Below are 57,671 nucleotides of genomic sequence, written 5' to 3'. Positions count from 1 at the left end.
CTGAGGGAGTTGAGTTTCAAACTATCTTATCTGCCTCTCGTTTATCCGACATTTTTTTTAATGCGTCTTTCTGTCGCATCGGTCGTTTTCGTTTCGGGTGCTTAAAAAGGTAGGGATTAGGGAATGCAAGGTTTTTCGGGAAAATACTACCCGAAGGGCTGGAGATTTTTCCAGAAAACAAGAGGCTTGACCTTGCTTTCCCGTACAATCCCGGAGTTACCTTTGCACCCAGCACGAAAATGACTGCCTGATGCGGCTCACTGAAAGGCGCGAAAATGGAGGTAAACGGAAGTGGAGGCAGATTAGACAGGAAAACTTCAAAAGAGAAATCCGTGAAAAAGACATCCCCAACAGAAAAGAACATAGCCGGTAGCGTGAAACCGGGCAAACCATCGGCAAGGAAGTATGTTTTTATCTGTTTGGCCAAACGTGTTTGGTCGGATGGATAAAATCATTCTTCCCGGTTTGTCTGCCGTGAGTGACGGCTTGTTCCATTTATGGAATGTGCGGTCATACACGGCTTTCCGCTTCCGGCTCAAAAGGACAACGAAAAAAGAAAAATCGTCAAAACCCCGTAAAAGCACCTCTTTGGCATAAGCACAAAAGAAAGGGGCCTTGTCTCATCAGTCTAAACTATTGTTTAGGCGTGAGGCAAAGCCCTTTTCTCCGCTTATGCGGCAGTCGGCACACGTTCGTTCAAAATCTTTTTGGGCGATGGTGTGCTGACGGATAAAATCGCTTTTACGGAAAAACTTGTGTGAGAAGAAAAAATCAGGAGATTCATTTCTAAATCTCCCGTTTTATTGTTACTTTTGCATACGAAGAGTTCTTTGAAGGTTACGCAACGCACAGAAGAATAATGCAGTAGATAACTAACTAATTCGTAACCTATTACTATTATGAGCGATTACCCAATGCTCATTTCCAATAAATTACACTCTTTTCGTAACTTCCTTATACAAATATACAATAAAAAAAATAACCACAAAAGAAGCTTAAATATTTATTGACAATTCATTTTTCACAAATTACATACCTTTATATCAGAGTAGTTTATCAATATAAAAAAGCAACAGTATCATTCATTCAAATTTGCATAAATTAGTTTATCTCCCACAGCTTGATTTTAATTCTCTGATTATGTAGCGTAGCACTTATAGCAAAAGTACGCCCAACGAGAAAGTTCACTCTGAATCGATATACGTCTTTTACAATTCTCATGAATTCGGAACTTCCGGTGGTATGTTCCACACGTACCCTAATAATAGCTACCAACCTGTTAAATACCTTTTTCTTCCTGAGAGAGAGTATTTTTCCTATTCTTTTTTACATATTATAGTACTGACACCTTTTGGTCGCACATCCCCAATATCCTGTATCCTGATACAGGAAGCAAGGAACTTGGAAGAGGACGTTCGGAAAGTTTTTTGTCAGTCTGATCCGTAACAAGCCTCTTTGTCTCACAGGGAAACCGCTTAATATTATTGCCATATTTAAACTATTGATATTTTTTGCTAAGTAATATAGGAACATATGGAAAACAAATATATAAAATCACAAGACTATTACTTATTCTCTCCAAATGTCTTAATAGATTAGTTATTCTTTATTAAGACTAAACTTGTTCTTCCCTAATAGAAAAGTTATTTTTGCCAAAGAGCAATCTATAATTGCAAGTCCTGATTTTATAAATGAAACTTGCATTTTTATAAACGGAACTTGCAACTATACAATCAAAAGTTCCATTTATAGTTTATACCAAACAGAGAGAAACTTTACTATTAAAGAAAAAGAAGTTTAGTCTTAATGGAGAAGAATTTATCTATTAATACTTTGGAAGAGAAGTAGTATAGGTTACTATATCAGAAAAATGATAAGTCGGACAAAGGTGATAGGTGATAGGTGATAGATTGTGGTGATAGGTTGATAGAGGATTATGCATTTTTTCTATTGTAGGAAAGCTTTTAATTAAAACTCATCCCAAAGAAATCCCCCTATTTTAGCTCTGTTTTAAGATAAAAATAGAGTAAAATAGGGGGATCTTGATATTCTTAACTTACTGATTATAAATAAAGCTGACTTATTTTTCTATTTTAAGACAGTTTTACCCAATCATCTATTAGCGCTTCTTGATAGGAATATAAGGAGCTTCTTCCAGAACATTCTTATATGCCGGACGAATAATACGTTTACCTTCAAAGTTCAATTCTTCATTGCGGTGTGCACACCAACCGACAATACGTGCCATAGCAAAGAGAGGAGTGAATATTTCCTGTGGTAATCCGATCATTTCATATACAAAACCGGAATAGAAATCAATGTTGCTTGATACTGTTTTTCCGTTATTCTTAATACGCCCGAAAGTAGCGATTGCACGTTCTTCCAACAGTTCAAGGAAAGCAAACTCTTCTTCTTTACCTTTTTCACGTGCCAGATCACGAGCCAGTTCTTTAAGTAGAAGCGCACGAGGATCGGAAATTGTATAAACAGCATGACCGATACCATAGATTAATCCGGTCTTGTTGTATACTTCTTTATTCAACATACGGGTAAAATAAGTATCTATTTCATCAACGCTTGTCCAATCTTTGATATTCTCCTGCAAATGGTGGAACATATCGGCGACTTGAATGTTAGCTCCTCCATGAAGCGGACCTTTCAGCGAACCAATACCTGCGGCAATAGCCGAATAGGTATCTGTTCCGGTAGAAGAAGTGACACGAACTGTGAAGGTAGAGTTATTACCACCACCATGTTCTGCCTGAAGAATCAGCAGTAAGTCCAATGTACGCGCATCCAACTCTGTATAATCTTTCTTCAGCATATAAAGGAAGTTTTCCGCTATTGAGAGTTTCTCCTGCGGATGACGGATATGCAACGAACGACCATGTGTTGCATGGCGAAGCATGTTAAAAGCATACGCTATTATAGTCGGGAACTTTGAAATCAATTCAATGCTTTGACGCATCAGATTATCACGTGAGGTATCATCTGCATTCGGATCGAAGCGATACATCTCCAGTACACTGCGAGAAAGAATATTCATGATATTGTTTCCTTCCAGCTCGATGATATTCATCTTGGTTTTTTGTTCCAACGGCATATTATCGTTAATCAATTCAGAGAAGGAAGCCAATTCCTCCTTATCGGGCAGACGACCGGACAGTAAAAGATAAGCAACTTCTTCGAAACCAAAACGTTTCTCTTTGATGATGGCATGGGATATGTCTTCCACATCATAATTACGATAGAATAATTTGCCGGGAATAGGTTTTAACCCTCCCCCCGGAATACGCTCATAACCTACTACATTACCAATTTTAGTCAATCCTACCAACACACCTGTGCCGTCTTCATTACGCAATCCCCGCTTTACATCAAACTTGGAAAACAAATCATTATCGATCCGGGTAGCTTCCTTCATCTCCTCGGAAAGTTTGTAAATCAAATACTCTTTCTTCATGATATTCTTCGTTTTTGATCGTTATTTCTTATTTTCAATTCTTTCTACTATTTCACGAGTAAAAGCTGAGGTAGTCAAAGAAGTTCCTCCCGACATGAAACGGGCCAGATCGTGAGTAGCACGAGCTTCCAAAAAACTCATTTCTAAAGCCTTTTCTATCAAGACTGCGGCTTCCTTCCAGCCGAAATACTCAAGCATCATTACTGCCGAAAGTATGATAGAGCATGGATTCACTACATCCTTACCAGCAATATTAGGAGCAGTTCCATGAGTAGCTTCAAAAATAGCATGTCCTGTCTTGTAATTGATATTTGCTCCCGGAGCAATTCCGATACCTCCCACCATTGCAGCTAACTGATCGGAAACATAATCTCCATTCAGATTCAATGTAGCTATTACTGAATATTCTTCAGGGATCAACAGTGTATTTTGCAGAAAGGCATCAGCAATGCAATCTTTTATTTCCAAGCGTCCGTCTGCCAAAACATCGGCAAATTCACGCTGCGCCAATTCATATCCCCATTTCTTAAAACCTCCTTCGGTAAACTTCATAATATTTCCTTTGTGTACCAAAGTCACAGAAGGTAGGTGATGATCGAGCGCATACTGGCAAGCTGCACGTACAAGACGTTCTGTGCCTTCTTTCGAAACTGGTTTCACTCCGAACGAAGATGTTTCCGGGAAACGAACCTTGGTCACTCCCATTTCATTCTTCAGGAACTGATAGAACTTTTTAGCTTCCGGTGTACCGGCTTCCCATTCAATTCCGGCATAGATATCTTCCGTATTCTCACGAAAGACACACATGTTTACTTTTTCCGGAGCTTTCACTGGAGATTGTACCCCTTGATACCATCGAACCGGACGAAGGCATACATATAAATCCAATGTTTGACGCAAAGCTACATTCAGTGAACGGATTCCCCCACCGACCGGAGTAGTCAGCGGGCCTTTGATACCTACCAGATATTCATTAAATGCTGCCATCGTTTCATCGGGCAACCATGAACCGGTAGCGTTGAATGCACGTTCTCCGGCCAAAACTTCTTTCCATTCGATACGACGTTTACCTCCATAAGCTTTCTGCACTGCTGCATCCACTACGGCCTGCATAGAGGGAGTAACCTCCGCTCCTACTCCATCCCCTGTAATATAAGGTACGGTAGGTATATCGGGTACCAATAGCGTACCATTTTCCTGCATTGTTATTTTGCTCATCTTTTTATCTTGCATTTAAAGCAGAGCCGGCACGGAACCAAGCAATCTGTTGTTCATTATAGGTATGTTGTACTTCAAAACTTTCTTTTGTACCGTCTTCATGATGAAGAACGACTGTCAGATTACGTCCCGGTGCAAAATTTACCAGTCCTGTTATGGAAAGAAGGTCATGTTCTTGTATCTTGTCATAATCTGCTTTATCTATAAAGGTAATGGCAAGCATTCCCTGTTTCTTCAGGTTTGTTTCGTGAATACGGGCAAAACTCTTGGCGAGAATAACGCGAACATTCAAGAAACGTGGTTCCATAGCTGCATGTTCACGACTGGAACCTTCCCCATAATTTTCTTCCGCTACTACAATCGAAGGAATGTTTTCGGATTTATACATCTTAGCAGTACCAGAGACCGTTCCATAAGTATTAGTCGAACGATTCCACACTTTATTTGTTTCACCATTGAAAGCATTGACTGCTCCCATCAGCATATTATCCGAGATATTTTCCAAATGTCCGCGGAAACGAAGCCATGGTCCTGCCATAGAAATATGGTCAGTGGTACACTTTCCCTGAGTTTTGATCAACAACGGCATATTAAGCAGGTCGTCTCCATCCCATGCAGGGAAAGGAGCCAGTAATTGCAAGCGCTGTGATTTCGGGTCTACTGCTATTTCTACATTTGCTCCGGCAGGGGCTATATATCCTTGATTACCCTTAGCAAATCCCTTAGGCGGAAGTTCCTTTCCTACCGGTTCAGATAGTTTCACTTTTTCTCCATCATGATTGACCAATCGGTCTTTCAACGGATTGAAACAAAGATCTCCGGCAATAGTCAATGCCATAGTCAGTTCCGGAGAAGCTACGAAAGCATAAGTATTGGGATTACCGTCAGCACGTTTGGCAAAGTTACGGTTGAATGAGGTGACGATGGAGTTCTTACGGGTAGGATTGTCCGTATGGCGTTTCCATTGTCCGATACAAGGTCCGCAAGCATTTGCCATAATCGTAGCGCCTATCTTTTCAAAGACCTCAATCATTCCGTCCCGCTCAGCCGTTGCACGAATCTGTTCCGATCCCGGATTGACAATTAAAGGCGCAGCTACGCTCAGGTTCTTTTCGGCAACTTGTTCTGCTAAAGAAGCAGCACGGCTCAGGTCCTGATAAGATGAATTGGTACAAGAACCGATTAATCCCACTTCCATCTTACGGGGATAGCCATTCAATAATACTTTCTCTGCAAACTCGGAAATAGGAGTTGCAGCGTCCGGAGTAAAAGGTCCGTTTATATAAGGTTCCAATTCAGTCAGATCAATTTCGATAACCCGGTCGTAGTACTTCTCCGGATTACTGATTACTTCTTCATCTGCACGCAAATCATCAGCAACGTATTCAGCCATTTCAACGACACGTTTCCTTCCGGTAGCTTCCAGATAGGTTACCATTCGCTCGTCATAAGGGAAAAGTGAAGTAGTAGCTCCCACTTCAGCTCCCATATTACAGATAGTTGCTTTACCCGTAGCCGATAGTGAAGCAGCTCCCGGACCAAAATATTCGATAATGGCATTGGTACCTCCTTTAACGGTCAGAATACCCGCTAACTTCAGGATAACATCTTTCGGAGAAGTCCAACCGTTCAATTCACCAGTTAGTTTTACACCAATTAGCTTCGGCATTTTCAGTTCCCACTCCATACCTGTCATTACGTCCACAGCGTCAGCACCTCCGACACCGATAGCTACCATACCTAAACCTCCGGCATTCGGTGTATGAGAATCTGTCCCTACCATCATTCCACCAGGGAAAGCATAATTCTCAAGTACTACTTGATGAATGATTCCCGCACCCGGTTTCCAGAAGCCTATTCCATAACGGGAAGAAACATCCCGCAAGAAATCATAAACTTCTGCATTTGTCTTGGTAGCAGTGGCTATATCCTCTTTTGCTCCTTTATATGCCTGTATCAAGTGATCACAATGTACTGTAGAAGGTACGGCAACATGTTCTTTTCCCGCATTCATAAATTGAAGTAAAGCCATCTGTGCAGTAGCATCCTGCATAGCCACCCGGTCGGGACGGAAATTTACATAATCTTCTCCCCGCTCATAATTTTTTAAATCATTCTCATGATACAAATGAGCATATAAAATTTTCTCAGCTAATGTCAAAGGGCGTTTCAATGCAGCCCGTACGTGTTCTATCTTCCATTTATAGGCAGAATAGAAAGCCTCTAACATATTCAAATCATACACCATATGCTTTTATTTTTTTTAAGTCCAACTATAAAAATAACGAACGAAGCTCCTTGATTGTTTAACAAATTGAAATATATTTTCGCTTCCAGCAGAAGATTTGTTACCTTTGCATCTATTATGAATAATAATCCGAAAAGTCCGATTATGGACCTTCAGCAACAACAACTCCTCCTACGAATGGAGTATGAATATGAGAAGGAGGAGTTTAAGCGGCAGACCGAAACGATGGGTGTCGCCCGCAAAGTAAAACGCGGTCTTTGCTGGTATCCTGCTTCTCCTGGTCGAAGTTACTACAATTCTCTGAATCAACTTGTAATAGATATTACACGAACCGAAAATAAAGAAATAGAACATTCTTTTGAGTTTGGCCGTCCCGTATGTTTTTTCCGCCAATCATTCGATGGAAAAGTGAAATATATGAATTTCATTGCAACCGTCAGTTATGCGGATGAAGAACGAATGGTCGTTGTTCTTCCCGGAGCAGGTGCACTGCTGGAACTTCAGACGGATGATGTACTGGGCGTACAACTTTACTTTGACGAGACATCGTATCGATGTATGTTTGAAGCATTGGAAGATGTACTTCGTGCCAAAGGTAATCGCCTTGCCGAATTACGTGATATTTTATTAGGTACTTCCAAAACCGGATTTCGAGAGTTATATCCGGTTCGTTTTCCATGGCTAAACAGCACGCAGGAGTCAGCAGTCAATAAGGTGTTATGTACACGAGATGTTGCCATTGTACATGGTCCTCCGGGAACTGGGAAAACGACAACACTTGTTGAAGCAATCTACGAAACGCTGCATCGCGAACCGCAAGTATTGGTTTGTGCCCAAAGCAATACTGCCGTAGACTGGATCAGTGAGAAATTAGTGGATCGCGGTGTACCGGTACTCCGTATCGGTAATCCTACGCGAGTAAATGACAAGATGTTGTCATTTACTTACGAACGCCGTTTTGAAAATCATCCTGCTTACCCGGAACTTTGGGGTATCCGAAAATCTATCCGGGAAATGGGTAACCGAATGCGACGGGGAAGTTATTCCGAACGGGAAGGCATTCGTAGTCGTATGAGTCGTCTACGCGATCGTGCTACAGAATTGGAGATTCAAATCAATGCTGATCTATTCGACAGTTCACGAGTAATTGCTTCCACTTTAGTCAGTAGCAATCACCGTTTGCTTAATGGACGACGTTTCCCTACTTTATTTATTGATGAAGCTGCCCAAGCAATCGAAGCTGCTTGTTGGATTGCCATTCGTAAAGCCGACCGAGTTATTCTTGCCGGAGATCATTGCCAACTTCCTCCCACTATCAAGTGTATCGAAGCTGCCCGCGGAGGACTCGACCATACGTTAATGGAAAAAATAGTAGCACAAAAACCTTCTGCTGTCTCTTTACTTAAAGTTCAGTATCGGATGCATGAAGATATCATGCGTTTTCCCTCCGAATGGTTTTACCATGGAGAACTGGAGGCTGCTCCTGAAGTACGTCATAGAGGAATACTAGACTATGATACTCCCATGAGTTGGATCGACACATCAGAGATGGACTTCCATGAGGAATTTGTAGGAGAAAGTTTCGGAAGAATAAATAAACAAGAAGCCAATCTATTATTACAAGAACTGGAAGTTTACATCAACCGGATAGGCAAACAACGGATTTTAGACGAACGAATAGACTTTGGACTAATTTCTCCATACAAAGCACAGGTTCAATACCTGAGAAGTAAAATTAAGGGAAGTAATTTCCTTCGTCCTTTTCGTAGCCTCATTACAGTCAATACGGTCGATGGTTTTCAGGGACAGGAACGGGATGTGGTATTTATCAGCCTAGTACGAGCTAACGAGGATGGACAGATCGGATTTTTGAATGACTTACGACGAATGAATGTCGCCATCACACGAGCACGTATGAAATTAGTTATTTTAGGTGATGCTGCCACGCTAACCAAACACCCTTTCTACAAGAAGTTAATGGAATATATTAATCTTGCTTCTTTCCAATAATACTATAAAGATGACTTCATATCTCTTAACAAGTTATAGGAATAAAAGACAAGACAGATTAAGATAAACTACACCATAATATATAGAACACAAAAGCACCTTATCTCTATCTCTTTTAAGAAATACATCGAATCTTGTACTTATTGTATTAGAGATATTCTATAAATATTCTACTTTTAAGTAAGATATTTACCGAATATTCCAAAAGTAAAGGGCGTCCTTCCAAGAAGAACACCCTGTATGTTATTCGATATTATAACTTATACCAAATTAATTATTTTCCGGACGAAGCTTACGAACAGTAACAGCAGTCTGCCACATTTCGCTTTCGCGCAATTGACGAAGTTCTTCATTCAGTTTTTCACGATAGTCAGGCTGTGAATTGCTATCGATAGAAATCTGTGCTTCATTACCAGTCTTCACACTGTGATACAATTTTTCAACTACCGGTTTGATAGCATCATGGAATGGGCCCATCCAGTCGAGAGCACCACGTTGAGCAGTAGTAGAACAGTTTGCATACATCCAGTCCATACCGTTCTTTGCAAACAATGGCATCAATGACTGAGTCAATTCTTCTACTGTTTCGTTGAATGCTTCAGAAGGAGTGTGACCATTTTCACGCAATACCTCGTATTGTGCCAACAGCAATCCTTGAATAGCTCCCATCAAAGAACCACGCTCCCCTGTCAGATCGGAAGTAGCTTCACGAACAAAAGTAGTTTCGAACAAATATCCTGAACCGATACCGATACCAATTGCGATAGTCTTGTCCATAGCTTTACCAGTGGCATCCTGATAGATAGCGTAAGAAGAGTTTAATCCACGACCTTCAAGGAACATTGTACGCAATGAAGTACCGGAACCTTTAGGAGCAACCATAATTACATCAATGTCTTTAGGAGGAACTACACCTGTGCGATCACTCCAGGTAATAGCAAAACCATGAGAGAAATAAAGTGCTTTACCCGGAGTCAGGTAAGGTTTGATAGTCGGCCATACAGACATAACAGCTGCATCAGACAACAGACACATGATAATTGTACCTTTATCACAAGCTTCTTCAATGCTGAACAAAGTTTCACCCGGAACCCATCCGTCTGCAACTGCCTTTTCGTATGTTTTTCCTTGACGCTGACCTACGATTACGTTGAAACCATTGTCACGCAGATTCAATGCCTGACCAGGGCCTTGTACACCATAACCGATTACAGCAATTGTTTCATTTTTCAATACTTCACGAGCCTTTTCCAAAGGAAATTCGTCACGGATTACTACAGTTTCTGTAACACCGCCAAAATTCAACTGTGCCATTTTCTTTTTCAATTTTTAAGCTCCTTTTCATCCTCTACAAGGAGATGAATAAGAGCGAGTTATTAATAATTATAATCTTTCTTTCTAAAATCCTACTGTCCAACCTATATTAAATTGGAAAATGTTATTACACCTCTTTCCGGAAGCGGACCATTCTTCAGGATACTTCTTCCAAGCATCAATCAGTCCAAGGTTGTAACTTGCCGAAAGTTGTAAACCAAAGTCCCATTGATAACCTGCACCAACTCCCACAGAAAAGTCAAATTTACGGACCCTATCGATATCCGATAAGCAATCCTCATCCCTTCCATCATCCCGGACTACATTAAAACCAAATTGAGGACCTGCAAATAAAAACAATCCTTTATAAACATATCCTTTTGCATAAATCGGTATACTAAGGTAATCCAACTTTGCTGTATATGAAATATAATCCGTACTAAATTTATTGCCCAACATCAGATAATAAATTCCGGTTTCAATTCCTACCTTTTCGTTCCAAATAAGCCCTGTACCCAATCCAAAATTAAATCCGGGACGTGTACTATTATTACCCTTGTCATTGTTTGTGATATTGGATAACCCCAATCCCACCTTAGGCAACAAGTAAAAATCCTGAGCACTTACCTGAACCGTTATCAAAAGTAGCAATATGAAACAGTACTTCTTCATCTCAATCTTTTATTCAAATACTACCTTCGAACGGCAAACGACCTCGCTTCCATGTTTTCTCACTTCTACATGAAACTCATTTTCATTTGCTTCATCACAAAAGAAAGTAAGTGTATCTCCATAATAACTTTCCGCCACATACGCCATTTCAAAACGACGGATACGTTTGGTCTTATACAGTTCAATTGGAAACAAGTCCAAAATATGTTCGATATAGCGAATACTGTTTACATGACCATTAATATCAATATCACTGTATTTAGCTGTTATTGTAGCCGATGGCTCAGTTGTAGTCACCTTGATACGTGAAGGCTTTTCTATCGGACATGGTTCGTCGCACACATAGTCTACAATACTTCCACCATGCAATGCCAACAAATCAGCCGGCTTACGGGTGTTCAGATTAATCATAGCCCATACGGAACGAGCATAACCGATTTTCTTTCCGTCTTTATTGATGACAGCGAAATTACGATCCGTGAACAGACGATAGACATTCTCTACCCATGTCTGAACCGTAAACTCTTCATACTGATACGGCATTTCATCCAACTCGATAGCTAAACGCGAAAGTACCCATGTATAATTATCCTCATTCAATGTGGCAATTCCAAATCCCCGATCGCTGGCATGGAAACCTGCACAATTCAACAAGTGGTTTCCCAGTACCCCCATCGTCAGACGACCATTGAAATCTACATGGAAAGGTTCTGCTATAAACTTATAAGTACCTATTTTGTTTTCTCCGTTCATTATTCTTGTTGTTTCTTACTTTGGTTATACTTTGCTTCCTGTCCATCCAGAAATTCATTTACCCGTTCGAAACAACTTGTCGTAATAGCCACACGACCGGAACGGACAAATTGCAACACACAATTCAAAGCACGCAACTCTTCATAGAGAGAAGTAATCTCTTCACTCATACCATTTTTTTCTACAATAGAAAAAACCGGATTAACTTCCACAATACGTGCATTGTATTTGCGAATGAGCTTCGATGCTTCCGTATTTTCTTGGAAAGCAGGAGTCGATACTTTATACAAAGCTATTTCATGAAAATAGATTTCATCTTCGGTAAAGTAATGAGTCTGAATAACATCAATCTTCTTTTCAATCTGTTTCACTACTTTCTCAATAGTGTCCTTATCTGTCCAAGCTGTAATCGTATATTTATGTACCCCTTTTATAGAAGAGGCAGAAACATTCAGACTCTCGATATTTATTTGCCGACGAGTAAATACAGCTGTTACTTGATTCAGCAATCCAGCTATATTTTCGGAATGAACTATAATCGTATATAATGTTTTATCCATAACTTTTTAAATCTTCATTCTTCATTTATTTTCAGCATTCCAACAGCATCTGGTTTACCGAACCACCCGGAGGAGTCATTGGCAATACATTTCCTTCTTCCACCACACAAGCTTCAAGCAAGAAAGGACCGTCGGTTGCAAGCATTTCGTTGATAGCTCCTTTTAATTCCTCACGAGTAAAAATCCGCCTGGAAGGAATGTCATAAGCAGATGCAACTTTCATATAATCAGGATTCAACATCGGTGTAAAAGAATAGCGACGATTAAAAAACATCGCTTGCCATTGACGCACATTACCCAGATAGTTATTGTTCAAACAGATCATTTTTACCGGAGCCTTTTGTTCCATTATGGTTCCAAATTCCTGAATATTCATCTGAAGTCCTCCATCTCCCATAAATACGCATACGGTACGGTCAGGACAACCGAATGTAGCTCCAATAGCTGCCGGAAGGCCAAAGCCCATGGTTCCAAGTCCTCCCGAAGTTACGATACTCCGTTCTTTGGTATACTTAAAGTAACGGGCAGAGATCATTTGGTTCTGACCAACATCAGTTACCAGAATTGCCTCATGCTGGGTAGCATCACTGACTGCACGTACTACCTCACCCATACTTAACGACTCAGTAGGGGGATAAAGTTCCAGACGGATTACCTTTTCTTCCTCAATCTGCTCATATTCTTTAAAGCTGTCAATCCATGCAGTACGTTGTTTCTTTTCCAGCAAATCGGTTACAGCGGCCAATGTCTCTTTACAATCTCCCAATACAGCAACATCTACTTTCACATTTTTATTTACCTCTGCGGGATCAATATCGAAATGAATAACTTTCGCCTGTTTGGCATAAGTAGCAAGGTTTCCTGTAACACGATCGTCAAAGCGCATACCGACAGCAATCAATACATCACACTTATTAGTATTAATATTCGGACCTAGATTTCCATGCATACCCAACATACCTTTATTCAAAGGATGGTCAGTAGGTAAAGCGGAAAGTCCAAGTAAAGTACATCCGGCAGGCATATCTGCTTTTTCAATAAAAGTACGTAGTTCTTGTTGGGCATTCCCCAATTCTACTCCTTGTCCTACCAATACGAGCGGACGTTCAGCGTTATTAATAAGTTCCGCAGCTTCTTTTACAGAATCCTCATCAGTATCGGGAACCGGAACATAGCTACGGATAAAATCTTCATTCGTAGGTTCATATTTCGTTTTTTCAACCTGCGCATTCTTGGCAAAGTCCAATACTACCGGACCGGGACGACCGCTACGTGCAATATAAAAAGCACGTGCTACTGCCCACGCTACGTCTTCTGCACGACGAATCTGATAGCTCCATTTAGCAATAGGTTGAGTAATACCTACTAAATCTACTTCCTGAAAAGCATCAGTTCCCAAGAATCCGGTTCCGACCTGTCCTGCTATTACAACAATCGGTGTACTGTCGATCATTGCATCTGCAATACCGGTTACGGTATTAGTTGCACCAGGGCCACTGGTCACCAAGCAAACACCCACTTTCCCCGATACCCGAGCAAAACCTTGTGCTGCATGTGCAGCTCCCTGTTCATGACGAACTAATATATGATTTAAATTCTTTCGATGATCGTACAAAGCATCGAATACCGGCATTATAGAACCTCCCGGATAACCAAAGATAGTATCTACCCCCTGATATTCTAAGGAACGCATCAACGCCTCCGCACCTGTTATTAAGTCTTTACTCATAATAATATAATGTAGTAGCATACCAGCCAATCATTAATTGGCAAATGCACTTATTTTTTTAATGATTCTCAATCGATTAATCTCACCGCTCCTTTATCGGCAGAGCTTACCATACTGGCATATGCTTTCAGACTCTTCGGCACATAGCGATCACGAGTGAGAGGAGTCATCGGGCGGGCAGCCAGTTCTTCATCAGTCAGTCGCACGTTAATCGTCCGGGCAGGAATGTCGATTTCAATAATATCTCCATCCACTATTTTTCCAATATTACCTCCGGCAGCTGCTTCAGGAGAAATATGTCCGATACTCAATCCGGAAGTTCCACCGCTGAAACGTCCGTCAGTAATCAAGGCACATTCTTTTCCTAAGTGACGGGATTTGATATAAGAAGTTGGGTAAAGCATTTCCTGCATACCGGGACCACCCTTCGGACCTTCGTGCGTGATGACGACAACGTCACCGCTGACGACCCGTCCATTTAGGATACCTTCACAAGCAGCATCCTGCGAGTCAAATACTTTTGCAGGTCCTGTAAACTTCCAGATACTTTCATCTACTCCTGCGGTTTTTACTACACAACCGTCCTGAGCTATATTCCCTTTCAGGACCGCCAATCCTCCGTCTTTACTATAAGCATGTTCAACATCACGAATACAGCCGTTGGTGCGATCTTTATCCAATTCCTTATAATATGTATCCTGTGAGCCCAGAACCAAGTTAAACTTATTTCCGGCCGCACTTGAATATTTCTTAATTGCTTTTTCGCTTACATTCGAACTCATTATGGAGTATTCATCAATAGCTTCCGCCAAAGACATTCCATCTACACGACGAACTGAAGTATCAATCAACTTTCCTTTAGCCAGTTCATCCATTATGGAAATGATACCACCGGCACGATTCACATCCTGAATATGGTATTTCTGAGTATTCGGAGCTACCTTACATAAACAAGGAGTTTTACGAGATAACATATCAATATCATCCATAGTGAAATCTACACCAGCTTCGTGAGCTACTGCCAATAAGTGAAGAACTGTATTGGTTGACCCACCCATCGCAATATCCAATGTCATTGCATTCAAAAAAGCCTGACGAGTAGCAATACTGCGTGGAAGTACACTGTCATCCCCCTCTTCATAATATTTCATTGCATTCTCTACGATCAACTTTGCCGCATCTTTGAAAAGGTCAGTACGATTCTCATGAGTAGCAACAATCGTCCCATTACCAGGCAATGCCAAACCAATTGCCTCATTCAGGCAGTTCATGGAGTTAGCCGTAAACATTCCCGAACAAGAACCGCAAGTTGGGCAAGCACTTTGTTCAATCTGTTCCACTACCTCATCACTTACACTTGAATCTGCCGACTTAATCATTGCATCGATTAAGTCCAAATGCTGACCTTTCCATTCACCGGCTTCCATCGGACCACCGGAAACAAATACTGTAGGAATATTCAGCCTCATAGCTGCCATCAACATTCCCGGAGTTATCTTATCACAGTTGCTGATACATACCATTGCATCCGCTTTGTGTGCATTGACCATATATTCTACACTATCAGCAATAATATCCCGTGAAGGAAGTGAATAAAGCATACCATCATGCCCCATAGCGATACCATCATCAATGGCTATTGTATTGAATTCCGCAGCAAAACATCCTAGCTTCTCAATTTCAGCTTTCACATACTGACCGATCTCATGCAGGTGCACGTGTCCCGGAACAAATTGTGTAAATGAATTAACGATAGCTATAATAGGCTTACCCATCTGACTCTTCTTCATGCCATTGGCTGCCCATAATGCACGGGCTCCTGCCATGCGGCGTCCCTGTGTACTAAACGAACTGCGTAATTGCTTTTTCATTTCAATATTTCTTTTAATTAAAAAGCCTTCCTCACAATAGTGAGAAAGGCTCCAAATTTTATCTTTTATGATACGAATACATACATAAAACCTTTCTCACGCTCTTGATGGGACCACCACGACGCGAATAATATGCAGAACTGCTAGGTTAATAGATGTATGTAACATATTCATAACTTCTTTTCATTTTCGTGATGCAAAGGTAAGGGCTTTTTTCTTATCTCCAAACAAATCGAAGAAAAAAAACGCAAAAAAGCGAATAATCGTAAGAAAAGTACGGGTATAAATCCTATTTTATCACTTAAAGATTGAATTCCCGCTATTAATCACAAGAATACAGAAGTGTTCGTTTTTAACATTTCGCTTAATAATCTGAAATTTACTATCTTTGCATCCGGTTCAACCAAATAAAGTACGTATCTTTGTTCTTCCGGAATACCGGAATTTATTAATCAGAAATTAAAAATTAAATGGAAACAGCAGAAAACAAGTACATTACCGTTGCATACAAACTATATACAATGGAAAACGGAGAAAAAGAGTTGTTCGAAGAAGCTAAAGCCGAACACCCTTTTCAATTTATCTCAGGATTAGGCGCAACACTTGAAGATTTCGAAAACCAGGTTGCCGGTCTTTCTAAAGGTGATAAATTCGATTTTACCATTCCTGCTGAAAAAGCTTATGGTGAGTATGATGAACAACACGTTATCGATCTTCCTAAAAATATATTTGAGATAGATGGTAAATTTGACAGCGAACGTGTTAAAGAAGGAAGTATAGTTCCTTTGATGACTTCAGAAGGACAACGCGTAAATGCTAGCGTAGTAGAAATCAAACCCGATGTAGTAGTTGTAGACCTTAACCACCCACTAGCTGGTGCTGCTTTGATCTTCGAAGGCGAAGTCATCGAAAGCCGTCCCGCTACTAACGAAGAAATTCAAGATTTAATAAAGTCTATGAGCGGCGAAGGTGGCTGCGGATGCGATAGCTGTGGCGGTGGTTGTGGCGACCATGAATGTGGTGACAACTGTGGTTGCGAAGGCGGACATTGCCATTAATCAAAACAAGAAGATAAAAGAAGTATGAAGGGGATGTGTAAAGCCTCCCCTTTCAACGAAATCACCCTCGCCACAAATAGTTGTAGCAAGGGTGATTTTAAATTTATGAAGGTTTATCAACACCCCTTATGTGTCATAATATCAAGAACCATTTTATCCGTTTCATTCATAGCTTGCGAACCAATTCGAGTCAAGTTACGAATACTTTGATCTACATCTTCGTCAATAATTCCTTCAACAGAAGTAACATAACGATTTTCCATTGCCATCATAGCGGATAATACAGCAGTTGATACTCCCGTAGTTACTTTTAGAGCACAACTAGGTTTTGCTCCGTCACAAATCATACCGGTCAAGTTAGCGATCATGTTTTGAACGGCAAAAGCGACCTGATTATAATTACCTCCCATCAGCCGGGTAATTCCACAACTGGAACCTGTAGCAGCTACAACACAACCACATAAAGCGGACAGACGTCCAAGACTTTGCTTGATATAGATAACGGTGAGATGACTTAATATTAAAGCACGAATTAATTCTTCTTCTGTCTTATTGTTCTCTTCGGCAAAGATTACAACGGGAAGAGTGGCAGAAATTCCTTGGTTACCACTGCCGGAATTACTCATAACCGGAATCATTGCACCTGCCATTCGAGCGTCACAAGCTCCGGAAGTATAGGAAAGGATATGAGAGAAAATACTATCTCCCATCACTTTATGTTCATATGTTCCGCGAAGCATTTTTCCCAAAGAGTGTCCATAATTACCGGCAAAAGACTGTTCAGCGGCAGCTTTATTCAAACGGGCAGTATCAAGAATAAAACGGATTTCATCCAAAGGAGCTGTCAAAGCAAAATCATATACTTTACGTAGATTTAACTCAAGCAATTCTTCTTCATCCTCTTCATTGGTTATTTGCCGTTTGTCAAGGAGAGTTTTATCGTCGATTGCTATATAAACAAAGGTAGTATGACCTCCCGCAATTACGGCTTTCGCTATTCTATCTGCTGCCTTACAAATGACTTCTATATATAATTTCTCAGTAATATCCTCTTTCAAAGAAATACAAATCCGTTTTTCTCCTATAAACAGTTTTCCCCGCTCTACAGCTTCCGGAGTGCAATTCTTTAAAACTTCCAACTGATATTCCGACTTTCCGATCAAAGCTCCTAACGCAATTGCTATCGGAAGTCCAACCATATCTGTTCCGGGAATACCAACTCCCATCGCATTCTTTAATATATTAGCGCTTAACAGTACTTCGACTTTTTCAGGTTGCACTCCTAGAGTTTCAGCAGCTTTGGCAACACAAAGTGCTACAGCGATAGGTTCAGTACAGCCTATTGCCGGAACGACTTCTCTTTTTATTAAACCGATGATTTGTTTTCTTTCTGACTCAATCATAAATAACATAGATTTAGTTCCCACAAAAGTAGGAAAATCTTTTCTACTGATCATCTTATATTGAACAAATAAAATATCATATTGTTATAAAACACTTGAAGTAGTAATATGTATAAGTAAATTTAATGAAGAAAATGAGAGCAAAACACGTAATTATCTATACGTTGTCGATAATCCTCTCCACTGCATGTATCCGTAATGAGGCTCCAAACGCAGAAGCTGATATATTAACTTGCAGTTTACCGGGAATCATCATGACGACTAGTCCTATCATAAATAATAATTCCATCATTCTCTTTGTTGATCCGGGAACTGATCTATCAGCCCTTGCACCGGAATTCACTCTTACACCGGGTGCAAGCATCACCCCTGTCGGGGGAACAGAACGCAACTTCGAATCACCGCAGAAATACACAGTAACCGCTGCTGATGGCTTTTGGAAGAAACTTTATACAGTATCTGTTATCGATACGGAATTAGCAACCAACTATAATTTTGAGGATACGCTTGGTGGACAGAAATATTACATTTTTGTAGAGCGGAAAGCAGGGAAAGTAATTATGCAATGGGCAAGTGGAAATGCCGGATATGCTTTGACCGGAGTTGCCAAAACGGCCGATGATTACCCAACCTTCCAGACAACAGATGGTTATGAAGGCAAATGTTTATCGCTCGTTACCCGCAGCACCGGATTTTTCGGACAAATGGTGGGAATGCCCATCGCAGCAGGTAATCTCTTTATCGGTTCTTTTGATGTAAACAACGCTATGACCAGTCCACTGAAAGCGACTAAATTCGGTCTTCCTTTCAGACATGTTCCTACTTATCTGGCAGGTTATTATAAGTATAAAGCCGGAAGTCAATTTACCGAAGGTGGGAAACCGGTCAATGGCAAACGAGATATATGTGATATATATGCCATCATGTACGAGACCAGTGAAACAGTTTCCACTCTTGACGGAACCAATGCGTTCACAAGTCCGAATCTGGTATCAATGGCACGCATCAATGACGCTAAGGAGACTAACGAATGGACTTATTTCAAACTTCCGTTCACTACCCTTCCTGGAAAGTTTATTGACAAAGAAAAGCTCCAAGAAGGAAAATATAACATATCTATTGTCTTCTCTTCCAGCCTTGAAGGAGATCATTTCAATGGAGCAGTCGGCAGCAACCTACAAATTGATGAAGTTGAACTGATTTATCATTCGGAGAATTAATAGCAAACAGAATACTCATTCTAACAACAGAATTATGAAAATCTATCCCTATATAATAAGTCTGCTTATTGCCGCAGGAGTTGCTTTACCCGCCTATTCTCAAGTCGATAGAAATGAAACGCTTATTCGCTCTGCCCTGCATGGATTAGAGTACGAAATAAAAGCCGGTTTTAGTATTGGCGGTACAGCCCCACTTCCGCTCCCGACAGAAATTCGATCTATTGATAGTTACAACCCTACTCTTGCTATCAGTATCGGAGGAGAAGTAACCAAATGGTTCGCTCTTCAAAACAAGTTTGGAATCATTGCCGGACTTCGACTCGAAAATAAATCCATGATCACACAAGCTACTGTAAAAAATTACAGTATGGAGATTCTGGGACAAGGTGGCGAAAGAATAAGTGGGGCATGGACAGGCGGAGTAAAAACGAAAGTACATACTTCCGGTCTGACTATTCCACTAATGGCTACCTACAAAATAAATAACCGCTGGAATATAAAGGGAGGTCCTTACTTCTCCTATCTACTTTCTAGAGAGTTTTCCGGGCACGTTTATGAAGGTTATCTTCGTGAAGGAAATCCTACAGGAGACAAAGTGGAATTTAACAACGGAAAAATCGCAACTTATGATTTTTCAAACGACTTAAGACATTTCCAATGGGGATTGCAACTCGGTGCAGGATGGAGGGCATTCAAACATCTCAATATCTATGCAGACCTCACATGGGGATTAAACAACATCTTTAAAAGCGATTTCCACACGATTACATTTGCCATGTATCCTATCTATTTAAACATAGGATTCGGATACGCATTCTAAGATTCTTTCTCTTGCTTTTGATTAGTTTGTGCCAATATATTGGCACAACAGCGCCAACACAATGGCACCATCGTGCCAACACAGTGGCATAGCTGTGCCAATACGCTGGCACTCATATAAGAATGTTATATCTGTATTTAGTTGAATAAAGCTTTAAATACAGATCATTAAAAGACTTTCCAACAGAGCTATACTTACTCTGCTGATATCAATTCAAAATCATCCACTATTAGTACACTACCCGGAGCTCCACAGAACTTATCCCCTTCTTTGCTAGACGAACAGATAATAGCAAAACGGTATTTCTGATTGGTATCATAAGGCTTGGTATAGTTTAAAGTAATATCAAAGAATGTCCAATCAGATTGTGCTCCCCCTTCCAGGGAGGCTGTTGCTACCACTCTATTTGAAGTATAAATATCGACTCCTGTCAGACAGTCGGAGTAATCAGCTTTGTACTCATCGGTAGTATACAATACAGCTTTAATAGAGAATGCATCAGTTTGGCTAGCATCTACTGTTGCCATATCACAAGTTTCGATAGATTGACAAACATAATAATCTTCACCTGGGGCATACTTATAATACCCTTTCAGTGAAAGCGGTTTTTTACCAAATTCAATACCGAACTTAGTACTTTCAAGTGTGTTAGGAAAGCTAGTTTTAAAAGCTCCTAAAAACAATGAACCGGTAGTAACTTTCGGAATCTTAGCAAATCCCGCATCCTTTCCTTTAGAATCCAGAGTTTCAATTTTTGCAGCAGATCTTCCCCAATGCGCATCATTCGTTTGCGTCACTACATATTTATCCACATATCCCATTCCCTTTAGTAATTGAGCACCCGTATTGCTGGAGCTCCATCCGGTCGGTTCATAAAAGGTCATGTCCGGTTCTTGTCCTTCCACACCGGGAACCCAAGTTTCAAAGTCATAATAGGTACCCGTATCGGTTACGAGTTTTACTCCATCGAATGAGACTTTCACCGTCTGCCCCAACGTTGGTACTTTAACGAGAATATCCATATCGATATCTCCGTCTTCCACATCACCCTCTACACTAGTAGCGCAACTGCCTAATACAGCACCTGCTCCCTGAAAAGTCAAGTTCTGTTGACCCGTAAAGTTATAGGAATTTCCGTCTTTTTTGACAACACACTTATCAACAACAATATCACCAAGTTTCAATATCGTGCCGTTGAGAAATAATTCGAATTCTTTCAATTCCATCTTTACTTCCGTATCACTGACCTGAGAGATTGTGATATTCTTCGTCAGACCGTCAGCGATGACAGTTTCCTGATCCGAGCCATTCGGTATCATAACAATGTCCAAATTTCCACGATAAGTTCCTACGACAGCAGGAGCGGTCACTGTAGGTGTCTCTTCTTTCTTTCCGTTATCATCATCATCATCATTACTACATGCCATAAAGAGACTGGCAAAACAGACCAATGCACATAAATACAATAGATTCTTTTTCATACATTTCGGGTTTAGTTATTAAAAGTCATCACTTATAAACTAAAAAGGGAAGAAAAGGTTCAAAAAGCCTCTATTTCCGAAGATATTTCGAAATCACAACCTTCTTATCAAAAACTTTGTTATATTTGCATAGAGTAATTTTAAATAAGCCACAACTATGTTTAATTCATTTGGCAATATTTTTCGACTCACAAGTTTTGGTGAGTCTCATGGGAAAGGAGTAGGAGGAGTTATCGACGGATTTCCCTCAGGAATCTCCATTGATGAAGAATTCGTACAACAAGAGCTAAACCGGCGCCGTCCGGGACAATCCATTCTTACTACACCGCGCAAAGAAGCGGATAAAGTAGAATTTCTATCAGGTATTTTCGAAGGAAAATCTACGGGATGTCCTATCGGATTCATCGTATGGAATGAAAACCAACACTCCAATGACTACAACAACCTGAAAAATGTATATCGTCCTTCACATGCCGATTATACTTATAATGTGAAATATGGTATTCGTGACCATCGTGGCGGTGGACGTTCTTCAGCACGCGAAACGATTTCGCGCGTTGTGGCCGGTGCATTGGCAAAGTTAGCACTTCGCCAGTTAGGTATCGATATCACTGCTTATACTTCACAAGTAGGAGCCATTAAGCTGGAAGGTAACTACTCGGACTATGATCTTGATCTGATTGAGACAAACGACGTACGCTGTCCCGATCCGGAAAAAGCAAAGGAAATGGCAGACCTTATATATAAGGTAAAAGGAGAAGGCGATACGATCGGTGGTACAATCACTTGTGTTATCAAAGGATGTCCCATCGGATTAGGGCAACCGGTATTCGGCAAACTGCATGCTGCATTAGGTAACGCAATGCTTAGTATTAATGCCGCTAAAGCTTTCGAATATGGTGAAGGATTTAAAGGATTGAAGATGAGAGGCTCCGAGCAGAACGATGTTTTCTTCAATAACAACGGACGGATTGAAACACATACCAATCACTCCGGAGGTATACAGGGAGGTATCAGTAACGGACAGGATATTTATTTTCGTGTGGTATTCAAGCCGATTGCAACTTTGCTCATGGAGCAGGAAACTGTTAATATAGATGGTATTGACACTACCTTGAAAGCTCGCGGACGCCATGATGCCTGCGTATTGCCACGTGCCGTACCTATCGTGGAAGCAATGGCTGCCATGACCATACTCGATTACTATTTGTTAGATAAAACAACGCAATTATAATGAACAATATTCAAAAATATATTGCTGCAAACGAGCCGAAAATGATGGAGGACTTATTCAGCCTCATCCGTATTCCAAGTATCAGTGCTTTGCCGGAACATCATGATGATATGCTTGCATGTGCTGAACGATGGGCGCAACTTCTTTTGGAAGCCGGAGCCGACGAAGCACTTGTAATGCCTTCGAAGGGGAATCCAATTGTTTTCGGTCAGAAAATTGTAGATCCAAACGCTAAAACCGTATTGATATATGCTCATTATGACGTAATGCCTGCTGAACCATTGGAACTCTGGAAAAGCCAACCTTTCGAACCTGAAATTCGGGATGGATATATTTGGGCACGCGGAGCAGACGACGATAAAGGGCAATCTTTTATTCAGGTAAAAGCTTTCGAATATCTGGTAAAGAATGAATTATTAAAGAATAATGTAAAATTTATCTTTGAAGGAGAAGAAGAGATCGGTTCCCCCAGTCTGGAGGCTTTTTGCGAAGAGCATAAAGAGTTATTGAAAGCGGATGTAATTCTGGTATCGGACACTAGTATGTTAGGTGCGGAACTTCCGTCATTGACTACAGGACTTCGCGGATTAGCTTATTGGGAAATTGAAGTGACCGGACCAAATCGGGACTTACATTCCGGTCATTTTGGTGGCGCAGTCGCTAATCCGATAAATGTACTTTGCGAAATGATCAGCCGGATAACGGATGAGAATGGAAGAAGTACAATTCCCGGTTTTTATGACGATGTGGAAGAAGTACCACAAGCGGAAAGAGAAATGATTGCACATATTCCTTTTGACGAAGATAAATACAAAAGGGCAATCGGAGTAAAAGCACTTTTCGGAGAAAAAGGATACAGTACACTGGAACGTAATAGTTGCCGCCCCTCATTTGATGTTTGCGGTATCTGGGGTGGATATACAGGAGAAGGTTCTAAAACAGTTCTCCCTTCAAAAGCTTTTGCCAAAGTATCTTGTCGTCTGGTTCCGCATCAGGATCATCATAAGATTTCTCAATTATTTGCTGACTACATTCTCAGTATAGCTCCTGACACTGTACAAATAAAGGTAACTCCGATGCATGGAGGACAAGGATATGTTTGTCCTATTTCACTTCCTGCTTATCAGGCAGCAGAAAAGGGATTCGAGATAGCATTTGGTAAAAAGCCGTTAGCTGTACGCCGCGGTGGAAGTATTCCCATTATTTCAACGTTCGAACAAGTCTTAGGAATCAAAACTATATTAATGGGCTTTGGACTTGAATCGGATGCGATTCATTCGCCTAATGAAAATTTCTCATTGGATATTTTCAGAAAGGGAATAGAAGCAGTAATCAACTTCCATTTGGAATATGCGTAATGGGATAACTGAAATATAAATGATCATCATAATTAAAACGGTGGATAAACTTGCATCTCGCAGTCTATCCACCATTTTAATTTATAATAACCATCATCCAATCAACATTTACATTACGGGAGTTTGAAAAAGGAAGGTAAACGGATTACTATCCTTCAAATCTTTCACAGCATCTCCTGCATAAATCTCACCATGTGTTAATGCCAATTTCTTCACAGCTGCTTTCGGGCTAAAATCAATTTTCTTTAAATCCAGCCAAAATAAATTTGGAGTTAAAGTAGACTCAAAATAATATACTTTATTCTTCTGGTCAGAAACTGTACGCCAACGGGTAGAGGAGATATACGGTTTATCCGGAGTATTAATACCAAAGGGAACCGATACATTACGCATCACACTCAATACACTGGGAACTGCAATCTTCTCGTCCGAAGTCTGAGGAATTGCATGAATATAGAAAGAAGCACGAACAAAGCGGTCACTCGAACGATTTGTCCCCGGAAGCATTTGTATCCCTCCTATTTCTTTCCAATAATCGTTAATAGCCAACTGGTCTTCATAACGTGGAGAGTTTGTCATCACCTGATATTCTTTTCCTTCATGAATATTCAGTTTACCGTCAAGATATTCCAAAATTGCCGTATCACCACTTTCATCCGTAATAGCGAGATGTAAGGTAGACTCTGGTCCGTTATTCGGCATACGGGGAGCGTCAATCCGAAAAGTTTCTTTTTTCAATTCATCTACTGCTTCACGTACTGATGCAAAATTATCTAGCACATATTGAGTCCAGATACTGATTCCCATTGCCGGACGTGTATCTCCCGGAAGCGAATAAACAGATTCCGGCAGGAAAAGAAGACTCGCTACCAGCCCTTTTTCATTCATACCGTCACAAGTACCGATATCATAACCTGTAGCAATCACACTTCCGTATTTAGAGGTCCAGTTTACTGTTTTCTCTTCATTATGCCCTGCCCTTTTCATTCCACGCGGGAACACATAGATATTAGACATAATATCCTCTTTCCAATCCATAGTACGACCAGTTATCACCATTTGGCCAGGACCAATATAGACTGCTCGAGTACAAGCTTCTACAGGCTGCACACTCCATAAAGAGACAGCAACCAATAAAAGAGCCACTCCTACTAACTTCTTTTTCATATTCTCATCTATTTAGATTATTGATATTCTTATTGTAAGAGAACAATTAGACAATGATTAATACCGAAAAGTTAGACTAATTTTAAAGAAAAAAAGGTAGTTTGACCATAAATGGAATAAAAGCTCAAAAAAAGCAAATTAAATTAATTTAAGAACTAGTTTTGCAGTTATTCTCATCGCTTCTCGTCTAACATACAATACTAGAAAAAGAAATATAGGAAACAAATTCTGACGATATTGTTCCTATTATTGGAAATAACATTATTAACAAACATTGCACAAAAACAACCTGTATGGGGGTCGTTTTTATGATAGATGCCAACGTGACCGAGTTATCATTGATACTATTCCTTCAATACTAGAAAATGCGCTAAACCAGTCACCTACTGTGAATAAAGAACAAAAGGAAGTGATACACTATATATTATGGAACATGGTTTATATAGAAGGTGGAATAATGGACATGGGAGAAAACAATTAGTATATAGAAAAAAGATTCGCCCTTATCACAACTAAATCACAAGATTACGCCTCAAAAGCCTTGCGGTAAGTACATCCACTTCTCCATTCCGAACAGCCATAGGCTGTTTTTCCTTTAATAATTGTGCCTTTACCACACAAGGGACATGGTTGTCCCACTATCAAATCTACAACTAAAGTCGAAGCAGATTCCGGAGTTTTCTCTGCATTTATTAAAGTCTTATTCTCTCTTTTTACCTCGTTCTTAGGTTTACTTTCTTTGGAAGTATTCGGTTTCCTTTCCCGTTTTTTAGGTTCTTTCTTTTCTTTTTCTTCCGCCTGAGAAGTAGCATCCTGAATAGTAATCCTTCGATTCGTATTATCCGAAAGTACACTCATTACAATTTCAGACACCATCTGCTTCAATTCTTCCAAAAATTGACGGGCGTCATATGTTCTCTTTTCAATCTCACGTAATTTCTTTTCCCAGATACCTGTCAATTCCGCCGACTTCAACAATTCTTCATGAATCAACTGTACCAACTCCACTCCTGTAGGTGTAGCAATAAGGTTCTTTCTTTCCTTACGAATGTAATTCCGCTTGAACAAAGTCTCAATAATAGCAGCACGTGTAGACGGGCGACCAATACCATTTTCTTTCAGTGCGTCACGCAATTCATCATTATCTACCAACTTTCCTGCAGTTTCCATTGCACGAAGCAAGGTAGCCTCTGTATAAGGTTTAGGTGGTTGAGTCCATTTCTCATTCAGATCAGGAACGTGAGGTCCACTCTCTCCTTTCACAAAAGCAGGAAGTACACCTTCATCCTCTCCTTCTTTCTCTTCAGTAGGTTCTTTTACATCCTTTGCAAAAACAACACGCCACCCCGGCTCTAAAATCTGTTTACCGGTTACCTTGAACTCTATCTTATCCACTTCACCCATTACGGTAGTAGTGGAGATCTTACAATCAGGATAAAATACTGCAATGAAACGACGAGCTATCAAATCATAAACACGACGTTCCATATCAGTCAGATTCTGGGGATAAACACCTGTTGGAATAATAGCATGGTGGTCAGTTACTTTTGAATTATCAAATACCTTTTTCGACTTTGGTAATGTAGTACCAGCCAACGGAGCAGTCAGCACTTCATAATCCCGAAGGCCTTTTAAGATTCCAGGACACTTCGGGTAAATATCATCACTCAAGAACGTGGTATCTACGCGCGGATAAGTAGCCACTTTCTTTTCATAAAGAGATTGAATCAATTTCAATGTCTCATCGGCAGAATATGCAAACTTTTTATTACATTCTACCTGAAGAGAAGTCAGGTCAAACAAACGGGGTGCATACTCTTTACCGTCCTTCTTACCGACACTAGTAACTACAAAAGGTAAATCCTTGATGCGTTCTACCAATGTCTCTCCTTCTTCACGATTAGCAATAGGATCAATGCCCGGGTTCTCTATTCTCTTTTTACCACCATTTTTTTCTTCTTCCGCAGCAATCTCTTCATCGCTCTTCCTGATTAATGCAGAAAAAGTGGTATCACGATATACGGTTTTCAGCTCCCAATATTGCTTAGGCTGGAAATTAGCAATCTCTAACTGGCGATTGACAATCAACGCTAAAGTTGGGGTCTGCACACGCCCAATAGAAAGTACCTGCTTATTTTGCCCATATTTAATTGTGTATAGACGAGTTGCATTCATCCCCAGCAACCAGTCTCCCATCGCACGAGATAGCCCTGCTTCATACAACGACTGAAATTCCATCTGGTCCTTCAGTTTAGCAAATCCTTCCCGGATCGCTTCTTCTGTCAATGAAGAAATCCATAAACGTTTTACCGGACAACGCGCACCCGCTTTCTGCATCACCCAACGCTGAATCAATTCTCCTTCCTGACCAGCATCACCGCAGTTGATAATCTCATCTGCATTCTGCATCAATCCTTCGATAATATGAAATTGTCTTTCGTATGTAGGATTTTCTATCAACTTAATACCAAAACGAGGTGGAATCATCGGCAAACTGCTTAGGCTCCATGACTTCCATCCCTGAGTATATTCATGAGGTTCTTTCAGGGTACAGAGATGCCCAAATGTCCAGGTCACCTGGTATCCGTTTCCTTCTATATATCCTTCTTTCTTTGTATGGGCACCGAGTACATCGGCTATATCACGCGCTACAGACGGTTTTTCGGCTATGCAAACTATCATTCTCTATTTTTCTGGTTTATCGCACAAAGGTAGGCAATTTTAGCCATTCTTCTTACCTCATTCTACATTAAATTCCCGATTCAACATTAGCACCGGTTTGTATTTTCCGTATCCTAAACCAAAAACGGGAACCTACACCCTCTTCCGACTCAACTCCCATCTTCCCCCCAAGCATACTAACAATGGTTTGGCAGATGGATAATCCCAAGCCTGTTCCTTCTACATAGTTATTCAGTTTATTGAAACGCGCGAAAATAGCCGCCTGCTTTTCTGTGGCAATACCAATACCCGTATCTTTCACATAGAACTCAACCAACTCGTCATCGTAAGAAAAATAACCGACCTCAATACTTCCTTTTGAAGTAAACTTAATAGCATTGTTCACCAAATTAATAAGCACCTGCATTAAGCGATTGACATCTGTAGTAAGTGGTATAGAAGTAACTGAAGCATTGAGATTAAGTTCTACGCCGGACCTACACTTACTAGCAAGTGAAGTAACAACATTATTACATACATAATAAGCATCCGTCTGATTGAAAGAAAATTCAAGTACCCCTGCTTCTATACGCGATAAATCAAGAATGTCAGAAAGTAACTGTAATAACAAGTCGCTATTACGACGAATCAGTTCTACATACTCATCACGTTCCTCTTTTGTATCTACCTCATCGAGTACTCCTGAGAAACCGACAATCGCATTCAAAGGAGTACGTATCTCATGGCTCATATTTGCCAGGAAAGCGGATTTCAACCGATCTGATTCTTCTGCTTTTCGAAGAGCAATAATCAATTCTTCTTGTGCTTGCTTCAATTTATCATTGGCCTGTTGAGCATCATCTATCGATTTCATCAGTAGCCGTTTGGCATGTTGTAATTTGATGTTACTCCGAAGCGTATAAATATAAAATAGTAGAAAGAGCATGAATACTCCTATCATAGCGATAATGTAGTATTTATATTCTATCCAAAATACCTGAGGTGCATTATAGTACTTTACCTTGGCTGGCAGCTTTTCCGGATTGAGGCCATAATGATGAAAAACTTTCCACACAATATGACATTGGTCATCGTGATAAACCTCGGGTACAATCTTTTCTGGAATCATACCCCCAAGCACCGCAAGTAAAAGATCAGCTGCCTTATTTCCCCAAAATGAAGCTTCATTTAAATAACCTCCAATAAAAAATTCTTTATCCAATCCGATATTATTAGTTATAAAGATCGGAGTAGACAGTTTATTCTCCATCCGACTGTACAAATAATCTTTTGAATATTCGAACCCATATTCTCCTGTCAGCCACGAAGTAAGCAACACTCCCGCAGTAGAAGGTATAGTAGGCAAAAGTGAGAGCAAAGAATCAGTATTAATAGATCTTCCGTCGATATTTTGAACAGGAGTTTGCGGATAACTCTGTTCTGCCTCCTGTTGAAGAAGTAAATGTGTATAAACCCCGTAAAAACGACTATCAGTAATAAACACAAAACGACTTAGCCCGGCAATCAGGTTGTCCATTAGCGACAAATAACCTGAAGTATTCATTTCTCTCAGCACAGCAGTAGCTTTATAACGCTTCATCATTTCAATAGTAGGAGTAAAATCATCCAAAGTGAGGCTGTCTCTTTTCGCTGCAAAATCGCTGGTAGAAATAGAATGAGGTTTCACAGCGCACAAGATAAGAGGTACATCTTCAAATTCTGCAACATTAACGTCCTGATATCCCATCCAGGCCTCATCAGAGACAAGTACGATAGCCCGCGGTGGATTCTTCCGATAGTTACTTAACAATACACTCATCTTTTTTCCCCAAGTATCAGATTCGTCTTGCATCTCAGAAGATAGAAATTCACGACTGAACTCAATCGAGGGATAGACTTCTTTAAGCCGATTACCAATAGCATCCATAATCGTATTGCTCCACTGATAGTCAGTACCGTAAGAACTGACCACAAGAACTTTTCCTGTAGCAGAAAATAGTTCCAGATGAGACAGACCTATAAATAAAATCACTATTATAAAACGTGACATATCAATCTATATTTTGTTTGTTTATTTGCCAACAGCCTTTTTAAAAGTATACAAATGTACATTATATTTCCTAGATTCTCACACAAAGGGATAAAAATACAAGGTAATTACACTAGATCTAACAAAACTAGGGCACTCACCGGAAGATGGAGACAGAAATGTTATGAAACAATAAATTCCCTGTATCCCTAGCAAATACCTTAATATTTTTACAATAAAAAAAACCGGCAACCCACTACTAAAACAGTCAAAAAAGAGTCTGTAAATATCCGGATATCCAAATTCATACACGTTCTTAAAACATCATCACTATCTATATTTGGGGATACAATAATCCCCTTATTAATACCCTATTTCAAGAATGAAAAAGAATATAATAAGGGGATTATTTATGATAAAGAGGTATCAATCTATAAGACTTTCAACTTAGAAATTCAATTTTGAGATTCCCTCTTCCTTGAATCTATTACAATCAATTATTCTTCGTCCAACAAAATCTCTAATACCTGACTTGCAGATTTAGCAACCGGAGTACCAGGCCCAAAGATGGCAACAACTCCTGCCTTATACAAGTAATCATAATCCTGTGCAGGAATAACACCACCGGCAGTCACCAAAATATCTTCACGACCCAATCTTTTCAGTTCTTCCATAATTTGAGGAATCAACGTCTTATGTCCGGCTGCCAATGAAGAAACACCAACCACATGAACGTCATTCTCTACAGCTTCACGTGCAGCTTCTGCCGGAGTCTGGAACAATGGTCCCATATCTACGTCGAAACCACAGTCAGCATAACCGGTTGCAACAACTTTGGCTCCACGGTCATGACCGTCCTGTCCCATTTTTGCAATCATAATACGAGGTCTGCGACCTTCTTTCTTTGCGAATTTATCAGCCAACTCACAAGCATGCTTGAAGTAGCTATCACTTTTACTTTCTGATGAATACACGCCCGATATAGTTCTAATTATTGCTTTATAACGTCCTACAATCTGTTCGCAAGCATAAGAAATTTCTCCCAAAGTTGCGCGCACATGAGCTGCTTCTACAGCCAATTCAAGCAAGTTGCCTTTACCTGTCTTCACACATTCGGTAATAGCAGCCAATGCTTTGTCTACTTCAGCTTGATTACGTCCTTCTTTCAAACGCTTCAGGTTTTCTATTTGTTCCTGACGAACAGCTGTATTGTCAATTTCAAGAATATCAATCGGAGCTTCTTTTTCCAAACGATATTTGTTCACACCTACAATGGTCTGAGAACCACTATCGATACGGGCCTGTGTACGTGCAGCCGCTTCCTCGATACGCATCTTAGGAATACCGGTTTCGATAGCTTTTGCCATACCACCCAGTTTTTCTACTTCCTGAATACGCTCCCAAGCCTTATGTGCCAACTCATTTGTTAAAGTTTCCACATAATAAGAACCACCCCATGGATCGACATTCTTACAGATATTAGTTTCTTCCTGAATATAAATCTGAGTATTACGTGCAATACGTGCAGAAAAATCAGTCGGAAGAGCAATAGCCTCATCCAATGCATTGGTATGCAAAGACTGAGTATGTCCTAAAGCTGCCGCCATTGCTTCGATACAAGTACGTCCTACATTATTGAACGGATCTTGCTCAGTCAGTGACCAGCCGGAAGTTTGAGAGTGTGTACGCAATGCCAATGATTTCGGATTCTTCGGATTAAATTGTTTCACAATCTTCGCCCACAACATACGTGCAGCACGCATCTTTGCGATTTCCATAAAGTGATTGGTTCCGATAGCCCAGAAGAAAGACAGACGTGGAGCAAATGCATCAATATCAATACCCGCAGCAGTTCCGGCACGAAGATACTCCAGACCGTCAGCCAATGTATAAGCTAATTCGATATCCGCAGTAGCACCGGCTTCTTGCATGTGATAACCAGAGATAGAGATTGAGTTAAACTTCGGCATCTTCTGAGAAGTATATTCGAAAATATCAGAAATAATCTTCATAGAGAATGCAGGTGGATAAATATAAGTGTTACGCACCATAAATTCTTTCAAAATATCATTCTGGATAGTACCCGCCATTTCTTCCAATTTAGCACCTTGCTCCAGTCCGGCATTAATATAGAATGCCATAATCGGAAGCACTGCTCCATTCATAGTCATGGAAACAGACATCTTACTCAAAGGAATTCCATCGAACAAAACTTTCATATTTTCCAATGAACAGATAGATACGCCGGCCTTACCTACGTCACCTACTACACGTTCATGATCAGGATCATAGCCACGGTGAGTAGCCAAGTCGAATGCAACAGACAACCCTTTTTGTCCGGCAGCCAGATTACGGCGATAAAATGCATTTGATTCTTGTGCTGTAGAGAATCCGGCATATTGGCGGATCGTCCAAGGACGAAGAGTGTACATCACTGAATAAGGACCACGCAAATAAGGAGGAAGTCCGGCTGCATAATCCAGATGTTCCATTCCTTCAAGATCCTCCTTTGTATAAACAGGCTTCACTTCAATGTGCTCCGGTGTTTTCCAGTCAGCGGAAATACCGTTAGCCTTTTGCCATTCAGCACCGTTAGCAGGCTGAAATGCGGCATATATATCGATATTTTTAAAATCTTTTCTCATTTTACTTCAATAGTTTGGCGTTAAACTCTTTCAAGGTATCCAATACGTTTACACGAACATGGATGAAGCTCTCGATACCTGCAGCCTTAAGTTCTTCGGCACAAGCAGGATTACCGGCAACGATAAACATAGCACGTCCGTTCAATGCTTTAAAAGCAGGAATAGCATATTCCGCATATTCATCATCGCTGGAACAAAGAACTACGATATCCGCTTTCGCAGCCATTGCCGCTTCAACACCAGCTTCCACAGTTTCAAATCCAAGATTATCGATAACTTCATAACCTGCACAAGCAAGGAAATTACAAGAATATTGGGCACGTGCCTGACGCATAGCCAAGTTACCAATTGTCAGCATAAATGCTTTCGGAAGCTTCCCAAAGGCTTCTGTCTCCAGACGTAAAGCTTCAAATTCGCTGGCAGCACGATCGAATACCAGTGTATTCACATCCTTTTCACAAGTTTGAGCATCATTTCCACAACAACATTTCGCTTCGACTGGACGTTTTTCACCGGCTTTCTCATTGAAGTTAGGGAATTGGTTAGTACCCAACAAAATTTCACGGCGTTGAGCTACTGCTTTATGACGAGCCTTATTGCTTTCGTTTACAGCAGCCTGAACTGTTCCCGCTTTCAGCGCAGCATAAAAACCGCCAGCTTCTTCTATAGACAGGAACAGTTCCCAAGCCTGTTTAGCAATAGATACTGTAAGATTCTCAATATAATAAGAACCTGCAGCCGGGTCAATTACTTTATCAAAATGAGATTCTTCTTTCAATAATAATTGTTGGTTACGTGCCAAACGTTCAGAGAATTCATCCGGAGTTTCATAAGTCTTATCGAACGGCACAACTGTCATTGAATCAACACCAGCCAACGCAGCACTCATCGCCTCGGTTTGTGTACGAAGCAAGTTTACATGAGCATCAAATAAAGTGAGATTGAAAGTCGATGTTTCAGCATGAATTGCCATCTTTGCAGCGCAACGGCATTCTCCCTGAGGACCTTTATTTTCACAGTCACGCAAGCATTCAGGATTGTAAGAAGCTACAATATTCGCCCACAACATACGTGCTGCACGAAATTTAGCAATTTCAAGGAAATAGTTGGAACTAATACCAAAATTAAATTTTATCTTCTTGGCAACTGTAGCAGCAGGAATACCTGCATCTATCAACTGGTTCAAGTATTCATTACCCCAAGCTAACGCATAACCTAATTCCTGAGAAATATATGCACCAGCATTGTTCAGAGATAGTGCATTTACATTAATTACGCGATAAAAAGGAAGCGGTTGAATAGCTTCAATCAAAGCTTTGGCAGTTTGTACCATATCCCCCTTTTCTTTACCGCGAGTCAGCATTTTATTGAAGAAATCATAATTGATAGAACCTCTCAGTTTCTTCACATCATAATCCTTCTTCTGGAAATAAGCAACAAGTAAATTAGCTAATTTAACAACATGTCCTTGACAGGTTGAGAAGTTCAATTCTACACATTCAGCCTGAATATCATTTAACAACGTTTCAATATATTCGGCATTCAGTTCTTTTGCTTTTACGTGAAAAGAAAGAGAATCGACACCTTTATTCAGAATATCCAATGCTTTCGCATTTGCTTCTTTCGGGCATTCAACTTTAACTTCCTGGCGGACCAGCCATTCATTGTTGTTTTTCTTCGTACCTCTTAAGTAAGGAAATTCTCCGGGAAGTGCGTTTGTTGTTTTCAAACCTTCCAAATCCTCCATACGATAGAAAGGTTTTACTTTGAATCCTTCGTTTGTTTTCCAAACGAGCTTCTTCTCAAAATCAGCGCCCTTTAGGTCAGCTGTAACCTTCTCCATCCACTGTTCGGTGGAGACAGGAGAAAAGTCCGAGAAGAGTTTTTCTTTTTTGTCTGCCATAGTTTATTAAAATTAAAACCAAATTAATATTGTTCTTATTTTTATCTATCTCATTCCAAATGCCCATCGTTACATCTGCAAATATAACCATTAAGTTCAAAAGACTGTCTTTTTTAGGGAAAATTCGTACAAATAGAAAGTCACTCTTTTCCCGTTTAAAGGAAACGATGCAAAGACTTAAGATTCTCGGTTCATAGAACAAGGATCACTTATGCACAAAACAATTCGTAGAACTATAGTATACGTTTCGTAAAACTATAGTGGTACGTATTTTGATAATATTTTGGAGATAAGTTATTGATTATCAGTAGATGCATTTGATTGATTCCTCCAAATCCTACATACAGCCCTACATGGATAGGGTTATTACTGATTTTATTCTGAGGACAAAGACAGATAATAAAATTTAATGTAAAAGGCTTATAATGAAGTTTTTTCGAGGTATATTGTATTTATAGGAATGCTTCTACCAATACCTCAATTACTGCGTTCAAACAATCTCGAACTCCTCTTTGTGTCATACCGCCTCTTTGTGCGGCTTAAGCAATTACTTGTTCATTATTCATGAAAGTGATTTACGGATAGCCTGTATTCTTTATCAATCTGTTTATTATTTGTCATAATTACTAATTCTGTTTAGCGGTTGTTATACTCTTGTTGGTTCATGGAAAGATGCCGGATGAGCTGTTCCAAAGACGCATCTTTCAAAATCACTTTCTTCTGCTTATTCTATCTTCACTTGTTTGACAAGGCATATATCGCACAGTCCACCGTAACAGGTGAACTTATATTTGCTGACCGGATTACCGCAGCAGGTGCATTTCTTGTTGGATTCTTTTTATATATAATCAAGTCAATCGCGCTGCGGGACAAGCCGTATGCGTCCGCCAAAGCGCGTGTTATGTATCCGGAAGTGTGTCCGCCTTGACGACGGAGTTCGTTGTACTCGCTACGGATGATGACCGCACGACAGGTGTATCCAGAATGTCGTGTTCCGATAGTCCTACGAATTAATATATACACCAGAAGAAATAACGATATGCAGTCAAAAGAATTATTGTATGCAGTAAAAGGAATAACCATTTAAATCAATTAAAAATAGTATAATATAATAAAGAAATAATCTTCTTATAGTGGAATATCTATATAGAATTGCATAAATGGATATTCTCTATTTTTAATTCTTCATTTATTTGATTAGCTCCAATGTTATGACTAATTTTGCATCCGTTTTTAGAAAAATATTATAAAAGCTACTATTAAATTATGGATTGGTTACAAAGTTTACTGTGGGACCCTAGCTCCGTAGCGCATATCGTATTCCTCTACGCCTTCGTAGTGGCAGCCGGTGTGTATCTTGGTAAGATCAAGATATTCGGAGTATCTCTGGGAGTCACTTTTGTTTTGTTTGCCGGCATCCTAATGGGACATTTCGGCTTCACAGCCGATACACACATCCTACATTTCATCCGCGAGTTCGGATTGATCTTGTTCGTATTCTGTATCGGTCTTCAGGTGGGGCCATCATTCTTCTCTTCTTTTAAAAAAGGCGGAATGACATTAAACCTGTTGGCTGTAGGCATCGTAGTGTTAAATATTGCTGTTGCTCTGGGGCTTTATTATCTCTGGAACGGACGTGTTGAACTGCCAATGATGGTAGGTATCCTCTATGGAGCCGTAACGAACACTCCGGGACTTGGTGCTGCCAACGAAGCACTGAACCAGTTGAGTTATAACGGTCCGCAAATTGCGCTTGGTTATGCCTGTGCTTACCCTCTTGGTGTAGTTGGTATCATTGGATCAATCATTGCTATCCGTTATATTTTCCGCATCAATCTGAATAAGGAAGAAGAAAGCTTGAAAACGCAAAATGGAGACGCACACCACAAGCCACATATGATGAGCCTTGAGGTTCGCAATGAATCTATTAGTGGAAAAACACTGATTGAAATTAAAAATTTCCTGGGACGTCCATTTGTTTGTTCACGTATTCGACATGAAGGTCATGTCAGCATTCCGAATCATGAAACGCTCTTCTATGTGGGCGACCAACTATTTATTGTTTGTTCAGAGGAAGATGCAGCTGCTATTACCGTATTTATAGGAAAAGAAGTAGAACTGGATTGGGAGAAACAAGACCTTCCAATGGTATCCCGCCGTATCTTGGTTACCAAACCGGAGATCAACGGAAAAACATTAGGTTCTATGCATTTCCGCAGTCTGTATGGCGTAAACGTAACTCGTGTCAATCGTTCCGGTATGGATTTGTTTGCTGATCCTAATCTAATATTGCAGGTAGGTGACCGCGTTATGATAGTGGGCCAACAAGATGCTGTCGAACGTGTTGCCAACGCGTTAGGTAACCAATTAAAGCGTCTTGACACACCTAATATAATAACTATCTTTGTGGGTATTTTCTTAGGTATCCTTTTAGGCAGTCTTCCTATTGCTTTCCCGGGTATGCCTACTCCATTGAAGTTAGGTTTGGCAGGTGGTCCGTTGGTAGTAGCTATTCTGATCGGACGCTTTGGTCATAAGCTTCATCTGGTAACTTATACTACTATGAGTGCCAATCTAATGCTTCGTGAAATAGGTATCGTGCTTTTCCTTGCCAGTGTAGGTATTGATGCGGGTGCCAACTTCGTGCAAACTGTAGTTGAAGGGGACGGATTACTTTATGTAGGTAGCGGTTTTCTGATTACAGTGATACCATTACTTATCATCGGTACAATTGCCCGTCTATATTACAAGGTAAACTATTTCACTTTAATGGGATTAATAGCCGGTAGTAATACCGATCCTCCCGCATTGGCTTATTCAAACCAGGTAACATCCAGTGATGCACCAGCAGTAGGATATTCTACAGTTTATCCATTATCAATGTTCCTTCGTATTCTAACAGGGCAAATGATATTACTAGCGATGATGTAAATTAAGTTTTGTCATAAATAGAAAAGCCGGCTAAATTCATGAATGAATAAGTCGGCTTTATTTTTTATCTCATATAATAAGTTGAAGTCTTTTTGCCACAAATTCCTCTATAAACCGAATGGTTCCATCAATACCTAATGAAGAGGAATCAATACATAAATGATAAGTAGCAGCAGCTCCCCATGTTTTAAAACTATAATAATTATAGTATTCCGAACGCTTCTTATCCGCTTTCTCCATCATTTCTTCTGCAGCTTCTTCGCTAATATGATGAATCTGACAAAGACGTGCGATACGATCTTCTTTAGAAGCTGAAATAAAGATATTTGCACAACGTGGATGTTCTCTCAAAATATAATCGGCACAACGTCCAACAAATACACAGGATTTTTCTGTTGCTAATCGACGAATCACATCACTCTGTACTTTGAACAAAGCATCATTGCTCAGGCAATTGTTACATGGCATTGCACCTTCACTAATAAAAGGAAATCTCATTCCGAATAGCCCTCCGATAATACCTTGTGAGGCTTTCTCATCGGCTTTTTCGAAAAACTCTTTGCAAAGTCCACTTTCTTCCGAAGCTAAATTAATCAATTCTTTATCATAGAAGTCAATACCCAAACGAGCAGCCAACTTCTCTCCTATTTCTTTTCCGCCGCTACCTAATTGGCGGCCGATATTGATGACATAATTACCACTCATAGTACATTTGTTTTATGGTTTTGAAGCAAACATACGAATTATTTCCAAAACTTACATCATTGTACGGAAATTATATTTGAAACTAACAATGAAATATCCACGTATTTGTTGGCTACGGTATTCATAAAATCCGTCGGAAGTAGCTGTACGTATATAATTTTTCTTATCACTTAAAATATCCGACCAATATGCTGACAACTCTGCTGTCTTCTTTTTCAGAAAACGACAGGTAGCCCCTGCATTCCAGAGAATTTCATTCTCATCATCCTTTTGAATATTTGTTCCACCTCTAAGTACATAGGTTGCATCCGTCCGCAGTTGTAGTCCGAAAGGCAAATCCACATAGCTTTCAAGCCCAAACCGATAATTTCGAGTAAACGTATTATTATCATTCACCGAATTGAGCGAATACTGATATTGCCAGCCTGTAGAAAAATCAAGTCCTCCCCACGTCGGCTGATACGAAAGATGAGCTTCACAATTCAGATTGGAAGCACGTATCGTGCTTTTCTTTGGTTCCTGGCTTCTATCTTCATTAATCATACTGACTCTGTTATCACGATTTCCATAAGCATCCAACCGTAAAGAAAAGGATTTCCCCATACGCTTCCACCAATTAGCCCCGGCATTCACTCCCCAATTACCATTGATATTAATAGGATATGTCTCGCGCCCTCCCGTCTGTGAATCATATATCATAACCTGAGTTACACTATTCTGTTCCATCCGCCAGCCAACATTCGCAGATATTCCTTTCGCTTGATTCTGAAAGCTTAAGCGTAAATTATGAGTAAACATCTGCTTCAGATCCGGATTTCCCCGAGTGATATACAGCGGATCACTATTATCCGTCAAAGGCATCAAATCCGACAAAGAAGGCTGACGAGTCATGCCATCATAGTTCAGATTCAGCTGAAGTTGTTTCTTTCGCCAACCTAACCATATCATTGGCTGGTAATCGATAGTATTCATTGTAGTGTCTGCACTAAGTTTTCCAATTTTTCTATCAACCGTACGCTTTTGTGGAGTAACGACTACCATCGCATTGACCGTCCATGTAGTATCACCATAGTTAATTCCCAGACTCAAATCATGACCTTTAAATCGACTACGACTTCGATTACTCAAACTATCTACATACCCTTCCTGATAATTGTCCGGTAACTTACCGAAAGTATCCTCAGTTGTCAAGGAAGATAATTCATAAGTATCACGATTATCTTTTTCATATTGAGTACTCCAGGCATAAGACGCTTTCAAACGTACTTTCTTAGCAATCAATTGCGATAAAGAAAATCCCATCCGCCAATTGCCGTTCCGGGTAGGTGATTGCAAATATTGATTTCGAAAAAGCACCGAATCATTTCCCAACTTATCTTTCAGACGGTAATAAGTCGTATTGGAAAGAGAGAAATTTTTGTTTGTTCCCCACGTATCTGAATTTTGAAGATTCAAGCTGATGGTGGTATTTCCTTTCTCATCCATTCGTCTCATAACGCTTGCCATCCACATATAATTATTTGATTGACCTTTAGATAGCGAACGATTCTCACTACGATTGATCCTGATATCTTTAGGGATCGATTCAAAATTATCAAAAAAATTATTCTGTTCAATACCCGGAGGTGCATCAAAAGTTGCATTCTGATTACTGTTTTCACCTTGATTGGGAGATAGTGAAAAATTTCCCACAAAATTGAAACGGGTACGTTTATCAATTTTTCCATCTCCAAAGAAGTTACCGGATATATTCCTGTTTTTAGAATTGTTTTCACTAACGGAAGAAGAATATTGATTACCACTAGTCAAATATTGCTCTTGATAGGTGCTGGATATATTGCCGTTCCGATTAAGACCATAATTCACACTGCCCGATAATCTTAAATCTTCTCCTAACTTCTTTGTCATATTCAACCCTATCGAATTATTGATGTTATCTTTATAAGTACTATTCTGGTATCTATTTGTAGAACGCATTATCAATGAAATGTTATCTCCATTTTTCCGAAAATAGTTCGCTTGTGCTTCTAAGTCTTTTTTCCGGTTATTACCAAATCCAACTTTTGTACTCGCCAACCATGTTTCATTCAATTCATCTTTAGTTTGCAGATCGAGAACATAATTTTTCTTGCCATCATCAACATCGGTAAATTCTTCCTCTTTCGAACGTTTGTCGTACACTCGTAGCTTACTGACTAAATCTGCCGGAAGATTTTCCAACGCAGTCTCCTTACTGCCGGAAAAAAAAGATTCTCCATTTACATTAATTTCACTAATCGTTTGACCGTTGTAACTCAATGATTTATCATTCTTATTATACACCAATCCCGGAACACGCTTCACCAAATCCTCCAGATAAGAACCTTCCGGCGTTTTATAGGCTGCAGCATTGATTACTGTTGTATCACCTTCCATCACTATCTCTTTTAATTTGGCAGTCACAACTACTTCACTAATCCGGATATCATCATCCTTCAGGACAATTGTTCCGACATTGACAGATACTGAATCTTTCAAGACAAGGAAAACAGATTGCATTCCCATAAAAGAAGTTTTCAACAAATATGTCTTCTTGTTCTGAGGCTGAAAACTAATCGTAAAACGACCTTCTTTGTCACTTGTCGTTCCTTTTACAAAAGCAGAATCGCTCTTCGATAATACGACGACACTTGCGGAAGGTAAAGGCTGTTTTTCTTTGCTTCCAGTTTCTACTGTCAGTATTCTTCCTTTGATTGTTCTTGTCTGCTGAGCATACAAAACAGAGTGTATCCCCATTAATAATAAAAGTAGTCCGGCTAGTCTATAAGTTTTCATGTTAGTTGTGTTTCAAAATCTTATATAACAATGACATATCAATGTGTTCTCTCACATGAGCTGCCAACTTATCATATTGTTCTTCTTTATATGCTGTATAATCAAATACATGCTGTTCCAATTTATCAGTATAAGGTTCGAGCAAGAAATCGATAAATGATTGATTATCCAATATTCCATGGATATATGTCCCCAAACATTTACGACCGTTTCGATAACCGTCTTCCCGTCCGTCCGTCAATTGATTTAAAGGAGAAGCAATAGTTCCTTCGGCAAGTACTGTCCTTCCCATATGAATTTCATATCCTTTGCAAATTGTTTCTGTTCCGTCAAAAGTAAAGTTCACTTGCCGAGTTACTTTATCCCCTTGCATACTGGTAATCACAGGAAGCAATCCTAAACCGGGCAAACAGTTGAAATCCCCTTCTACTCCTTGCGGATCCCGAACTTCCAGTCCCATCATTTGATAGCCTCCACAAATTCCCATGACTGTTGCTCCTCTCTGATGAGCGTTAAGAATGGCTTGTGCCACTCCATTACGGCGAAGTTCATAAAGATCATCCAGCGTATTTTTACTTCCCGGTAGTAAAACAATATCGGCCTTCTCTATATCATCCACATTGTTGGTGTAGTACAAATGCACCCGTTCATCCCTTTCCAATATATTAAAGTCAGTAAAATTAGAAAGATGTCTTAACAATACTACGGCTACATTTATCTTGCCGATCATAGCTTCCCGATTCTTATATTCAAGCATTACAGAGTCCTCTTCTTCTATATAAATTCCTCTGAAATAAGGAATGACTCCCAATACAGGGATTCCACAAAGTTCTTCCAGCATCTTGACTCCGGGTTCAAACAGACGGATATCTCCCCTAAACTTATTGATTATAATCCCTTTAATGAGTGAACGTTCTTCCGGTGTCTGCAACAAGACAGAGCCATATACACTGGCAAAAACACCACCTCGATCAATATCCGCAACAAGAAATACATCAGCACCGGCATGTTTCGCCATTGGCATATTAACCAAATCACAATCCCGGAGATTAATTTCAGAAATACTTCCGGCCCCCTCCATTACAATAGGATTAAATTGGTTGGCCAATCTATCATAAGCAGCATTTACCACTTTCCGAAGTTCTTTACGATTTTCTTTCTGAAAGAATTCATATGCACTACGGTCGCCAATCGGTTTCCCACATAGTATCACTTGGGCAGTCTGTTCTGTACTAGGTTTCAGTAATAGTGGATTCATGTCAGAGTGACAAGGTACTCCCGCTGCTTCCGCTTGAACGGCTTGTGCCCGTCCAATCTCCAAACCTTCTGGCGTAGCATAAGAATTCAGTGCCATATTTTGTGCTTTAAAAGGGGCAGGTGTATAACCATCCTGCTTTAGTATACGACAAAAAGCCGTAGCTAAAACACTTTTGCCTACATCACTTCCTGTACCGGCAAGCATAAAGGAGTTAAGTCTATTCTTATTCATTTTTTCCACACCACATTAATCTGAAATAACCTAAAATGTGATTTTAAGTTTTAAGGCGGTAAAAGTACACAATATAAAGTGATTCAAGAGAAAAAGTCTGTAAAAAAGGCAAAATATCTATTTGATTTAAGCACTAACTATATTCATACACAATGTTATACTTACACTCCCTGATTAAATACCTCCAACTTTTCTATATGAACTACTTACTTCTAACATTTAACATTACACTTCTTTTCCAATTCTCAAAAAAAACACTACCTTTGTGCCGTTAAGGTTCTTTCCGATAGATACCTATGGAAAGATTAAAAGGGAATGCCGTGTAAACCGGCAACAGTTCTCGCTGCTGTAAATTTCATTTCTCCTATTAATAGGGGAATATATAGAGACAAAAAGCCACTGGTCTTAACAAGATTGGGAAGGCATATCTATTAAGAAATGAGTCAGAAGACCTACCTATACAAAAAAGGAATAACTCTTGCGAGCAACGAGAGCACCGATGATCATTGTCTTCATATCAGATAGCATTTCATCTATCATATAAAAACAATATTGTCTGACGCAGCTTTTGTTTGCTTTCTTTTGCGAGACAATAATTTATTAACTATATATGAAACGTATGAAAAAGTATCTTCTCTTTTTAGTTACAGTATGCCTGTTGGCTGCTTGTTCGGATGATGATTCAATCACCGAAGGAAAATCTTCTTTAAAGATTACTGCTGCACCTATCGAAGACTTCAATTATGCAGAAAGTAGAACTTTTGAAGTTAAATTGCAAAATGTGAGTTCAACTGCCGTCAAACAACCTGAAGGATGGAACACTTCTCTCAAAGATGGTATCCTGACAGTGGTTGCTCCTCAAAAGGGAACTGCTAATATTTTAAAAAGTGGAAAAATCGAAATCGTTGCTACCGGAGATGATCAATCGACTTTGAATGCTTCTTTCGAAGTAAAGGTATTCCATTATGTAACTTTTGAAAATGCAGATGAGAGTTATCTGGCAGGCCCGACTTCTTACGGAGAAAATCTGTATTCGAATTATACAGGCGAATACCTTTATGGAGGATACGACGATCTGGAATCCGGTTTATTTTTCCATACCAGTAACGAATTCTATAATGGAGGTATTGCAATCTCTCAATGGAATGACAAAGAAACAAAGCTATACACCAATCAATGTAGTGTTTACTATGGCGACCATAACCAGAAAAACGGTGGACATAACCATTCTAAAACATTTGCTGTCGCTTATTACAGTTCCTTTTCAGGAGAAGAAGCAACTTCTATAGATTTTATAGACGACAATGCAGAATACATCATTGACCATTTATACATAGCCAACAGTAGTTATGCTGCACTTTCGATGTTGCAAGGTGATAATACAGCTAAAAAGTTTTCCTTTGAAGATAATGATTGGCTCAAAATAACAATTCAAGGATTTAATGCAGCCGGTGAGAAGACAAGTGAAGTAGAGACTTATCTAGCTGATTTTCGCAAGTCAGATGCAGGAGGTGTGCTAACCGAATGGAAACGTGTAGATCTATCATCATTGGGTAAAGTACACAAAATCCAATTCTCTATGAATAGTTCCGATACCGGAGATTATGGAATGAATACTCCTGCCTATTTTTGTATAGATGATATAGCTGTCGCATTATAATGCAAGAAAGAGATTCTTTAAAATCTATTCAATATCTTAAGTAAGGAAGAACATCATTGATCTTCCTTACTTTACCTCATTAAAAAGATAATCATCTAAGAAAAGATGACTATCTTTGCACCCACGAAAGTGGTTCTCTGAAAGAGACAAAAGGGAATACCGTGATAATCGGTAACAGTAGCCGCTGCTGTATTTTCTCGCATGGATTACAAAATCATGCAATTTGGAGCAAATTGCCACTGGAAATCTTCTCTGGGAAGGCGCTACCGAATAAGGGAATAAGTCAGAAGACCTGCCTCTTTCGTTTGTATTTTACTCCTGCGGCATTCAGGAAGTAGGTCATTAATCCTTTTTCTCACATACATTTTGTGACAGAAAGGCTTTTTCTATTGACATTTATCTTAGTTTGCCGTTCACTGTAAATTCAATTATTACTTTGGTTAATAATTCCGAAGAATAAATGTGTCTATGATACATAGATTTTGGTAAACAACAGATTATGAAGCAAAAGACTCAGTTCATTATTCCCATCCTTCTTTTATTCTTTGCCGTAGCATCGTGCATGGACTATGATCCATTTGATAAAAAGCCTTTCGAAATTTCCGGCAACGGATTATTTATTACCAATGAAGGGAATTTTCAATATGGTAATGCCAGCCTTTCCTATTATAATCCCGAAACCCAAAAGATAGAAAATGATGTTTTCTTTCGTGCAAATGGGAGAAAATTGGGTGATGTAGCGCAATCAATGACCGTACACGACGGCAAAGGTTATGTAGTAGTCAATAATTCCGGAGTCATATACGTAATAGACCTGCAAACTTTTGAGATATTAGGCGGTATTACAAATTTAACTTCTCCTCGTTACATACATTTTGTGAGTGATACAAAAGCATACATTACGGATCTATACGCTTCAGCAATTACCATATTCAATCCTCAAACATTACAAAAGACAGGAACTATCGAAACAAAAGGGCATCAATCCACAGAACAAATGGTACAATACGGAAAATGTGTATTCACAAACTGTTGGTCTTACGATAACAAAATACTGGTGATAGATACTGAAACAGACCAAGTGGTAAACGAAATCACCGTAGGCATACAGCCTACATCACTCGTCCTCGATAAATACGGACAAATATGGACAATAACCGATGGTGGTTATGAAGGTAGTCCTTATGGTTACGAGGAACCTACTCTTTATAAAATAGACGCCGCTTCACAAAAAGCTACTAGATTTTATAGTTTCAATAAAGAAAAAAGAGCATCAGAAGTAGTATTAAACGGTGAGCGAGATACGCTATATTTCATTTCTGAGGATGTCTGGCGTATGGATGTAACTGATTCCCGGGTTCCGGTACGTCCTTTTCTAAAAGCACCGGCAAACAATAGTATTTATTATGGGCTGACAGTAGATCCCAACACGTCTGAAGTGTATGTAGCAGATGCTATAGATTACCAACAGCCAGGAGTTATCTATCGGTTTACTCCCAAAGGAGAACCGGTGGATACATTCAAAGTTGGTATTACACCAGGTGCCTTTTGCTTTCAATATAACAATCAATAAACATGCAAGATAAAATAAAGATAAGTATAGTGCTTCTATTCTGTTGTATCTTCTCTATTCAGGGGCAGGACAATAAAGTGGCATGGCAACTACGTCTGGATACAATAACGATTATTGGTAAACGCCCATTTAAAGATATTGGAACCACAAAAACCGTACTCGACACCCTTATCCTTCGCGAAAGCATCACTAACAGCTTAGCGGATATATTATCACAAAATACCTCTATTTTTATTAAGAGTTATGGCAGAGGAACTATGGCTACTGCCTCTTTCCGTGGTACCTCTCCTTCTCATACACAGGTACTCTGGAACGGAATGAATATCAATTCTCCAATGATGGGACAAGTAGACTTCTCACTTATTCCGTCATATTTTGTTGATGATATGAGTTTGTGGCACGGCGCAAGTTCGGTGAATGTATCCGGTAGTGGTTTAGGAGGTGCAATTACATTAGGGACAAGCCCGGAAAAATTTAAAGGATATGATTTAAAATTCATACAAGGTATCAGCAGTTACCGAACATTTGATGATTTTCTTCATTTCCGTTATGCAGGAGAGAAATGGCAAAGTTCTACTCGCATCTATTTGGCACACTCAAAAAATGATTTTAAATACACCAATTATGAAAAAGCAATAATAAACGATGATGGCAGTTACAATAAGGAATTTGAAGAAACCAAAAATAAAAATTGCCAGTACCAAGACTTTCATTTATTACAAGAGCTTTACTATGACCGTAAAGATGGCAATAAATTTTCACTTGCTGCGTGGTTTATGAATTCCAATCGTGGTATTCCAATGCTTACTACCGACCAGCGCAATGACAACGATTATAAAACCCGCCAAAAAGAAACGACTTTTCGCGGAGTAGGCGGTTGGGACAAAACCTCAGAAAAATTAAAGATATCCAGTAAATTGGGATATACATATACTCATATGTTATATACGTATGATATAAAAATAGGTGAAGAGCAAATGAGTAGAATGCAAGATGCAAGTAGCTATATTTATTCGGGGTTTGTATCAGGAAATGCCGAATATCTTCCATCTGATAAATGGATGATAGGTGGATACATAGATGGAAAATTCAATTATGTGGATAGTAAAAATCTAGAGGTAAATGCTTACCATCCAGGTTATCAAGAGACTCGTCCGGAAGCGACAACACTCGCTACGGTTCGTTATCGTCCCTGCTCTCGTGTCGGGTTGGCTTTTGACTTACGCGAGACATTCTACGATGACAAATTCACTCCTTTCATACCAGCCGGTTTTCTTGATGTAACACTTTGGCCACGCTATGGATTAATGTTTAAAGCTTCTATAGCTCGCAATTACCGCTACCCTACTCTGAATGATCTTTATTTTCAACCTGGAGGAAATCCGGACTTATTACCAGAAAAAGGATTCACATATGATACCGGATTCGAATTTACATTAAAATCGAATGAATGTTTCTCGCTAAAAGGAGAGCTTACCGCTTTCGACTCATACATTGACAATTGGATTTTATGGGTGGTTCATCCTAAAGGATATTGGACTCCCCGTAATATAAAACAAGTGCATAGCTATGGTATCGAACTAAAAGGAAAAGCATCATTACGATTAGGTGACTGGACATTGTGGCTGGATGCTAATTGGAATCATACAAAAGCTATTAACAACGGAGAGCCGGTTGGCACCGAAGATGTATCTGTAGGGAAACAACTTGTTTATATTCCCGAATATTCATCCGCTGTTATGGGACAATTAAGTTGGAAAAATTTTTATCTGATCTATAAATATAATTATTATAGCAAACGATACACCACTTCGAGTAATGAACTGTATACCAGACGAGATGAATTAATTCCTTACTATATGAACGACATTTCTTTAGAAAAAAGATTCAGATGGAAACAGACTGCTGTGTCTGTTAAGGTCTCTGTTTACAATCTATTTAATGAAGAATATGTATCAGTATTAAGTCGTCCAATGCCAAGGAGGAATTATGGTTTAACAATCTGTATCAATCCACAATGGAACAAATAAGATAGGAAAGAATATAATAATTATAGAATCAGCCCATACAATATGACAAAATATTCTATTTCATACTTCTCAATGCTCTGCCTATTTTTTCTGGCTAGTTGCATACCCAGTAACAAAACCTCTTTGGAAGCATTCCAACATGAATTATATACTCCACAATATGCTTCCGGATTCAAAATATTAGGTGCGGACAATATCCAAAGTACCTTGATACAAGTATCCAACCCATGGCAAGGAGCTAAAGATGTGGAAATGTATTATTTCATTTCCCGTAATGGAGAACGTCCTCCTACAGGATTTACCGGTCCTGTAATTTCCGCCGGAGCCAAACGTATCGTTTGTATGGCCTCATCTTACATTGCCATGTTTGATATATTGGGACAAACAGACCGGATTATTGGAGTATCCGGCATTGATTATATATCCAATCCTTACATTCGGGCACATAAAGATTCAATTAAAGATATGGGTGCAGAAATCAATTATGAATTATTACTAGGATTAAAACCGGATGTCGTCCTTTTATACGGTATTGGAGATGCACAAACAGCTGTAACGGATAAACTGAAAGAACTATTTATCCCTTATATGTATGTTGGCGAATACCTTGAAGAATCACCACTTGGAAAAGCTGAATGGCTTGTTGCCCTATCCGAAATAACAGACAGCCGGGAAAAAGGTATCGAAGTATTTCAGGAAATACCCAAACGCTATTATGCACTCAAATCCCTTACAGATTCAATAGCCCAGCGCCCAACAGTTATGTTCAATACACCTTGGAACGATAGTTGGGTTATGCCTTCAACTCAAAGTTACATGGCACAACTGGTTACCGATGCGGGTGCGGACTACATCTATAAAGAGAACAATTCCAATATTTCTTCTCCTATCGGACTGGAAACAGCATACGGACTTATACAAAAAGCAGATTTCTGGATTAATGTAGGTTCTGTTTCTACATTGGATGAATTGAAAATTATAAATTCTAAATTCGCAGATGCAAAAGCAGTAGAAGAAAGGGCTGTATATAACAATAATCTACGACTTACTCCGACAGGTGGAAACGATTATTGGGAATCAGCAGTAGTGTATCCGGACATTGTATTACGTGATCTCATTCATATTTTCCATCCGGAACTTGTATCCGATTCACTTTATTATTATAGACATTTAGAATGAAACAGAATCGCAGATCCACATCACTCTTATTCATTGTTTTAGGAATAGTTGCTATATTATTAGTAATAACAGATATGGTAACAGGTGATACTTTCATACCAGTTTCCAAAGTATGGGCTGTATTTACGGGAGGTGAATGTGATGAAATGACACGCAACATTTTACTTTCTATCCGACTATTACGAGTAATAGTTGCAGTTCTGATCGGTGTAGCTCTTTCGGTGAGTGGCTTACAGATGCAGACGGTATTTCAAAATCCACTGGCAGACCCTTATCTACTCGGGGTAAGTTCTGGTGCCGGTTTAGGAGTAGCATTATTTATATTAGGCGCTCCATTACTAGGTTGGGCTGAATTCCCATTATTACAATCACTAGGAGTGGTAGGTTCGGGCTGGATAGGTGCAGTTGTTATTTTACTGGGCGTAGCCATCATCAGCCAGAAAGTTAAAAACATCTTAGGTGTTCTGATTATGGGAGTAATGATTGGCTATGTGGCAGGTGCTATTATTCAGATATTACAATATCTAAGTTCTGCCGAACAATTGAAAATGTTCACTTTATGGTCGATGGGGTCACTTAGTCACATTACTGTGACCCAGCTAAGCATAATGATCCCCATGTTATTTATCGGATTATTTATTTCCATTGCTTGTATCAAATCACTTAATTTATTATTGTTAGGTGAGAATTATGCCCGTAGTATGGGAATGAACATTAAGCGCTCACGCACACTAATCTTCTTATCTACTGCTCTATTGACCGGAACAGTAACTGCCTTTTGCGGTCCCGTAGGGTTCATTGGTCTAGCCGTCCCACACGTCACACGACTATTATTCAATAATGCCGACCATCGAGTGCTAGTACCAGGCACAATGCTGACAGGATTGATCAGTATGTTACTTTGTGACATTATAGCCAAGAAGTTTTTATTACCGGTCAATTGTATTACTGCCTTACTGGGAGTGCCGGTTATTTTATGGGTAATAGCTAAAAATCTGCGTATAATCAAATGATTCAATTCAATAAACTTACACTAGGATATGGACAGCGCATGCTGTTGGATAAAGTTTCCATCCGGATTCCAGAAAGCCAGCTTATCGCATTATTAGGACGCAATGGTACGGGAAAAAGTACACTACTTCGTGCCATAATGGGATTGGAGAAGCCTTTGAACGGAGAAATTCTTCTTCAAAATAAAAATGTTTCGTTACTCAAACCGGAAGAACTCGCGCGTAATATTAGCTTTGTAACCACTGATAAAGTGCGTATTGCTAATCTACGTTGCGAAGATGTCGTGTCATTAGGTCGTGCCCCTTATACCAACTGGCTGGGACAATTACAACCGAAAGATAAAGAACAGGTAGACGAAGCTATTCGATTGGTAGGCATGACTGATTATGCTGAAAAGACCATGGATAAAATGTCGGACGGAGAGTGCCAGCGTATCATGATTGCAAGAGCGCTTGCACAAGATACTCCCGTTATTTTGCTCGATGAACCGACAGCTTTCCTCGATTTACCTAACCGATATGAATTGTGTCTGCTCCTCAAGAAATTGGCAGAAGAAAAAGGGAAGTGTATCATCTTCTCCACGCATGATCTGGATATCGCTCTGTCTCTTTGTGACTCCATCATGTTGATAGACAATCCTCAATTATACTCCCTTCTGACTCCCGAAATGATAACTAGCGGACATATCGAAAGACTTTTCCGAAACGAGTCTGTCACGTTCGATGCTCAAGAGATGAGAGTACGCATCAAATAAACATGCTCTTCAATTAGGTTTATCCATAAATTCGCTATCTTTGTCTGCGAATTGGTTTCAGATAGACTTATCAGCTATTTGGATTAAAAGGGAATCGGGTGAAAATCCCGAACAGTCCCGCTGCTGTAAAGCTCCATTCAACTTCTTGAAAATAACTTTTGCCACTGGTCGGTTAAAATAATCAAATCGGGAAGGCATCAAGAAGGGAGTCAGTCAGAAGACCTGCCATTCAATACCTTAATCACTGTCTTTACTCGTGGGATAGAAAGACAGTAAGTGATAAATGATTGCTTATGGAAATACAAATATTACTGACATTGCTATGATCAGTAAGGATGGGCTGTGTATGACTACTTTAGACGGGTAACCCTTCAAAGTAAACATAATTAAAAGTAAGAATGGAAGTGATCGCTCCTGAAGTACTTTTAATGCGATTAATTACAATGAAACTATAATAAAAGACAATGGAAGTTTTAAAGAATCTATTCGAAGGTTACCCCAACCTTTGGGGTGGCGGAGTGGCACACTCCGTATTAATTTTATCGCTTGTAATTGCATTTGGCATCATTCTGGCGAAAATTAAAATATGGGGAATATCTCTGGGAGTCACCTGGATACTCTTTGTAGGTATCGTATTCGGACATTTCAACATGAATCTGGACGAACATTTGCTTCACTTTTTAAAAGAATTCGGACTGATTCTATTTGTCTACTCTATCGGTCTGCAAGTCGGTCCGGGATTCTTTTCTGCTTTTAAGAAAGGAGGGTTCACACTGAATATGCTGGCTATATTAGTGGTGACATTAGGTGTAGGAATCACCATCATTCTGCATTTTACTACCGGTACTCCGATCACTACCATGGTGGGTATCTTATCCGGTGCTGTGACTAATACTCCCGGACTTGGTGCTGCCCAGCAGGCCAACAGTGACCTGAACGGTATAGATGCTCCTGAAATTGCATTGGGATATGCCGTCAGCTATCCATTAGGTGTAGTAGGTATCATCTTATCCCTCATAATTCTGAAATATATTCTTCACATTAATACTCCAAAGGAAGAAAAAGAAGCTGAAGTTGGTTTGGGACATTTACAAGAATTAACTGTACGACCTGTCACTATTGAGATAAAAAACGAAGCAGTAGATAGTCTTTGTATAAAAGAACTCCGTCCGCTAGTGAATCGTAAATTCGTAATCTCACGTATACGGCATCGTGAAGGAGGTGAAACTGAATTAGTCAATTCCGAAACGATCGTACATGTAGGAGATAAGATTCTGGCCATCTCTACTCCGATAGACGTAGAAGCAATCACTGTCTTCTTCGGTAAAGAGATAAAGATGGAATGGGAACAACAGGACAAGCAACTTATCTCAAGACGCATTCTAATTACCAAACCGGAACTCAACGGAAAAACTCTTTCACAACTTAAAATACGGAATAACTTCGGAGCAAACATTACCCGTGTGAACCGTTCGGGCGTAGACTTGGTAGCTGCTCCACAATTACAATTGCAAATGGGTGACCGCGTAACTATCGTGGGTACAGAGCTTGCTGTCGCCCATGCTGAGAAAGTTCTTGGCAACTCTATGAAACGTTTGAACCACCCGAATCTGATTCCTATTTTTATTGGTATCGCCCTCGGATGTATTTTGGGAAGTCTACCATTCACATTCCCCGGAATTCCTCAACCGGTAAAACTGGGACTGGCAGGCGGTCCGTTAATCGTCTCTATCTTGATCAGCCGTTTCGGGCCGAAATATAAACTGATTACTTACACTACCATGAGTGCGAATCTAATGTTACGTGAAATAGGAATTTCTATCTTCCTTGCCTGTGTGGGATTAGGGGCAGGAAAAGGATTCGTCGAAACAATTATCAATGATGGCGGATACGTATGGGTAGGTTATGGCGTGATCATCACCATTTTGCCTCTCCTGATTACTGGATTAATCGGACGTTACTATTGCAAACTGAATTACTTTACTCTGATCGGAGTATTGGCAGGTTCCACCACCAATCCGCCGGCCTTGGCTTACTCCAATGATCTGACTGCTTGTGATGCACCCGCCGTAGGATATGCTACTGTATACCCGCTCACCATGTTTCTGCGAGTATTGACAGCACAACTACTGATTCTCTCATTGGGGTAATATTACGCTGTCAGGAATTATCTATCTATTCCATCATGTACTCGTAAAGAAAGTAAACCATGCCCATACCCAGATATGGTTCGTCCGTCATTAGAGGCTTGCGGTTTCGATATCGGCCAAACGGTTGTTGAACTGTTGCATATCGAATTGAAATGGAGTGACAACGGATAAATGCTGGAATACCTGACTTTGATGGGAGGAGTCTCAAAAAATGATTGAAACACTTTTATTTCCTTTGAACACCCCCAAAGAATTACCTAATCATAATAAAAGAGGCCAATCGATAAAAATTACCAATTGGTAATTTTTATCTCATTCTATCCCTCTACCTTTGCAACCGTTTTCAAAATAATAAAAGGGAGAAAGGTATGAAAGATAGTATTGATTTCGGTAGCATGGACATCTCTAAGTTGTTCCGCAAATTATTGGTCCCTACGGTATTGGGAATGGTATTCTCAGCTATATTCGTAATCACTGACGGTATATTCGTGGGTAAAGGAATAGGTAGTGACGCATTAGCAGCCGTCAATATTACCGCTCCTCTTTTTATGATTACTACCGGTATCGGCCTGATGTTTGGAGTCGGGGCCTCGGTGGTAGCCTCCATTCATTTGTCCCAAGGCAAACACAAAGTGGCGAGTATTAACATAACTCAGGCACTGGCTGTTTCAGTAATCATCATATTAGTAATGTCTGCCCTCTGTTTTTACTATGTGGAACCATTGGCACGATTACTCGGAAGTTCGGAGAGATTAATGCCTGACGTAGTGGAGTATATGATCTGGTATGTTCCTTTCCTTGTTTTCTATGTGTTATTGAATGCCGGTATGTTCTACATTCGGCTGGACGGTTCACCCAATTATGCCATGTTATGCAATGCTGTTTCCGCTGTACTTAACATCATACTTGATTATATTTTCATTTTCGAATTCGGTTGGGGATTAATGGGTGCTGCGTTTGCCACCAGTCTGGGGATTACCGTCGGAAGCCTGATGACCATTGTCTACCTTGCCGGATATTCCCGTTACATTAGACTTTATCGTATTAAATTGAGCAAAAAAAGTATGTTGCTAACCATACGGAATATTGGCTATATGATCAAACTGGGTACTTCCGCATTTATCAGTGAAGCCTCCATCGCCTGTATGATGTTTTTGGGAAATTACGTATTTATCCGTCATCTGGGAGAAGATGGAGTAGCTGCATTCAGTATTGTCTGTTACTTCTTCCCGATTATTTTCATGGTATATAATGCGATTGCACAATCCGCTCAACCAATTATCAGCTATAATTTCGGAGCCAATAAATCGGCACGTGTGCGAAAGACTCTTTATCTTTCCATACGGACAGCCTTACTTTGTGGAATATGCTTTTTCACCATTACTGCTCTTTGTAGCCATTACATTGTCGCTTTATTCATTGATCGTAGCTATGCAGCTTTTGAGATTGCCGAAAAAGGAATTCCTTATTTTGCAATTGGTTACATCTTCTTCGCATTCAATATGGTGGGAATAGGTTATTACCAAAGTATTGAACGGGCAAGAAGAGCCACTATTATCACGCTTCTCCGGGGAGTTGTCTTTATGTTAATAGGATTTTTCGCATTACCTCCTCTTCTGGGAGTGCCTGGTATCTGGTTAGCAGTCCCTTTAGCAGAGTTATTAACTACGATCTACATTATCGGAGTTTATTTGAAAGACCGCCGATTAAAGGAATGAGTACAAAATCTGAAGATGGAGATTGCGTCCAATGTAAAATTAACAAATGAATTAGAAGAGCTAATAATAAATAATGCCTCGAGAATCTAATTCAAATAACTACTTATTTAGCAAATTCCTGAATTTGCTAAATAAGTAGTTAGAATCTTCAAAAAAAGCTCCCAAAGTACTCCTACACAGTGAGAGTTTCATAATAGCTTAAGCTAAACATATATTGAATTTTGCTTTTACTACTCTGATATCTATAATTGGCCCACGAAAATTATCATTAAAATTTATCAGAAAGACCACTTCTTTGTACGCTAATGATATGTATCTTTGCAATATGAATATATTTATCGAAAAACTTTGCAATAAGTACAAAGTGTCAGAAGCCAATGTACAACTTTTATTGGAATGTATGGAAGAAGTACATTTCAACAAAAAAGAATTGATTGTACGGGAAGGTACGAAGAATAGTAATCTTTATTTAATAAAGAAAGGTATCTGGCGAGGATATTATCATAAAGACGGAGTAGACACAACAATATGGTTTGCCTCTGAAGGAGAAGCAGCTTTCTCCGTTTGGGGATACGTAGATAATGCCTATTCATTAATCAATATTGAAGCTATGTGTGACAGTACAGCTTATTGCGTTTCGCGCTCATCGCTGAATAATTTGTTTTCTTCTTCCATCGAGCTGGCAAACTTGGGACTTAATTTGATGGAACGCCAATTTCTTGGACAAGAAAACTGGCTGATCAGTGCAGGGAGTCCACGAGCAAAAGAACGTTATCTCACACTGATTAAAGAAACTCCGGAATTATTGCAATATGTACCTTTAAAATATATTGCATCTTACCTATGGATAACTCCTCAATCACTAAGCAGGATACGGGCATCTTTGTAAACAGTCTTTTTCCAACTATAGGCACACCTAAATTAGATTAAATAATCACTTCTTAAATTGAATACGACTATGAGTAAATTTCCCTGCACCAATTTCAGATATTTAGAAATCAGTCTACTACTGTTAATATGTTTCCATCTTACAATTCAAGGAGCAAATAAGAAAATCAAAAGTAATAACTGGGAAATCTCTTATCAGCCCTCCACTCATACTATAGATTATAGTTACAAAGGACAAAAATATACTGAAAGGAACATACGTAAAAGCAAAAGTAAACACAACAGAGATCAGAAGCTGTGATTTCAAAACCATAGAAATCCAGAAAGAGAAAATTAGCGATAAGGTGGGAAAAGGGAAGAAATACACAATCATCTACACTGACGGTCCTTTATCCAATATCAAGATAGAACAAAATTATTTACTATTTCTACCCAGACAATGAATATTTTCTTACGGAAGCATGGCTCTGCTCTGCCAACGAAAAGATAGCAAGTAATTATATAGCTCCCGTATATACCTCGGAGAAAAACTCTTTTTTACCACAGGACTCCACCAATAGAGTATTGCGTGTTCCATATGACAATGACGCTTTCGTAAGTTACTTATCCACTCATTAAAAGAGGAAGGTATTTCCTTTGAAGCAACCGCGATATTCAATGGAATCAGCAGAATGGATTAGTGATCGGTTCGGTAGAACATGATACTTGGAAACAGGTATCCGTTATCAAGGAAAATACCGATACATTACTCATCTTGAATGTTTTGGGGGGTGACTCATGAACTAACCCCGTGATATTAGCGATCGACCGGACCGTCCTTCTAAAGAAACATGGAAGTGTTCGGGGAACAAGACTGAAATCACCCAAAATATTTGTAGGCTATTTCAATGACTGGCGAAAAGGAATGGAAGAATTCGGAGAAATGAATGCAACAATTACTCCTCCCCGTCAATGGAATTCGGGAACTCCTTTCGGATGGAACAGTTGGGCCGCCATGGCTACAAAGGTAAATTACCAGGGAGCTGTTGATGTTGCCGATTTCATCAAACAAGAGTTACAACCCAATAGTTTTGAGAATGACAATACCGTTTATATCGGACTGGATTCTTTCTGGGATAATTTCAATGAAGAACAATTAATAGCTTTTGCCCGACATTGCAAAGAGAATGGTCAGAAAGCCGGGATCTATTGGTGTCCTTTTTCCGACTGGTTTGGTAATGCGGATGGTTTCGTAGAAGGAACCGACCAACAATGGAAATACAAAGACATCTACCTGTATGCAAATGGAAAGCCTCGTAAAATAGAATCATTGGCAGTAGATCCTACCCATCCGGGAACGAAGTTACGGATGAAGCATTACATAGAGAAATTTAAAAGATGGGGATATACCTATATAAACTAGATTTTATCAATAATGGAACTTTAGAAGCCGATTCATTCTATAATCCCGATGTTACTACGGGTACGCAAGCATACAATGAAGGGATGAAATACTTATCTGAATTATGTGGAAATGATATGTTCATGGCTCTATCCATTGCTCCAGTTTTCCCCGCTCAATACGGAAATTCCCGTAGAATCAGTTGCGACACTTGGGAGCGATGAGCGAGCAAGGTTGGGGAACTACAAACTACATGCTCAATAGCCTGTCTTTCGGCTGGTGGCTTGATCGTGTATACACGTTTAACGATGCAGATCATATTCTATTATACAAACCGAAGAAGCCGAGAATTATAAAGAAGGAGCCAATCGTGCAAGAATTACTTCTGCCGTCATCACCGGAATATACATTTAGGAGATAATTTCAGTTCCAAAGGCTTAATACCAGGAAATGAAGAAGCCCGAAGAAAGCAGAATCCTTGGTCACTAACAAAGAGATTAACGAGATTGTCCGATTGGGAAAATCCTTTTATCCAGTAGAAGGATATTTGAGAGAGATAGTATCATGTGTA

General features: G+C 39.7%; 39 protein-coding genes, 3 pseudogenes and 3 riboswitches. Of the genes and pseudogenes, 20 read left to right on the top strand and 22 right to left on the bottom strand.

From position 1 onward, the window contains the following. Positions 1-16: 16 nt before the first annotated feature. Positions 17-427, bottom strand: a complete 411-nt coding sequence (locus tag EJF25_RS25190; protein ID WP_181991826.1) for a hypothetical protein — start codon at positions 425-427, stop codon at positions 17-19. Between the two features lie 14 nt (positions 428-441). Here EJF25_RS25190 and EJF25_RS25185 point away from each other — a divergent pair, with 14 nt between their 5' ends. Continuing rightward, the gene (locus tag EJF25_RS25185; protein ID WP_004314171.1) at positions 442-597 is read left to right on the top strand and encodes a hypothetical protein; all 156 of its coding nucleotides are present in this window, start codon (positions 442-444) and stop codon (positions 595-597) included. Positions 598-2,119: 1,522 nt separating this feature from the next. Here EJF25_RS25185 and EJF25_RS21215 read toward each other — a convergent pair. The 3 genes from EJF25_RS21215 to EJF25_RS21205 are packed head-to-tail and all read right to left on the bottom strand — an operon-like array spanning position 2,120 to position 6,929. Then, the gene (locus EJF25_RS21215) at positions 2,120-3,463 is read right to left on the bottom strand and encodes a citrate/2-methylcitrate synthase (RefSeq protein ID WP_125042639.1); all 1,344 of its coding nucleotides are present in this window, start codon (positions 3,461-3,463) and stop codon (positions 2,120-2,122) included. 21 nt (positions 3,464-3,484) lie between these two features. Next, positions 3,485-4,681: an NADP-dependent isocitrate dehydrogenase gene (gene icd / locus EJF25_RS21210; RefSeq protein WP_125042638.1), complete on the bottom strand. Its 1,197-nt coding sequence runs from the start codon at positions 4,679-4,681 to the stop codon at positions 3,485-3,487. A 4-nt stretch (positions 4,682-4,685) separates the two neighbouring features. Next, positions 4,686-6,929, bottom strand: coding sequence for an aconitate hydratase (locus EJF25_RS21205; RefSeq protein WP_125042637.1), 2,244 nt, complete (start codon positions 6,927-6,929; stop codon positions 4,686-4,688). 54 nt (positions 6,930-6,983) lie between these two features. On the opposite strand from EJF25_RS21205, the gene EJF25_RS21200 reads away from it, so the two are divergent. After that, on the top strand, positions 6,984-8,939 hold the full coding sequence (locus EJF25_RS21200; protein ID WP_125042636.1) for an AAA domain-containing protein: 1,956 nt from the start codon (positions 6,984-6,986) through the stop codon (positions 8,937-8,939). Positions 8,940-9,209: 270 nt separating this feature from the next. Here EJF25_RS21200 and ilvC read toward each other — a convergent pair whose 3' ends face one another. The 6 genes from ilvC to ilvD form a co-directional block, all read right to left on the bottom strand. Continuing rightward, a complete protein-coding gene (gene ilvC, locus EJF25_RS21195) occupies positions 9,210-10,253 on the bottom strand; it encodes a ketol-acid reductoisomerase (protein WP_125042635.1) in 1,044 nt (347 codons plus the stop codon). Between the two features lie 84 nt (positions 10,254-10,337). Next, complete coding sequence (locus EJF25_RS21190; protein ID WP_125042634.1) at positions 10,338-10,925, bottom strand: porin family protein; 588 nt, start codon at positions 10,923-10,925, stop codon at positions 10,338-10,340. A gap of 9 nt (positions 10,926-10,934) precedes the next feature. Continuing rightward, on the bottom strand, positions 10,935-11,678 hold the full coding sequence (locus tag EJF25_RS21185) for an acyl-[acyl-carrier-protein] thioesterase (RefSeq protein WP_125042633.1): 744 nt from the start codon (positions 11,676-11,678) through the stop codon (positions 10,935-10,937). Then, positions 11,678-12,238, bottom strand: a complete 561-nt coding sequence (gene ilvN, locus EJF25_RS21180) for an acetolactate synthase small subunit (RefSeq protein WP_125042632.1) — start codon at positions 12,236-12,238, stop codon at positions 11,678-11,680. Before ilvN ends, EJF25_RS21185 begins: the two co-directional genes overlap by 1 nt. A gap of 31 nt (positions 12,239-12,269) precedes the next feature. Beyond that, the gene (gene ilvB, locus EJF25_RS21175) at positions 12,270-13,967 is read right to left on the bottom strand and encodes a biosynthetic-type acetolactate synthase large subunit (protein WP_125042631.1); all 1,698 of its coding nucleotides are present in this window, start codon (positions 13,965-13,967) and stop codon (positions 12,270-12,272) included. A 68-nt stretch (positions 13,968-14,035) separates the two neighbouring features. Further along, a complete protein-coding gene (gene ilvD / locus EJF25_RS21170; RefSeq protein ID WP_125042630.1) occupies positions 14,036-15,838 on the bottom strand; it encodes a dihydroxy-acid dehydratase in 1,803 nt (600 codons plus the stop codon). Between the two features lie 470 nt (positions 15,839-16,308). Between ilvD and EJF25_RS21165 the strand changes: the two genes are divergently transcribed. After that, positions 16,309-16,896, top strand: coding sequence for an FKBP-type peptidyl-prolyl cis-trans isomerase (locus EJF25_RS21165; protein WP_125042629.1), 588 nt, complete (start codon positions 16,309-16,311; stop codon positions 16,894-16,896). A gap of 116 nt (positions 16,897-17,012) precedes the next feature. Here the strand turns inward: EJF25_RS21165 and EJF25_RS21160 are convergent, their stop codons facing one another. Continuing rightward, a complete protein-coding gene (locus EJF25_RS21160) occupies positions 17,013-18,299 on the bottom strand; it encodes an L-cysteine desulfidase family protein (protein ID WP_125042628.1) in 1,287 nt (428 codons plus the stop codon). Between the two features lie 134 nt (positions 18,300-18,433). On the opposite strand from EJF25_RS21160, the gene EJF25_RS21155 reads away from it, so the two are divergent. Both EJF25_RS21155 and EJF25_RS21150 read left to right on the top strand, forming a co-directional pair. Then, positions 18,434-19,519 carry a PCMD domain-containing protein gene (locus EJF25_RS21155; RefSeq protein WP_125042641.1) on the top strand — a complete coding sequence of 362 codons (1,086 nt, stop codon included), beginning with the start codon at positions 18,434-18,436 and terminating at the stop codon, positions 19,517-19,519. Positions 19,520-19,553: 34 nt separating this feature from the next. Next, entirely contained in the window at positions 19,554-20,339 is a 786-nt protein-coding gene (locus tag EJF25_RS21150) for a porin family protein (protein ID WP_125042627.1), read from the top strand. A gap of 194 nt (positions 20,340-20,533) precedes the next feature. Here the strand turns inward: EJF25_RS21150 and EJF25_RS26385 are convergent. Both EJF25_RS26385 and EJF25_RS26380 read right to left on the bottom strand, forming a co-directional pair. After that, positions 20,534-21,199, bottom strand: a pseudogene (locus EJF25_RS26385) (PCMD domain-containing protein); the annotation flags it as partial. A 78-nt stretch (positions 21,200-21,277) separates the two neighbouring features. Beyond that, positions 21,278-21,820, bottom strand: a pseudogene (locus tag EJF25_RS26380) (calycin-like domain-containing protein); the annotation flags it as partial. A gap of 157 nt (positions 21,821-21,977) precedes the next feature. Here EJF25_RS26380 and aroC point away from each other — a divergent pair. Both aroC and EJF25_RS21135 read left to right on the top strand, forming a co-directional pair. Continuing rightward, positions 21,978-23,054, top strand: a complete 1,077-nt coding sequence (gene aroC / locus EJF25_RS21140; protein ID WP_125042625.1) for a chorismate synthase — start codon at positions 21,978-21,980, stop codon at positions 23,052-23,054. Further along, the gene (locus EJF25_RS21135; protein ID WP_125042624.1) at positions 23,054-24,412 is read left to right on the top strand and encodes a dipeptidase; all 1,359 of its coding nucleotides are present in this window, start codon (positions 23,054-23,056) and stop codon (positions 24,410-24,412) included. The genes aroC and EJF25_RS21135 overlap by 1 nt, the downstream gene beginning before the upstream one ends. A 108-nt stretch (positions 24,413-24,520) precedes the next feature. Here the strand turns inward: EJF25_RS21135 and EJF25_RS21130 are convergent, their stop codons facing one another. The 6 genes and pseudogenes from EJF25_RS21130 to EJF25_RS21105 form a co-directional block, all read right to left on the bottom strand. Beyond that, positions 24,521-25,579 (bottom strand): linear amide C-N hydrolase, encoded by a 1,059-nt coding sequence (locus EJF25_RS21130; RefSeq protein ID WP_125042623.1) that lies wholly within the window; start codon positions 25,577-25,579, stop codon positions 24,521-24,523. Between the two features lie 722 nt (positions 25,580-26,301). Then, positions 26,302-28,261 (bottom strand): annotated as a pseudogene (locus EJF25_RS21125) (DNA topoisomerase 3); the annotation flags it as partial. A gap of 67 nt (positions 28,262-28,328) precedes the next feature. Further along, the gene (locus tag EJF25_RS21120) at positions 28,329-30,290 is read right to left on the bottom strand and encodes a sensor histidine kinase (RefSeq protein WP_125042621.1); all 1,962 of its coding nucleotides are present in this window, start codon (positions 30,288-30,290) and stop codon (positions 28,329-28,331) included. A 476-nt stretch (positions 30,291-30,766) separates the two neighbouring features. Beyond that, on the bottom strand, positions 30,767-32,914 hold the full coding sequence (gene scpA / locus EJF25_RS21115) for a methylmalonyl-CoA mutase (protein WP_125042620.1): 2,148 nt from the start codon (positions 32,912-32,914) through the stop codon (positions 30,767-30,769). Position 32,915: 1 nt separating this feature from the next. Next, complete coding sequence (mutA, locus tag EJF25_RS21110; protein WP_125042619.1) at positions 32,916-34,817, bottom strand: methylmalonyl-CoA mutase small subunit; 1,902 nt, start codon at positions 34,815-34,817, stop codon at positions 32,916-32,918. A 735-nt stretch (positions 34,818-35,552) separates the two neighbouring features. Further along, positions 35,553-35,840, bottom strand: a complete 288-nt coding sequence (locus EJF25_RS21105) for a hypothetical protein (protein WP_125042618.1) — start codon at positions 35,838-35,840, stop codon at positions 35,553-35,555. Between the two features lie 243 nt (positions 35,841-36,083). On the opposite strand from EJF25_RS21105, the gene EJF25_RS21100 reads away from it, so the two are divergent. Continuing rightward, entirely contained in the window at positions 36,084-37,748 is a 1,665-nt protein-coding gene (locus EJF25_RS21100) for a putative transporter (RefSeq protein WP_125042617.1), read from the top strand. A 69-nt stretch (positions 37,749-37,817) separates the two neighbouring features. Here EJF25_RS21100 and EJF25_RS21095 read toward each other — a convergent pair whose 3' ends face one another. From EJF25_RS21095 to EJF25_RS21085, 3 genes are read right to left on the bottom strand one after another with little or no spacing between them, the layout of a single operon-like run. Next, the gene (locus EJF25_RS21095; RefSeq protein WP_125042616.1) at positions 37,818-38,453 is read right to left on the bottom strand and encodes a cytidylate kinase-like family protein; all 636 of its coding nucleotides are present in this window, start codon (positions 38,451-38,453) and stop codon (positions 37,818-37,820) included. A 51-nt stretch (positions 38,454-38,504) separates the two neighbouring features. Continuing rightward, entirely contained in the window at positions 38,505-41,267 is a 2,763-nt protein-coding gene (locus EJF25_RS21090) for an outer membrane beta-barrel protein (RefSeq protein WP_125042615.1), read from the bottom strand. Position 41,268: 1 nt separating this feature from the next. Then, complete coding sequence (locus tag EJF25_RS21085) at positions 41,269-42,756, bottom strand: cobyric acid synthase (protein ID WP_125042614.1); 1,488 nt, start codon at positions 42,754-42,756, stop codon at positions 41,269-41,271. A 257-nt stretch (positions 42,757-43,013) separates the two neighbouring features. After that, positions 43,014-43,230, top strand: a riboswitch (cobalamin riboswitch). Positions 43,231-43,375: 145 nt separating this feature from the next. On the opposite strand from EJF25_RS21085, the gene EJF25_RS21080 reads away from it, so the two are divergent. The 12 genes from EJF25_RS21080 to EJF25_RS21025 all read left to right on the top strand — a co-directional run bounded on the left by EJF25_RS21080 (position 43,376) and on the right by EJF25_RS21025 (position 57,324). After that, positions 43,376-44,416 (top strand): DUF4465 domain-containing protein, encoded by a 1,041-nt coding sequence (locus EJF25_RS21080; RefSeq protein ID WP_160119436.1) that lies wholly within the window; start codon positions 43,376-43,378, stop codon positions 44,414-44,416. 113 nt (positions 44,417-44,529) lie between these two features. Next, positions 44,530-44,730, top strand: a riboswitch (cobalamin riboswitch). Between the two features lie 185 nt (positions 44,731-44,915). Beyond that, entirely contained in the window at positions 44,916-45,989 is a 1,074-nt protein-coding gene (locus EJF25_RS21075) for a YncE family protein (RefSeq protein ID WP_125042612.1), read from the top strand. A 2-nt stretch (positions 45,990-45,991) separates the two neighbouring features. Then, positions 45,992-48,019, top strand: coding sequence for a TonB-dependent receptor (locus tag EJF25_RS21070; RefSeq protein ID WP_125042611.1), 2,028 nt, complete (start codon positions 45,992-45,994; stop codon positions 48,017-48,019). Positions 48,020-48,061: 42 nt separating this feature from the next. Then, positions 48,062-49,198, top strand: coding sequence for an ABC transporter substrate-binding protein (locus tag EJF25_RS21065; RefSeq protein WP_125042610.1), 1,137 nt, complete (start codon positions 48,062-48,064; stop codon positions 49,196-49,198). Continuing rightward, on the top strand, positions 49,195-50,211 hold the full coding sequence (locus EJF25_RS21060; RefSeq protein WP_125042609.1) for a FecCD family ABC transporter permease: 1,017 nt from the start codon (positions 49,195-49,197) through the stop codon (positions 50,209-50,211). The genes EJF25_RS21065 and EJF25_RS21060 overlap by 4 nt, the downstream gene beginning before the upstream one ends. Next, positions 50,208-50,963 carry an ABC transporter ATP-binding protein gene (locus tag EJF25_RS21055; protein WP_125042608.1) on the top strand — a complete coding sequence of 252 codons (756 nt, stop codon included), beginning with the start codon at positions 50,208-50,210 and terminating at the stop codon, positions 50,961-50,963. The genes EJF25_RS21060 and EJF25_RS21055 overlap by 4 nt, the downstream gene beginning before the upstream one ends. A 35-nt stretch (positions 50,964-50,998) precedes the next feature. Further along, positions 50,999-51,207: riboswitch (cobalamin riboswitch) on the top strand. Positions 51,208-51,427: 220 nt separating this feature from the next. Beyond that, positions 51,428-53,113, top strand: a complete 1,686-nt coding sequence (locus EJF25_RS21050) for a putative transporter (RefSeq protein WP_125042607.1) — start codon at positions 51,428-51,430, stop codon at positions 53,111-53,113. A gap of 27 nt (positions 53,114-53,140) precedes the next feature. Then, entirely contained in the window at positions 53,141-53,284 is a 144-nt protein-coding gene (locus EJF25_RS21045) for a DUF2284 domain-containing protein (protein WP_262707228.1), read from the top strand. Between the two features lie 197 nt (positions 53,285-53,481). Continuing rightward, complete coding sequence (locus EJF25_RS21040; protein WP_125042605.1) at positions 53,482-54,831, top strand: MATE family efflux transporter; 1,350 nt, start codon at positions 53,482-53,484, stop codon at positions 54,829-54,831. 325 nt (positions 54,832-55,156) lie between these two features. Further along, positions 55,157-55,720: a Crp/Fnr family transcriptional regulator gene (locus EJF25_RS21035; protein ID WP_125042604.1), complete on the top strand. Its 564-nt coding sequence runs from the start codon at positions 55,157-55,159 to the stop codon at positions 55,718-55,720. A 789-nt stretch (positions 55,721-56,509) separates the two neighbouring features. Beyond that, a complete protein-coding gene (locus EJF25_RS21030) occupies positions 56,510-57,121 on the top strand; it encodes an alpha-amylase family protein (RefSeq protein ID WP_125042603.1) in 612 nt (203 codons plus the stop codon). Continuing rightward, complete coding sequence (locus EJF25_RS21025; RefSeq protein ID WP_125042602.1) at positions 57,097-57,324, top strand: hypothetical protein; 228 nt, start codon at positions 57,097-57,099, stop codon at positions 57,322-57,324. Before EJF25_RS21030 ends, EJF25_RS21025 begins: the two co-directional genes overlap by 25 nt. Positions 57,325-57,671: the final 347 nt, after the last annotated feature.

It is taken from the genome of Bacteroides faecalis, assembly GCF_003865075.1.
Classification (GTDB): Bacteria; Bacteroidota; Bacteroidia; order Bacteroidales; family Bacteroidaceae; genus Bacteroides; species Bacteroides faecalis.
This window is presented reverse-complemented; position numbering and strand designations above follow the sequence as displayed.

What these genes read in the sequence shown, in the direction of transcription:
- EJF25_RS25185 (WP_004314171.1), top strand. Translation starts at nt 442, where the DNA reads ATGGATAAAATCATTCTTCCCGGTTTGTCTGCCGTGAGTGACGGCTTG.
- EJF25_RS21215 (WP_125042639.1), bottom strand. Translation starts at nt 3,463, where the DNA reads ATGAAGAAAGAGTATTTGATTTACAAACTTTCCGAGGAGATGAAGGAA.
- icd (WP_125042638.1), bottom strand. Translation starts at nt 4,681, where the DNA reads ATGAGCAAAATAACAATGCAGGAAAATGGTACGCTATTGGTACCCGAT.
- EJF25_RS21205 (WP_125042637.1), bottom strand. Translation starts at nt 6,929, where the DNA reads ATGGTGTATGATTTGAATATGTTAGAGGCTTTCTATTCTGCCTATAAA.
- ilvC (WP_125042635.1), bottom strand. Translation starts at nt 10,253, where the DNA reads ATGGCACAGTTGAATTTTGGCGGTGTTACAGAAACTGTAGTAATCCGT.
- EJF25_RS21190 (WP_125042634.1), bottom strand. Translation starts at nt 10,925, where the DNA reads ATGAAGAAGTACTGTTTCATATTGCTACTTTTGATAACGGTTCAGGTA.
- EJF25_RS21185 (WP_125042633.1), bottom strand. Translation starts at nt 11,678, where the DNA reads ATGAACGGAGAAAACAAAATAGGTACTTATAAGTTTATAGCAGAACCT.
- ilvN (WP_125042632.1), bottom strand. Translation starts at nt 12,238, where the DNA reads ATGGATAAAACATTATATACGATTATAGTTCATTCCGAAAATATAGCT.
- ilvB (WP_125042631.1), bottom strand. Translation starts at nt 13,967, where the DNA reads ATGAGTAAAGACTTAATAACAGGTGCGGAGGCGTTGATGCGTTCCTTA.
- ilvD (WP_125042630.1), bottom strand. Translation starts at nt 15,838, where the DNA reads ATGAAAAAGCAATTACGCAGTTCGTTTAGTACACAGGGACGCCGCATG.
- EJF25_RS21165 (WP_125042629.1), top strand. Translation starts at nt 16,309, where the DNA reads ATGGAAACAGCAGAAAACAAGTACATTACCGTTGCATACAAACTATAT.
- EJF25_RS21160 (WP_125042628.1), bottom strand. Translation starts at nt 18,299, where the DNA reads ATGATTGAGTCAGAAAGAAAACAAATCATCGGTTTAATAAAAAGAGAA.
- EJF25_RS21155 (WP_125042641.1), top strand. Translation starts at nt 18,434, where the DNA reads ATGAGAGCAAAACACGTAATTATCTATACGTTGTCGATAATCCTCTCC.
- EJF25_RS21150 (WP_125042627.1), top strand. Translation starts at nt 19,554, where the DNA reads ATGAAAATCTATCCCTATATAATAAGTCTGCTTATTGCCGCAGGAGTT.
- aroC (WP_125042625.1), top strand. Translation starts at nt 21,978, where the DNA reads ATGTTTAATTCATTTGGCAATATTTTTCGACTCACAAGTTTTGGTGAG.
- EJF25_RS21135 (WP_125042624.1), top strand. Translation starts at nt 23,054, where the DNA reads ATGAACAATATTCAAAAATATATTGCTGCAAACGAGCCGAAAATGATG.
- EJF25_RS21130 (WP_125042623.1), bottom strand. Translation starts at nt 25,579, where the DNA reads ATGAAAAAGAAGTTAGTAGGAGTGGCTCTTTTATTGGTTGCTGTCTCT.
- EJF25_RS21120 (WP_125042621.1), bottom strand. Translation starts at nt 30,290, where the DNA reads ATGTCACGTTTTATAATAGTGATTTTATTTATAGGTCTGTCTCATCTG.
- scpA (WP_125042620.1), bottom strand. Translation starts at nt 32,914, where the DNA reads ATGAGAAAAGATTTTAAAAATATCGATATATATGCCGCATTTCAGCCT.
- mutA (WP_125042619.1), bottom strand. Translation starts at nt 34,817, where the DNA reads ATGGCAGACAAAAAAGAAAAACTCTTCTCGGACTTTTCTCCTGTCTCC.
- EJF25_RS21100 (WP_125042617.1), top strand. Translation starts at nt 36,084, where the DNA reads ATGGATTGGTTACAAAGTTTACTGTGGGACCCTAGCTCCGTAGCGCAT.
- EJF25_RS21095 (WP_125042616.1), bottom strand. Translation starts at nt 38,453, where the DNA reads ATGAGTGGTAATTATGTCATCAATATCGGCCGCCAATTAGGTAGCGGC.
- EJF25_RS21090 (WP_125042615.1), bottom strand. Translation starts at nt 41,267, where the DNA reads ATGAAAACTTATAGACTAGCCGGACTACTTTTATTATTAATGGGGATA.
- EJF25_RS21085 (WP_125042614.1), bottom strand. Translation starts at nt 42,756, where the DNA reads ATGAATAAGAATAGACTTAACTCCTTTATGCTTGCCGGTACAGGAAGT.
- EJF25_RS21080 (WP_160119436.1), top strand. Translation starts at nt 43,376, where the DNA reads ATGAAAAAGTATCTTCTCTTTTTAGTTACAGTATGCCTGTTGGCTGCT.
- EJF25_RS21075 (WP_125042612.1), top strand. Translation starts at nt 44,916, where the DNA reads ATGAAGCAAAAGACTCAGTTCATTATTCCCATCCTTCTTTTATTCTTT.
- EJF25_RS21070 (WP_125042611.1), top strand. Translation starts at nt 45,992, where the DNA reads ATGCAAGATAAAATAAAGATAAGTATAGTGCTTCTATTCTGTTGTATC.
- EJF25_RS21065 (WP_125042610.1), top strand. Translation starts at nt 48,062, where the DNA reads ATGACAAAATATTCTATTTCATACTTCTCAATGCTCTGCCTATTTTTT.
- EJF25_RS21060 (WP_125042609.1), top strand. Translation starts at nt 49,195, where the DNA reads ATGAAACAGAATCGCAGATCCACATCACTCTTATTCATTGTTTTAGGA.
- EJF25_RS21055 (WP_125042608.1), top strand. Translation starts at nt 50,208, where the DNA reads ATGATTCAATTCAATAAACTTACACTAGGATATGGACAGCGCATGCTG.
- EJF25_RS21050 (WP_125042607.1), top strand. Translation starts at nt 51,428, where the DNA reads ATGGAAGTTTTAAAGAATCTATTCGAAGGTTACCCCAACCTTTGGGGT.
- EJF25_RS21040 (WP_125042605.1), top strand. Translation starts at nt 53,482, where the DNA reads ATGAAAGATAGTATTGATTTCGGTAGCATGGACATCTCTAAGTTGTTC.
- EJF25_RS21035 (WP_125042604.1), top strand. Translation starts at nt 55,157, where the DNA reads ATGAATATATTTATCGAAAAACTTTGCAATAAGTACAAAGTGTCAGAA.
- EJF25_RS21025 (WP_125042602.1), top strand. Translation starts at nt 57,097, where the DNA reads ATGGGGATATACCTATATAAACTAGATTTTATCAATAATGGAACTTTA.